The 45,077-nt window shown below is 39.2% G+C and carries 41 protein-coding genes, 1 pseudogene and 2 riboswitches; of the genes and pseudogenes, 39 read left to right on the top strand and 3 right to left on the bottom strand.

From position 1 onward, the window contains the following. The first annotated feature begins 217 nt into the window (after positions 1-217). From tsaE to tsaD, 4 genes are read left to right on the top strand one after another with little or no spacing between them, the layout of a single operon-like run. Positions 218-673, top strand: coding sequence for a tRNA (adenosine(37)-N6)-threonylcarbamoyltransferase complex ATPase subunit type 1 TsaE (gene tsaE, locus V7121_RS19740; protein WP_335547539.1), 456 nt, complete (start codon positions 218-220; stop codon positions 671-673). Continuing rightward, the gene (tsaB, locus tag V7121_RS19745; RefSeq protein WP_335501836.1) at positions 670-1,377 is read left to right on the top strand and encodes a tRNA (adenosine(37)-N6)-threonylcarbamoyltransferase complex dimerization subunit type 1 TsaB; all 708 of its coding nucleotides are present in this window, start codon (positions 670-672) and stop codon (positions 1,375-1,377) included. The genes tsaE and tsaB overlap by 4 nt, the downstream gene beginning before the upstream one ends. 12 nt (positions 1,378-1,389) lie before the next feature. Next, positions 1,390-1,839, top strand: a complete 450-nt coding sequence (gene rimI / locus V7121_RS19750) for a ribosomal protein S18-alanine N-acetyltransferase (protein ID WP_335501838.1) — start codon at positions 1,390-1,392, stop codon at positions 1,837-1,839. Further along, entirely contained in the window at positions 1,836-2,858 is a 1,023-nt protein-coding gene (gene tsaD, locus V7121_RS19755) for a tRNA (adenosine(37)-N6)-threonylcarbamoyltransferase complex transferase subunit TsaD (protein WP_335501840.1), read from the top strand. Before rimI ends, tsaD begins: the two co-directional genes overlap by 4 nt. A 282-nt stretch (positions 2,859-3,140) precedes the next feature. On the opposite strand, the gene V7121_RS19760 is transcribed toward tsaD, so the two are convergent. After that, positions 3,141-5,060, bottom strand: coding sequence for an ABC-F family ATP-binding cassette domain-containing protein (locus tag V7121_RS19760; RefSeq protein ID WP_335501842.1), 1,920 nt, complete (start codon positions 5,058-5,060; stop codon positions 3,141-3,143). A 177-nt stretch (positions 5,061-5,237) separates the two neighbouring features. On the opposite strand from V7121_RS19760, the gene moaC reads away from it, so the two are divergent. The 6 genes from moaC (at position 5,238) to V7121_RS19790 (ending at position 10,395) form a co-directional block, all read left to right on the top strand. Beyond that, positions 5,238-5,735, top strand: a complete 498-nt coding sequence (gene moaC, locus V7121_RS19765) for a cyclic pyranopterin monophosphate synthase MoaC (protein ID WP_335501843.1) — start codon at positions 5,238-5,240, stop codon at positions 5,733-5,735. 34 nt (positions 5,736-5,769) lie between these two features. Further along, the gene (locus tag V7121_RS19770) at positions 5,770-6,429 is read left to right on the top strand and encodes a redox-sensing transcriptional repressor Rex (protein ID WP_335501845.1); all 660 of its coding nucleotides are present in this window, start codon (positions 5,770-5,772) and stop codon (positions 6,427-6,429) included. Between the two features lie 339 nt (positions 6,430-6,768). Continuing rightward, entirely contained in the window at positions 6,769-7,392 is a 624-nt protein-coding gene (locus V7121_RS19775) for a YhbD family protein (protein ID WP_335501847.1), read from the top strand. Between the two features lie 12 nt (positions 7,393-7,404). Further along, positions 7,405-8,127, top strand: a complete 723-nt coding sequence (locus V7121_RS19780; RefSeq protein WP_335501848.1) for a cytoplasmic protein — start codon at positions 7,405-7,407, stop codon at positions 8,125-8,127. Between the two features lie 15 nt (positions 8,128-8,142). Next, on the top strand, positions 8,143-8,856 hold the full coding sequence (locus V7121_RS19785) for a cytoplasmic protein (RefSeq protein WP_335501850.1): 714 nt from the start codon (positions 8,143-8,145) through the stop codon (positions 8,854-8,856). A gap of 12 nt (positions 8,857-8,868) precedes the next feature. Further along, on the top strand, positions 8,869-10,395 hold the full coding sequence (locus tag V7121_RS19790) for an MDR family MFS transporter (RefSeq protein ID WP_335501852.1): 1,527 nt from the start codon (positions 8,869-8,871) through the stop codon (positions 10,393-10,395). Positions 10,396-10,724: 329 nt separating this feature from the next. Here the strand turns inward: V7121_RS19790 and V7121_RS19795 are convergent, their stop codons facing one another. Together V7121_RS19795 and V7121_RS19800 are read right to left on the bottom strand one after the other, a co-directional pair. Beyond that, positions 10,725-10,928 carry a YdiK family protein gene (locus tag V7121_RS19795; RefSeq protein ID WP_335501854.1) on the bottom strand — a complete coding sequence of 68 codons (204 nt, stop codon included), beginning with the start codon at positions 10,926-10,928 and terminating at the stop codon, positions 10,725-10,727. Further along, complete coding sequence (locus V7121_RS19800; protein WP_335501856.1) at positions 10,925-11,647, bottom strand: CPBP family intramembrane glutamic endopeptidase; 723 nt, start codon at positions 11,645-11,647, stop codon at positions 10,925-10,927. The genes V7121_RS19795 and V7121_RS19800 overlap by 4 nt, the downstream gene beginning before the upstream one ends. A gap of 422 nt (positions 11,648-12,069) precedes the next feature. On the opposite strand from V7121_RS19800, the gene groES reads away from it, so the two are divergent. The 29 genes and pseudogenes from groES to ptsG all read left to right on the top strand — a co-directional run bounded on the left by groES (position 12,070) and on the right by ptsG (position 44,822). Further along, positions 12,070-12,357, top strand: a complete 288-nt coding sequence (gene groES / locus V7121_RS19805) for a co-chaperone GroES (RefSeq protein ID WP_335501859.1) — start codon at positions 12,070-12,072, stop codon at positions 12,355-12,357. 55 nt (positions 12,358-12,412) lie between these two features. Further along, positions 12,413-14,047 carry a chaperonin GroEL gene (groL, locus tag V7121_RS19810; RefSeq protein WP_335501860.1) on the top strand — a complete coding sequence of 545 codons (1,635 nt, stop codon included), beginning with the start codon at positions 12,413-12,415 and terminating at the stop codon, positions 14,045-14,047. A gap of 407 nt (positions 14,048-14,454) precedes the next feature. After that, the gene (locus V7121_RS19815; RefSeq protein ID WP_335501862.1) at positions 14,455-14,748 is read left to right on the top strand and encodes a hypothetical protein; all 294 of its coding nucleotides are present in this window, start codon (positions 14,455-14,457) and stop codon (positions 14,746-14,748) included. A gap of 435 nt (positions 14,749-15,183) precedes the next feature. Next, positions 15,184-15,347, top strand: a pseudogene (locus V7121_RS19820) (XtrA/YqaO family protein). Further along, the gene (locus V7121_RS19825; RefSeq protein ID WP_335547541.1) at positions 15,344-16,408 is read left to right on the top strand and encodes a GTP pyrophosphokinase; all 1,065 of its coding nucleotides are present in this window, start codon (positions 15,344-15,346) and stop codon (positions 16,406-16,408) included. The pseudogene V7121_RS19820 and the gene V7121_RS19825 overlap by 4 nt, the downstream one beginning before the upstream one ends. A gap of 369 nt (positions 16,409-16,777) precedes the next feature. Continuing rightward, positions 16,778-17,242 (top strand): hypothetical protein, encoded by a 465-nt coding sequence (locus V7121_RS19830; RefSeq protein WP_335501867.1) that lies wholly within the window; start codon positions 16,778-16,780, stop codon positions 17,240-17,242. Positions 17,243-17,655: 413 nt separating this feature from the next. Continuing rightward, positions 17,656-18,927, top strand: a complete 1,272-nt coding sequence (locus V7121_RS19835) for a cation:dicarboxylate symporter family transporter (protein ID WP_335547543.1) — start codon at positions 17,656-17,658, stop codon at positions 18,925-18,927. A gap of 226 nt (positions 18,928-19,153) precedes the next feature. Next, on the top strand, positions 19,154-20,149 hold the full coding sequence (locus V7121_RS19840; RefSeq protein ID WP_420490627.1) for a LacI family DNA-binding transcriptional regulator: 996 nt from the start codon (positions 19,154-19,156) through the stop codon (positions 20,147-20,149). A 188-nt stretch (positions 20,150-20,337) separates the two neighbouring features. Continuing rightward, entirely contained in the window at positions 20,338-21,789 is a 1,452-nt protein-coding gene (locus tag V7121_RS19845; RefSeq protein WP_335501871.1) for a sucrose-specific PTS transporter subunit IIBC, read from the top strand. Positions 21,790-21,847: 58 nt separating this feature from the next. Next, entirely contained in the window at positions 21,848-23,323 is a 1,476-nt protein-coding gene (locus V7121_RS19850) for a sucrose-6-phosphate hydrolase (RefSeq protein ID WP_335501874.1), read from the top strand. A 28-nt stretch (positions 23,324-23,351) separates the two neighbouring features. Then, positions 23,352-24,320, top strand: coding sequence for a carbohydrate kinase family protein (locus V7121_RS19855; protein WP_335547544.1), 969 nt, complete (start codon positions 23,352-23,354; stop codon positions 24,318-24,320). Positions 24,321-24,499: 179 nt separating this feature from the next. Beyond that, positions 24,500-25,048 (top strand): DUF2179 domain-containing protein, encoded by a 549-nt coding sequence (locus V7121_RS19860; RefSeq protein WP_335501877.1) that lies wholly within the window; start codon positions 24,500-24,502, stop codon positions 25,046-25,048. Between the two features lie 527 nt (positions 25,049-25,575). Further along, a complete protein-coding gene (locus tag V7121_RS19865; protein ID WP_335501879.1) occupies positions 25,576-26,208 on the top strand; it encodes a fumarylacetoacetate hydrolase family protein in 633 nt (210 codons plus the stop codon). 179 nt (positions 26,209-26,387) lie between these two features. Beyond that, positions 26,388-27,095 (top strand): hypothetical protein, encoded by a 708-nt coding sequence (locus tag V7121_RS19870; protein WP_335547545.1) that lies wholly within the window; start codon positions 26,388-26,390, stop codon positions 27,093-27,095. A gap of 507 nt (positions 27,096-27,602) precedes the next feature. Next, positions 27,603-27,698, top strand: coding sequence for a hypothetical protein (locus V7121_RS19875; RefSeq protein ID WP_335501882.1), 96 nt, complete (start codon positions 27,603-27,605; stop codon positions 27,696-27,698). Between the two features lie 47 nt (positions 27,699-27,745). Next, a complete protein-coding gene (locus V7121_RS19880; protein ID WP_335501884.1) occupies positions 27,746-27,880 on the top strand; it encodes a Ger(x)C family spore germination C-terminal domain-containing protein in 135 nt (44 codons plus the stop codon). A gap of 239 nt (positions 27,881-28,119) precedes the next feature. After that, a complete protein-coding gene (locus tag V7121_RS19885) occupies positions 28,120-28,464 on the top strand; it encodes an ArsR/SmtB family transcription factor (protein WP_420490628.1) in 345 nt (114 codons plus the stop codon). A gap of 26 nt (positions 28,465-28,490) precedes the next feature. Then, positions 28,491-29,546: an ACR3 family arsenite efflux transporter gene (gene arsB / locus V7121_RS19890; protein ID WP_335547546.1), complete on the top strand. Its 1,056-nt coding sequence runs from the start codon at positions 28,491-28,493 to the stop codon at positions 29,544-29,546. Between the two features lie 26 nt (positions 29,547-29,572). Beyond that, complete coding sequence (gene arsC / locus V7121_RS19895) at positions 29,573-29,995, top strand: arsenate reductase (thioredoxin) (RefSeq protein ID WP_335547548.1); 423 nt, start codon at positions 29,573-29,575, stop codon at positions 29,993-29,995. Between the two features lie 202 nt (positions 29,996-30,197). After that, positions 30,198-31,139 carry an AAA family ATPase gene (locus V7121_RS19900; RefSeq protein WP_335501908.1) on the top strand — a complete coding sequence of 314 codons (942 nt, stop codon included), beginning with the start codon at positions 30,198-30,200 and terminating at the stop codon, positions 31,137-31,139. Further along, positions 31,139-32,359 (top strand): DUF58 domain-containing protein, encoded by a 1,221-nt coding sequence (locus tag V7121_RS19905; protein WP_335547550.1) that lies wholly within the window; start codon positions 31,139-31,141, stop codon positions 32,357-32,359. The genes V7121_RS19900 and V7121_RS19905 overlap by 1 nt, the downstream gene beginning before the upstream one ends. Then, on the top strand, positions 32,356-34,569 hold the full coding sequence (locus V7121_RS19910) for a transglutaminase TgpA family protein (RefSeq protein WP_335547552.1): 2,214 nt from the start codon (positions 32,356-32,358) through the stop codon (positions 34,567-34,569). Before V7121_RS19905 ends, V7121_RS19910 begins: the two co-directional genes overlap by 4 nt. A gap of 78 nt (positions 34,570-34,647) precedes the next feature. Further along, positions 34,648-34,751: riboswitch (purine riboswitch) on the top strand. A 148-nt stretch (positions 34,752-34,899) separates the two neighbouring features. Continuing rightward, positions 34,900-36,420: a glutamine-hydrolyzing GMP synthase gene (gene guaA / locus V7121_RS19915; protein ID WP_335547557.1), complete on the top strand. Its 1,521-nt coding sequence runs from the start codon at positions 34,900-34,902 to the stop codon at positions 36,418-36,420. 242 nt (positions 36,421-36,662) lie between these two features. Beyond that, positions 36,663-36,764: riboswitch (purine riboswitch) on the top strand. A gap of 113 nt (positions 36,765-36,877) precedes the next feature. Further along, a complete protein-coding gene (locus V7121_RS19920; RefSeq protein WP_335547554.1) occupies positions 36,878-38,206 on the top strand; it encodes an NCS2 family permease in 1,329 nt (442 codons plus the stop codon). Between the two features lie 153 nt (positions 38,207-38,359). Further along, complete coding sequence (locus V7121_RS19925) at positions 38,360-39,298, top strand: ABC transporter ATP-binding protein (protein WP_335501913.1); 939 nt, start codon at positions 38,360-38,362, stop codon at positions 39,296-39,298. A gap of 12 nt (positions 39,299-39,310) precedes the next feature. Beyond that, complete coding sequence (locus V7121_RS19930) at positions 39,311-40,510, top strand: ABC transporter permease (protein WP_335501896.1); 1,200 nt, start codon at positions 39,311-39,313, stop codon at positions 40,508-40,510. Then, complete coding sequence (locus V7121_RS19935; RefSeq protein WP_335547555.1) at positions 40,503-41,630, top strand: ABC transporter permease; 1,128 nt, start codon at positions 40,503-40,505, stop codon at positions 41,628-41,630. Before V7121_RS19930 ends, V7121_RS19935 begins: the two co-directional genes overlap by 8 nt. Before the next feature lie 94 nt (positions 41,631-41,724). Further along, positions 41,725-42,567 carry a glucose PTS transporter transcription antiterminator GlcT gene (glcT, locus tag V7121_RS19940; RefSeq protein WP_335501901.1) on the top strand — a complete coding sequence of 281 codons (843 nt, stop codon included), beginning with the start codon at positions 41,725-41,727 and terminating at the stop codon, positions 42,565-42,567. 191 nt (positions 42,568-42,758) lie between these two features. Next, complete coding sequence (gene ptsG / locus V7121_RS19945) at positions 42,759-44,822, top strand: glucose-specific PTS transporter subunit IIBC (protein ID WP_335501904.1); 2,064 nt, start codon at positions 42,759-42,761, stop codon at positions 44,820-44,822. Positions 44,823-45,077: the final 255 nt, after the last annotated feature.

Genomic DNA, 45,077 nt, shown 5'->3' on the forward strand with positions numbered 1-45,077 from the left:
CCCGTCCAGACCGCCATCTATATTGTAAAATTAGAACGGAACAAGGTTTCGTCTTTTTTTATGCAGTTTAATAATCAGCAGCTTTTTGCTCATTTGTAATAAATCAGGTAAACTACATATGAAATAGCATCCTTAGGAGAGATCCTAAGGTTTTTTTGCACATAAATAAGGTAAAATGAAGATATGTGCCACAATGTTAAAATAAAAAGGTGATTGAATGAACCAATTCGAACGAAAGACAACCAATTCGGAAGAGACTTCCCAAATCGCTGCAAGATTGGCTGCGTTCCTACAGCCTGGGGATGTGATTGCACTTGAAGGTGATTTAGGTGCGGGAAAAACAACTTTTACAAAGGGATTGGCGCAAGGATTAGAAATCAGGAAAACGGTAAACAGCCCGACTTTTACAATTATTAAAGAATATAAGGGGAAGCTGCCATTATATCATATGGATGTCTACCGAGTTGCAGATGCCTATGAAGACTTGGGTTTTGATGAGTACTTTGAAGGCGATGGTGTCACGGTGGTGGAATGGGCACATTTAATTGAAGAGCAGCTTCCAGCGGAAAGGCTAACCATCTTCTTGTACAGAGAAGAAGACGACCAAAGAAGAGTGGTATTCGTCCCTCAGGGAAAAAGATACGAGCAATTATGTAAGGAGATTTTTTCATGACCATATTAGCGATTGATACTTCTAACTATGCGTTAGGAGTAGCGCTTTTAGAAGAGAATCAAGTACTAGGTGAATATATAACCAATTTAAAAAAGAACCATTCTGTTCGGATTATGCCTGCTATTCAAACACTCATGAAAGATTGTGAGCGCGTGCCTGCAGATTTAACTAAGATTGTGGTAGCCAAAGGCCCAGGATCCTATACAGGAGTAAGAATAGGGGTAACCATTGCTAAAACGTTAGCATGGACCTTAAACATTCCACTGGTAGGTATTTCAAGCCTTGAAATATTAGCATCAGGTGTCAGCCGTTATTTTGATGGCTATGTTTCTCCTTTATTTGATGCGAGAAGGGGACAAGTTTATACCGGCTTATACCAAACTCAAGGTAATGAACTTCTTGCGGTTAAAGAGGATCGCTTAGTCATGTTAGCAGAATGGGCTGGATCTTTGAAAGAGACGGGGAAATCGATTTTATTTATCGGAAATGATTTATCACTCCATCAAGCAACAATCGAAGCAGTCATGGGATCACAAGCCGTTTTCGCGGTTATAACGGAACATAATCCACGTCCATCTGAATTGGCCTTTCTTGGGAAGGATAAACTTGGAGAGGACATTCATTCTTTTGTTCCGAATTATATCCGTTTAGCTGAAGCAGAAGCGAAATGGTTAGAAGCGAAGGAAAAAAATTTAAATGGATAGGAATAGAGAGTTATGGTAGATTCATTTGTTTTCCGCAAAATGAGGGAAGAGGATATTGATCAAATCTTAGAAGTTGAACATGCTTCCTTTACCACTCCTTGGAGTCGTGAGGCTTTTTATAATGAATTACACAATAATCGGTTTGCTGTTTATCTTGTTCTAGAGGAAAATAATCAAATCCTCGGCTACTGCGGGGCATGGATTGTGATTGATGAGGCCCATGTTACGAATGTAGCAATCTTACCTGAGTTTAGGGGCAGAAAGCTTGGGGAAGCTTTATTGAGTAAAATGATGTCAGTCGCCCAAGAGATGGGAGCAAAGAGCATGACATTAGAAGTCCGTGTGAGCAATCATGTAGCACAATCTCTTTATCGAAAGCTAGGTTTCCAAAATGGCGGAATCCGTAAAAATTATTATTCAGATAATCAGGAAGATGGTTTAGTGATGTGGGTAAATTTATGAAAAAAGATCAATGGATTATGGGAATAGAAACAAGTTGTGATGAGACCGCAGTGGCTATCATTAAAAATGGCCGCGAAATTGTTGCGAATGTGGTTGCCTCGCAAATTGAAAGTCATAAACGCTTTGGCGGTGTAGTCCCAGAGATTGCCTCTCGCCATCATGTGGAACAAATTACGATTGTAACAGAGGAGGCATTGAAGCAAGCAGGTGTTACATTTGCTGAGATCGATGCGATCGCGGTTACAGAAGGCCCAGGATTAGTCGGTGCCCTATTAATCGGTGTTAATGCGGCGAAAGCTTTGGCCTTTGCTCAAAATAAACCACTTGTACCTGTTCACCATATTGCAGGACATATCTATGCCAATAGGCTGGTAACAGAAATGAAATTCCCGCTCCTCGCTCTAGTCGTTTCAGGCGGGCATACCGAGTTGGTTTATATGAAGGAACATGGTCATTTTGAAGTAATCGGGGAAACACGGGATGACGCGGCAGGTGAGGCCTACGACAAGGTTGCCCGAACATTGAATATGCCGTACCCTGGCGGACCGCATATTGACCGATTAGCGCAGGTTGGAAATCCAACCATTACCTTGCCTCGGGCATGGCTGGAGGAAGGGTCCTATGATTTTAGCTTTAGCGGCTTAAAATCAGCTGTTATTAATACTGTTCATAATGCAGAGCAGCGTGGGGAGGTCATTACCCCTGAAGACCTGGCAGCCAGCTTTCAAGCAAGTGTGATTGAAGTGTTAGTAACCAAAACAGAAAAGGCTGTTGCGGAATACGGTGTGGAGCAAGTATTAGTTGCAGGCGGGGTGGCTGCAAATAAGGGGCTGAGAAATGCATTAGAAAAAGCCTTTTCAGAGAAACCAGGAATTGAATTAGTCATTCCGCCACTACCGTTATGTACGGATAATGCAGCGATGATTGCTGCGGCGGGCAGTGTGATGTTCGAAAAGGGAATTCGAGCAAATTTGACGTTAAATGCCAATCCTGGACTGGAAATCGAATTATATAATTAAAAACTCTTCTGGATAAGAAGAGTTTTTTTGTTGATAAGATTTTTGTGATTTACAATAAAAAAACCACAAATGTGGATAAGTGTTGATAATTCTGTGTATAGTGTGGATAACTAAGGTAATTATTGTGGATATTGTGGAAAAGTTAAAAAAGCATTGAAACTACCCTGTTTACAATGTGTATAAGTTTGTGGAAAAGTGCATGAATTTTATCGTTTCTAAGCATATCGAATGCTGTCGATAACTGTCTTATTCAGTAGAAAAAAACCGAGCAATGCTCGGTTTTTACTCTGCCAGCTCCGCCCATGCCTCCATTAACTGCTCGAGCTCCGCTTTAGCCTGTTCATTTTTTAAGTTGATTTCTAATACCTTTTCATGATCTTGAAAAATATTAGGTTCGCACAATTGTTGTTCGAATTGCTGAATTTGTTCTTCAAGTTCTTCAATTCTTTGTTCAATTTCTTCTAATTTCCGTTGTCGCTGTCGCTCTTGTTTTTTACTTTCCTTATCCTGTTGATAAGTATTTTTTTCTAAAGCACTCATTTGTGCTGACTTTTTTGTTGAAGCGGCCAGGGCAAGGGCTGCGAGTTCTTCCTGCTCTAATTTCTTCTCTAAATAATAATCATAATCCCCTAAATACTCCGTACTGCCATGACGGCTTAGTTCCAAGACTTTTGTAGCAATCCGGTTAATAAAATACCTGTCATGAGAGACAAATAAAATCGTGCCTGGGTAATCGACTAATGCATTCTCAAGAACTTCCTTACTATCTAAATCTAAATGGTTTGTAGGTTCATCAAGGATTAACACGTTAGCTTTTTCCAGCATGAGCTTGGCCAAAGCTAACCTAGCCTTCTCACCACCGCTTAAGGAAGAAACGATTTTTAGGACATCATCGCCAGAAAATAAGAAATTACCAAGTACAGTACGAATCTCTTTTTCATTTTTTAACGGATAATCATCCCACAGCTCATTCAAAACCCGCTTGTTGGATGTTAATTCCGCCTGTTCCTGATCGTAATATCCGATGGAAAGGTTTGTTCCGTAGAGAATGGTTCCGTCTAGGGCAGGCAGCTTTTTAATAATCGTTTTCAAAAGCGTTGACTTACCGATTCCGTTTGGTCCCACTAAGGCGATACTTTCTCCTTTAAAGGCACGAAAAGAGATTGACTCTGAAACCTTTTCGCCCCGATAACCAACAGCAAGGGAATCGACCGTTAATACGTCATTGCCACTTTGCTTTTCAATATCAAACGAGAATGTTGCCGACTTCTCATCACTCAACGGACGGTCCATCAACTCCATCTTCTCCAGCTTTTTACGTCGGCTTTGTGCACGTTTGGTGGTCGAAGCACGAGCTAAATTTCGATTGATAAAGTCTTGCAGGTCAGCTACTTCTTGTTGTTGTTTTTCAAAAAGTTTAAGGTCTCGTTCATAATTTGCTGCTTTTTGATCTAGGTAAGAACTATAGTTACCTGTAAATCGTTGGATTTGCTTACGGGATACTTCATATACCTGCGTAACAACCTTATCCAAAAAGTAACGGTCATGGGATACAATCAAAATGGCCCCGTGGTAACTTTGCAAATATTGCTCCAGCCAGGAAAGCGTATCAATATCAAGATGGTTGGTCGGCTCGTCCAATATTAAGATATCAGGCTTGGTTAAAAGTAGTTTACCGAGGGCAAGACGAGTCTTTTGCCCGCCGCTTAAACTGGATATCATCAAGTCTTTGTTGTGAAAATTTAATCCATGAAGGACAGAGCGCATTTCTGCTTCGTATTGATATCCACCCTGTTCTTTAAATTTCACTTGAAGTTGATCGTACTCTTTGATAATTCTCTCGTATCTCGTGTTGTCTTCAAAAACCAGTGGGTCAGCCATTTGTTCCTCTAGTCCACGAAGTGATTTTTCCATTAAACGAAGGGGTTCAAAAACGGTCAGCATTTCATTCCATATCGAAAATGAGGATTCTAAACCAGTATTTTGAGCTAAATAACCAATTGTCACTTCTTTTGGCTTAATAATTTCTCCGCCATCATGCGACAAATGCCCGGCAATAATCTTTAATAATGTCGATTTCCCGGCTCCATTACGTCCAACTAGAGCCACACGGTCCCGAGTTTGTAATTCGAGCTTAATATTCGATAAAATAAGGTCAGCACCATAATATTTTTGTAGTTGATTAACTTGTAACAAAATCATTTTCATTCACCTCTGATTACATAAATTAAGTGTACCTTATTCCCTGAATGTCGGCAATAAAGGGCTAAGTAGATCGAAAAATGAGAGCCGAAAATCGACAGAAATCTGTTAATTAGTTCAAAGTTTCACACACATAGAAGCAAAAATAGTGTATGATTTGATGGGAGGATTTTTTATATGGCAGAATTTACGCATTTTAATGAAGAAGGCCGAGCAAAAATGGTTGACGTCAGTGATAAGCCTGAAACGGCACGTACGGCACTTGCTCATTCCAGCATTACGGTTAGTAAAGAAATTTATGATAAAATCACTAATAATGAAATGAAAAAGGGCGATGTCCTAGCTGTGGCCCAGGTAGCTGCGGTCATGGCAGCTAAGAAGACATGGGATTTGATTCCAATGTGTCATCCGATTCCATTAACAGGGGTAAATATTTCTTTTGAATGGGAACAGGAAATGCAAGAGAACTATCGTTTAAATATTGCTGCAGCCGTTAAAACGAAGGGGAATACAGGTGTAGAAATGGAAGCGTTAACAGCCGCTTCGGCATGTGCTTTAACGGTTTATGATATGTGTAAAGCTGTTGATAAAGGAATGGTAATCGGACCAACGTATCTTGTCGAAAAAACAGGCGGCAAAAATGGTGATTTCAAGAGAAATGAAAAAGTTAAATAACTGTAACTAAATTATCCATGGGGTGTGGGAGATTATGAGTAACGAAACAATGAAAATACCTCAGGCGACAGCAAAACGGCTGCCCCTCTATTATCGATTTCTAAAAAACCTGCATAGCTCCGGTAAGCAAAGGGTTTCTTCAGCTGAATTAAGTGAGGCAGTAAAGGTGGACTCTGCGACGATCCGCCGTGATTTTTCCTATTTCGGCGCGTTGGGGAAAAAGGGATATGGATACAATGTCAACTATTTGATATCCTTCTTCCGTAAAACCTTGGACCAGGATGAGCTAACCAAGGTGGCCCTAATTGGCGTAGGTAATCTTGGTACGGCATTTTTAAATTATAATTTTTTAAAAAATAATAATACGAAAATTGAATGCGCCTTTGATGTTGATCCTGAGAAAATGGGAACGATGATTCGCGAGGTCCCAGTTTATCACATGGATGAATTAGAGAAGGTTTTATCTGAGGATGATATTACCGTTGCGATATTAACAGTTCCTGCCCCAGTCGCCCAAATGATTACAGATCGGCTGGTAAAAGCGAATGTGAAAGGGATATTAAATTTCACACCTGCACGACTAAATGTCCCGCCGCTCATAAGGGTCCATCATATTGACTTAGCCGTAGAGCTGCAGTCGCTTGTCTATTTTTTAAAGCATTATCCGACGGTGGAAATAGAGGAAGAAGAATAGTCTAAAAGGTCCTTCACGTTTAATCAACGTGAAGGACCTTTTTTTGTATAAATTTAGATAAGAATAAAAGGAAAAATTGGTCTACGTGACCGGAAAGAGCCAGGAAGAGAGAAAAGGGTCACGTAGAAGGGGTCTATATGTGATCGAAAATGGAGAGTCAAGGAAGATAGAAATGTTCTGCTTTTCCGAAAAGGTTAGGGGCGGAGAAAACTTATTCGAGTTGGCCATATATTGTAAAAGTAAGAATAAAAATTAACGAGGACATCCTAATAATTTACATTCACACTTTACAAACGTAACAGTGTTATGTTACATTGTTTTTAGAAAGGGGTTTTCGTGATGAGTGAAGAGCTAATCTCAAAGAAAGACCTATTAGAATTGTCGGGAATATCCTATGGACAGTTGTATAGATGGAAGCGAAAGGACTTAATCCCAGAAGAATGGTTTGTGCGTAAGTCTACGTTTACAGGGCAGGAAACCTTTTTTCCTAAGGAAAAAGTTTTAGAAAGAATCGAAAAAATTCAAACGATGAAGGAAAATTTGTCCTTGGATGAACTAGCAGACATGTTTTCCCCCAATATAACGAGTTTAAATTATAACAAAGATGAATTATTGAAACGTAACATTGTTTCGACTGCAGTTGTTGACTTTTACTTAGAACAGGAAAAGGGCAGTCTGCAATTTAATTTTACAAGGATGCTAGAAGTGTTTGTTTTAGAAAAATTGCTTCAGTCGGGTGAAATAAACCTCGAGGAAGGGAAAATGGTCTTGCAGGTATTAAAGGACCATGCGGAATTAATCAAGCAAAAAAGCTGTGAGCTGGTGATTACTCGAAAGTTGGGGATGTCATCCTGCTTATTGCTTATTAATGCAGAAACATACCATTTCGAACGGGGAACAAAGGTGGTAGCTGCACTTTCACTGATGACCTGTATGGAAGAGATTAAAGCGAAATTATTATAAAGGAGAATGACGATGGATACGAACAGCAGAGGGGACTTGGTGATTAATGGCTTCGGTGCTTCCAACGGCGGGCAGTTCCGTTTGGTTACATTAAACGGAAGAGGAACGGTTAACAGCGATTTGGAATGCATGGAATTTGATTGTAATGGGTCGGGTGTTATTAAAGGAAACATGATTTCAGAACGGGCAAAGGTAAACGGGCACGCAAGGTTTAAAGAAAACTTAGAAAGCCAGAGATTAACAATCGATGGGTCGGTGAGTATCGAGAAAAACCTATTAGTCGAAAAATTAAAAGTATCAGGCAGAGGCTCGGTAGGTGGCAGGGTCAAATGTGAAGAAATAATCATTCATGGTTCCCTTACTGTGGGAGAGGATTGTGAAGCGGAATTTTTTACAGCCGAATCACAGTTTACGATTGGAGGACTTCTAAATGCCGACCATATTGACATAAAGATGTTTGGAGAGTGTAAAGCCAAAGAAATCGGCGGGCAAACGATTTCGGTCAAGGCAAAGGGATCGTCATTTGTCGGCAATTTACTTAAACCCTTTTTTAAACCACAGCTGGAAGCGGAATTGATCGAAGGAGACAAAATTGAACTCCAAAATACAATCGCCAAAATTGTCCGAGGGAACCAGGTATCGATTGGTCCCAATTGTCAGATTGGGCTAGTTGAATATACAGAGGAATTTTCGATGGACAAAAAGGCGATCGTGTCTGAAAACAGGAAGGTTTAAGGGGGGATAAGAGAGATGACTGTAAAAAATGGAAATCTTATTATTAATGGATCGGGTAGTTACCCTGGAGGCTGTTATGAAAAAATCAGTATCCGCGGGGAAGGGACAATTGTTACGGATGTGGAATGTTCAGCTTTCAAAGTATATGGCACAAGTGAAGCCTCGGAAAATGTCAAAACCGGCTCGGTAAAGGTATTTGGTGAAGCTGAGGTCAAACGGAATATGGAAGCCGAGGATACACTTGTGATGGGGACGATGATCGTTGGCGGCAATGCACAATTGAAAAAAATCAAGATTTTAGGATTGCTGGAAGTCGGCGAAGGCCTAACGGGGGATGAAGCAAACATAAAAGGAAGCATATCCGTGAATGGGGATGTGGAATATGAGACCTTCGAATCTAGTGGCGGCTTTGAAATTAAGGGCTTACTGACGGCTGACACGATTAAGGTTGGCCTGCGTTTTGGGCAGAGCTCGGCTGAGGAAATTGGCGGCGGAAAAATAACCGTGAAAAAGAAAAGTAATTCGCTTCTGCCTTTTGGAAAAGAAGTAGGTTCTCTTGTTGCCAAAGTTATTGAAGGGGATGATATCTACCTTGAAAATACCAAGGCAGACATTGTCCGCGGCAATAAGGTGAAAATTGGTCCTGGATGCCATATCGGAGCGGTAGAGTATCGGGGGGACTTTACTCAAGATCCAAAGGCGACGATAAAAACGACAATAAAGATATAAAGGAGAAATGTGATGGTGACAAAGGAAAGTAAATTAGGATGGGTTGTTGCGGGGCTTTTGTTAGGAATATTGATGGCCTCAATGGATAATACCATCGTTGTTACAGCGATGGGTACAATCGTCGGCGATCTCGGGGGACTGGAGAGATTTGTCTGGGTCGTTTCCGCTTACATGGTCGCTGAGATGGCAGGGATGCCGATTTTCGGTAAGTTGTCTGATATGTACGGCCGCAAACGATTTTTTATCTTAGGGTTAATCTTATTTATGGTGGGTTCGGCCTTATGTGGAACAGCTGAAACAATCACACAATTAAGTATCTATCGTGCAATCCAAGGGGTTGGCGGCGGGGCACTGGTCCCGATCGCATTTACCATTATGTTTGACCTATTTCCCCCTGAAAAGCGTGGGAAAATGGGAGGGATGTTTGGCGCAGTTTTTGGATTATCGAGTATTTTTGGTCCGTTGCTTGGTGCCTATATTACCGACTATATCAGCTGGCATTGGATTTTTTATATTAACATGCCGTTAGGGATTCTCTCACTCATTTTTATTACAATTGCTTATAAGGAATCTCCCATTCACAAAAAGCAAATTATTGATTGGTCTGGGGCAGTGACCTTGGTTGGCGCTGTCGTTTGTTTAATGTTTGCGCTTGAACTTGGCGGCCAGAAATATCAATGGGATTCTGCCGTGATTTTGAGTTTATTTGGTGGATTCGGGCTGCTGTTTTTAGTCTTTTTATTGGTGGAGACCAAAGCGAAGGATCCGATTATATCCTTTTCCATGTTTAGGAACCGCTTGTTTGCAGGCAGTACAGTTGTGGGTTTATTTTATGGTGCAGCCTTTATGGCAGCAACGGTGTATATCCCAATTTTTGTGCAAGGGGTTTATGGCGGTACGGCCACTAATTCAGGGTTAATTTTATTGCCAATGATGCTGGGTTCGGTGGTTACGGCCCAAGTGGGCGGCTTTCTGACGACGAAGATGAGCTACCGAAGTATCATGTTGATATCAGGGGTTATTTTGATTGGCGGCTTATTGCTATTAAGCACGATTTCACCCGATACGAAGAGAGCAGTGTTGACGCTATACATGATTATTATTGGTTTAGGGGTCGGTTTCTCCTTTTCTGTGCTCAGCATGGCTGCGATACATCCGTTTGGAATGGAGCAAAGGGGCTCGGCAACATCAACGAGTAACTTTATTCGTTCCTTAGGTATGACGGTCGGAATTACAATTTTTGGTACGATTCAACGCAGTGATCTTAAAGAAGGGCTGAAGGATGCTTTTGCTGGAATGGGGCCGGTTCCAAAGGGGCAGAGCTTTGGAGATTCCCGCGCCTTATTGTCGGAGGCAGCAAGAAAATTAATCCCTCCGCCAATTCTCGACAAAATCACTGAAGCGCTCTCAAGCTCCATTGTCCATACATTCACCTGGGCCCTCGTCCCAGCAGGCTTGGCCTTCCTGTTTATCTTTATCCTCGGGAAAGAACGGATGGTCATTCACCGAAGCGAAAGATCAATATCAGATGGAAAGTAATACAAGTCTTGAAATAATAGTTTAAAAAAAAGTAGCTGAATCAAAAAGGTGCAAAAATGGCCTTTTTGATTCAGTTTTTTGGTATTTGAGACTTACTCACGATAAATAGTGCTGGATATTAGAATGGAGAATGGTTTTTGTACACTTTTTGTGTGCTATCCAGGGGGTTTTTTATTCTATCAGCGAATTTACTTGTTCAATCAGCGAATATGGGAATCCAATCAGCGAATATGGACTTTCTATCAGCGAATTTCATCTTCCAATCAGCGAATTGAAAAAAGCTGACCCCAAAGGTTATTTTTAACCAGCTTTTGGGTCAGCTTCTTATTTTATTTCTTTTTCATCTTTCCTTTGTATTTGAAGTGGAAGATGATCATTTTAAGGCCAGATCCAAAATCAAAAGTAGCCAACAAAATGAGCAGATAGCTGAAAAATCCCCAGCCCTTACTTTGAACATCATCTATGGCGAAGTAGGTAAATAGCCCGCCAAGGAGAAAGTATATTAAACCTGAAAACAAGGGTGAACGTCTCATAGAAATCCTCCGATAAAGTTTTGAACTGCCTCAGCATGTCTTTGCAGTCGTTCAATATCGTCTTTGTATACAGACTGAACCAAGACAACCAAGGTATTCATTGCGACATGAGCAAAAATGGGAACGTAAATTGATTTGGTGATGACATAAAGAAATGCGAACGTAAACCCCATTGCAGAATAAAGTAAAATGTGCTGAAACTCCATATGCGCCGCAGCAAAAATAACCGAACTAATCAAAGCAGAAATAATGAAGTTAAAGCGTTTATGAAGCGAACCAAAAATGATTTTTCGAAACACGATTTCTTCTAAAATGGGTCCAATGATGCTCGTTACAATGATTGCTAACGGAAAGGCCTCAATTATCGTCAGTATATCCTTAGTGTTCTCAGACCCCATTTTGATCCCTAATAGGTTTTCAATGATGGCTGCAACATATTGGGCAAATAGGGCAAGGAAAACGCCAGCAAAGGCCCATAGTATTGAAATACCGACCGAACCGCCCTTCTTGTTGAAATCACGGTTGTTCCTTTCCTTCCGTAAAATAAAAATAATGATTAATAAGGCAATCGTAAAACTGGCTAGGAGCCAGGAAGGAACAGCAAGACGCTGATTAATCCCGAAATGTTTAAAGCCAAATAAAAAAAGTGGTACACCAATTAGACTTGAAAACTGCATCGCAATGTAAACAATTAAGATCATCCAATAATCCCGTTTCAACTATCTAGTCCCCTTTTGATTCTAATTTCTATTTTTGACGAATCGATCATTTATAATCATTCTTTTTAAACGGTTGCCAAATCACTCATTCCTTCTATACATACTATTCTTCATTCTACTCCGAAAACCAGTATGGTTTCAATTTAGAAATACTTTTAAAATAAAGGTATAGAAAACTGTGTTTTTCGCATACTTTATAAGGTTGTCTGTCTAAATGAATATACTTCTAGCAAAGCACCATGTATTTTGGTGCATAAGCCACTGACCTTAACACTATGCTTTTTGATTTTTTTTTGTAAATTTTTATGCTTCACACTTGCAAAAGATTTTGAGATTCATTATTATAATAATTGTGTTAGCACTCATTAATCGAGAGTGCTAATAAGTCAGAATTACATATATCTTTGAGGAGGTTGTTTGATTTGTTAAGACCATTAGGTGATCGTATTATCATTGAGCTTGTTGAATCAGAAGAAAAAACTGCAAGCGGGATCGTATTACCGGATTCAGCGAAAGAAAAGCCTCAAGAAGGAAAAGTTGTTGCCGTTGGAACTGGCCGCGTACTTGAAAGCGGAGAGCGGGTAGCACTTGAAGTGGCTGTCGGCGATCGTATTATCTTCTCAAAATACGGCGGTACAGAAGTAAAATACCAAGGTACAGAATATTTAATCTTACGCGAATCTGATATTCTTGCTGTTGTAGGCGCATAAGATTTTTACTTAAAAAATACTAAGAACTTAAAAGATATGAGGAGGTTTTTAAACAATGGCTAAAGAGATTATGTTTAGTGAAGATGCACGCCGCGCAATGCTTCGTGGTGTTGATGCTCTAGCAAATGCAGTAAAAGTTACTCTTGGACCTAAAGGACGCAACGTGGTTCTTGAGAAAAAATTCGGTTCACCACTAATCACAAATGACGGTGTAACAATCGCAAAAGAAATCGAATTAGAAGATGCATTCGAAAACATGGGTGCGAAACTTGTTGCTGAAGTAGCAAGCAAAACGAATGATGTAGCCGGTGACGGTACTACTACTGCAACTGTTCTAGCTCAAGCGATGATTCGCGAAGGCTTAAAGAACGTAACTGCGGGTGCAAACCCAATGGGAATCCGTAAAGGAATTGAAAAAGCAGTAATCGCAGCTGTTGAAGAATTAAAAGCCATTTCTAAACCAATTGAAAGCAAAGAATCAATCGCACAAGTTGCTTCTATCTCTGCTGCTGACGAAGAAGTGGGCCAATTGATTGCTGAAGCAATGGAGCGCGTTGGAAACGACGGCGTTATCACCATTGAAGAGTCTAAAGGCTTCACAACTGAATTAGATGTAGTAGAAGGTATGCAATTTGACCGTGGTTACACTTCTGCTTACATGGTAACTAATACAGACAAAATGGAAGCTGTCTTAGAAAATCCATATATCTTAATCACTGACAAGAAGATTTCTAGCATTCAAGAAATCCTTCCAGTTCTTGAGCAAGTCGTTCAACAAGGCAAGCCGCTATTATTAGTTGCTGAAGATGTTGAAGGTGAAGCATTGTCTACTCTAGTAGTAAACAAACTTCGTGGAACATTTAATGCGGTTGCTGTTAAAGCTCCAGGCTTTGGTGATCGTCGTAAAGCAATGCTTGAAGATATTGCAGCATTAACTGGCGGTGAAGTGATCACTGAAGAGTTAGGCCGTGAACTGAAAACTACACAAATTGGTTCTTTAGGCCGTGCGGCTAAAGTTGTTGTAACAAAAGAAAATACAACAATCGTTGAAGGCGCAGGAGATACTAATGAAATCGCTGCACGTGTAAACCAAATCCGTGTTCAATTAGAAGAAACGACTTCTGAATTTGACCGTGAAAAATTACAAGAGCGCTTAGCTAAATTAGCTGGCGGTGTAGCAGTAATCAAAGTTGGTGCTGCAACTGAAACTGAATTAAAAGAGCGCAAACTTCGTATCGAAGACGCTTTGAACTCAACTCGTGCTGCCGTTGAAGAAGGTATCGTATCCGGTGGTGGTGTAGCCCTTCTTAACGTATACAGCAAAGTAGCTGAAATCGTAGCTGAAGGCGACGTAGCAACTGGTATCAACATCGTATTACGTGCGATGGAAGAGCCTGTCCGCACAATCGCTCACAACGCTGGCCTTGAAGGATCTGTTATCGTTGACCGCTTAAAGCGTGAAGAAATCGGCACTGGTTTCAACGCTGCAAACGGCGAATGGGTAAACATGATTCAAGCAGGTATCGTTGACCCAACTAAAGTAACTCGTTCTGCATTACAAAATGCTGCATCTGTAGCTGCTATGTTCTTAACAACTGAAGCAGTTGTTGCTGACAAACCAGAACCAGCTGGCTCAGGTATGGGAATGCCTGACATGGGCGGCATGGGTGGAATGGGCGGCATGATGTAATTAGGGTCTAAAAACCCTGTTATATCAAGGTTTCAAGTAAGGTGCGTACAAACTTGTCCGCATTATTCGACAAAAGAAAACCCAAACTAATTAAGAAGGCCTTTCATCAGTTTGCTAAACTGTTGGGAGGTCTTTTCTTTCGTGCTTTGGGTAACGTGAGTATAAATGTCTGTTGTTGTCTTTGGATCCGTATGAACCAACTGTTCCATTACTAATTTAACGTTGCTCCAGCGTGATTCACGTTCTCATTTAACGCATGTGAGAGGTGATTTTTAAATGCTTTATTACATCAGTCTCCTGTATTAATATATTGATTCACTTGTTTCTTTGCATTTTTTTGTGTTCTATTTAAAATAGGTGTATATTTATTAATAATTTTCGTATTAGCTTGGAAAGGAAATTTAGGTATGATTAATAACACAGATGTTATAGAGAGATTGGGTTCACTGGTTGGGAGGGAACTGACAAATGTTACTCTTCACGAAGTGATTTTTTGTGAAGAAAAACATAAGAAAATTCTAGTTCGATTTAACCTTGGTAAACATACCTATATTCATTATAAGATTAATAAACAAAACTCAGATACATATGCTGACATTCTGATTTTAGGTAATCCGAATACTTTTAGAATTGGTGTAGAGGAGAAGGATGGAAGTATCATTGTGATTTCCGCCCCGAGGGTCTCTTATCAATATTTATAACTTCTAAATGCCGTTTTCCGTTTCGGAGAGCGGCTTTTGTCACTAAGTTAATAAGAGCTTTGTTGGCTTGGTATGAATGTTAGGAGTATCGTTGTTTGAGTCTACACTATTTCTTTAAAAAAAGGTTGGTAAGTTTGTTGTTATTGGTTGGTACAACCTTTGTCAGTTAGTAATACAAAAAATAACAGGGGGTGTAAAAAACATTGGTAGTAATCAATAACTATGCTAACATTTTTCTAACGCAATCAAATGAAATCGATAAATTATGGTAAAAGAAGTTACACCTCAAATTTCCCAAAACCTCGATAAACCGCACTATTTGCACCCCACGTTAACGATATTAAACACTCTCACCAATAATCTATAAAAATAAATTGAAGGAGCATTTGGGGAGTTCCAATAAGGTTAATAAAAATAGATTATAATCATAGCATAATGAAGTTTGAAATTGATATAATGGTGCAAAATGGAAATTTCCCTGTTGTTGTGTGTAACTAAAGGCCAGACTCACCGAACTACCTGTTCACGGAGAGACAAAGATTGTTACGCACCAAGGTAAAGTGAAAAGAGTTAAGTTCGATGAGGGGGAAGAGTTTTGAAAGAAGTAATTTTAAATGAATATGACCAAAAGAAAATAATATACTTGGAATACGAGAAAAAATTAAGAGATTTAATATTTTCCTTGATTAAGGAAAACGGGATTACTATTCATGGTATTGAATCAAGGGTAAAAGACAGGAATAGTTTATCTAAGAAAATTGATAGTAAAGAAGATAAATATACGGGCTTAGATAAAATTACTGATACTCTGGGTCTAAGAGTTATAACATATTTTGAAGATGATGTTGATACAATTGCTAATATTGTTAAAACTCAGTTTCATGTAGACGAAAATAACTCATGTGATAAAAGGAATAAAAATTTTGACTCTTTTGGGTACTCATCACTCCATTATATTATTAAATTAACAGAGCCAAGAGCATCCCTACCTGAGTATTCAAGGTTTAATGAGATTAATTTTGAAATTCAAATAAGATCTATTTTGCAACATGCATGGGCAGAAATTGAACATGATATTGGATATAAGAGTGCAATTGAAATTCCTGTTGATATGAGAAGAAAGTTCTCCAGAATAGCAAGTTTATTGGAATTAGCAGATATCGAATTCATAAGAATCAAAGAAGAAATAAAAAAGTATACAATTGAAGTTAAAGAACAAATTAAATCCCAAAATTTAAATTTATTTATAGATAATATTTCATTAAAGGAATTTTTACAGGAAGATAAAATAGTTTATGAAATCGAGCAACATTTTATGAATATAACTAAGGCAATTACCGTTGAATATACAGATGAAAGATATATTGCAAAAAGAATTAATCAACTAAGTTTCTTTGGAATTGATACTATCGAAAAATTGAAGGAATCATTAGAATCAAGAAAGGAAATTATTAAAACTCTTGGAGAAAAGTGGTTGTCAATGCATGAAAAACGATGGGAATCAGTCACGAGTGGAATTTCAATTTTTTATTTATGTTTTGTATTAGCCTGTGAAAAAGAAGATTTACAGTATGTCCAAGAATATTTCAATTTTGGAAAACTTTCAAAAAACCCGGAATTACCCAAAGTGTTATTTGATCTTTATAATAAAATTGTATGAACTTTAATTGTATAAACAAACTAATACGCTAGCATTATGCTAACGCAATTCGATAAAAAACGGTAAATCGACGTTAAAGATGTTACAACCATTAATAACCATTAATATCCAAAACCTTGATTTACCGCAATTTTTGCACCTATCGTTAACGATATAACACTCTCACAGCTTAAGGGCGGCAGGGTGTAATTCCCCCATTCTGAGAAGCAGTCACGGAATAAATTTATATGAGTAGCAAAAACCACTTCCTATTAATTTAGGGAGTGGTTTTTTGTTGTTAAAATTCGCTTATCAAGACTTTTTTGATGAGTACATAGAATCAACAAGTTTAAGCAATAATAATTTTAAAATATTGGTGGTGTGACAACTATGTTTAATAAATTGATTCTATGGTTGCTATTTATTGCTCCGTGGTTAAGCTTGTTCTTTATGAAAAAGGAAGGAATCAAAAGGTTTATGCCTGTAACACTATTTACAGCATTATTAGTAACGATTATTTATGAAATAGCTTATACATATGAATGGTGGGAATTAAAAGTGACTATCGTGCCATGGGGGCATATAACTAATGTAAGTTATGCTTATGGTTCTTTCTTGATAGGGACAATTTGGATTTTTTACTTAACATTCAAGAAATTTTGGTTGTATCTAGCCGCAAATATGGTTGTTGATGGATTAGACGCTTTTCTAATAAGAGAATTTATGGAATCAAGGGGTATCATTCATTATATAAATATTAGCAAATTGAACTTATTCTTACTAATGTTCACATTATCCTTAATTGCTTTTGGTTTTCAAGTTTTTCACGAAAGAGTTTTTAAACTAGAAAATTAATCAAGTAACTAAAAAAAATAAATGAATTCTCCGAAGGATCGGGATTGGGTAGAAACCCTGCATTTTTGCCTTAGCGTTTCCCTCGGAATAGAGTATTCAAATGACAGTAAATTTTTGGCCAAATCATGCCTTTTAGACTCGAATGAATTTGTAAGAAACTAAAAACATGAAATCCATTATGAAATCAAAGTGAGAAAAATTTATAAGCGTCAAACACTTGGAAACAAGAGTTTGGCGCTTTTTCAATTTTGTTGACCTGAGACTACATGATCAGGTGAAAATCAACATTTATCGCACATTTTTATTTTGGCTCTGTAGGTTTTAGTAGTTTTTTGAAGGTCTCATTTTAAACTAAGAATATTCACAAAAGAAAAGGCGATAACAAAGGGCTACTAATTTAAGGAGGATTTTAAATGAAGAAGTTTGGTCTTGCTTCGCAAATTTTTGTTGCACTTGTACTCGGTATTGTTCTTGGTGCTTTATTTCATGGTAATGAAACAGTCATGGCTATAATCGCTCCGATTGGCGATATTTTTATTCGTTTAATCAAAATGATTGTTGTCCCTATTGTCATCGCTGCATTAGTAGTCTCAATAGCGGGAGTTGGCGATATTAAAAAACTAGGGAAATTAGGGGGGAAGACCCTTCTATATTTTGAGATTGTCACGATCATTGCCCTTGCGATTGGATTACTGTCGGCAAACTTGTTCCATCCGGGCTCTGGTTTAGATACAAGTAATCTTGAAAAAAGTGATATTTCAAAATACGAGGCTACAACGAAAACAGCTGAAAGTCATGGCTTTGCGGAAACGATTGTCCATATTGTTCCGAAAAATATATTTGAATCCATGGCTCAAGGGGATTTGTTGCCAATCATTTTCTTCTCAGTGTTTTTTGGTTTAGGAATTGCGGCTATAGAGGAAAAAGGGAAACCTGTCCTTGGGTTTTTTGAAGGTATATTGGATGCGATGTTTTGGGTGACAAATCAAGTGATGAAGTTCGCACCATTTGGTGTGTTTGCGTTAATTGGAGTGACTGTTGCTAAATTTGGGATATCTTCATTAATCCCTTTAGGGAAATTAGTGGTGGCTGTGTATTTAACAATGATATTTTTTGTATTCGTTGTTCTTGGAATGATTGCAAAAATGTCTGGGACAAGTATTTTTATTTTAATGAAAGTGTTGAAAGACGAAATAATTTTGGCTTTTTCAACCGCAAGTTCAGAGGCTGTTTTACCAAGGCTGATGGACAAAATGGAGAAGTTTGGTTGTCCGAAATCGATAACTTCTTTTGTTATTCCAACAGGTTATACGTTTAATTTAGACGGTTCATCCATTTATCAAGCACTAGCTTCACTTTTTGTTGCACAAATGTATGGTATTAATCTATCTTTGACACAACAAATTACATTGTTATTGGTGCTAATGTTAACATCAAAAGGAATGGCCGGTGTTCCGGGTGCATCATTCGTTGTCGTTTTAACAACACTTGGTTCTATGGGATTGCCGATAGAAGGTGTCGCATTTATCGCCGGTATTGATCGCATTTTAGACATGGTACGAACAGCGGTAAATGTCTTGGGAAATTCATTAGCGACAATTGTAATGTCAAAGTGGGAAGGTGAATTTGATGAAGAAAAAGCAAATGCTTACTTCAATTCAACTAAACAGGCAGATGTTGCATGATGTAATAGCTGCTCAACCCTTTGAAATAAGCTAGTTTTTGCATAAGATGAGAATAAGATAGAGGATTTTAAAGGAGGCTTCTCATAAGTTGAGTAAACTTATGGGAGCCTCTTTTTGTTACGGAAAATTAAATTATGTAAAGAACGAAATCAGACAATACTAAGTGGATGACTATTCATGTTACTATAATGGTATATGAATTTGAAATGTAATGAGGTTGAGGATCATGAGTACAATTTTAGATATTGCCAAGCTTGCGGGTGTGGCGAAGAGTACGGTTTCTCGGTTTTTAAATGGCGGTTCTGTTGGGGAAACGACAAAGAAGAAAATTGAACAAGCAATCAAGGAAACCGGGTATACGCCGAATCCATTTGCGCAGAGCTTGAAAGCGAAGAAAACGAATATTATTGGCACGATTGTCCCGCGGCTTGATTCCTACGCTTCTTCGCAAACGTTAATTGGTATTGATGAGCAATTAAAGCAGATGAATTATCAAATGCTGATCTCCAATACGAGTCAAAATCTGGAGCGAGAGATTGAAAGCATTTATAGCTTTGCGAATCAGAAGATGGCGGGTATTATTTTGCTTGCTACCGAAATCACGGATCAGCATATTGAGGCATTTGAATCCGTTAAAGTTCCTGTTCTCCTAATAGGACAAGAGCATGAGGATTTTTATAGTCTGATTCATGATGATTTTTGCGCTGGTTATGAAATGGGGCGGTATGTACTTAAAAAAGGTTATCGGAAAATTGCTTATCTAGGCGTAACGGAGCGAGATATCTCAGTTGGGGTGAAGCGCAAGCAGGGCTTTAAAAAGGCGATTCAAGAAGTAGAAGATTGTGAGGTTCGCTTCTATGAGACATTGTTCAAGATTCCAGCTGCGCAAGCTAGTGCAATGGAAATCATCCATGAATTTCAGCCTTCTATCATTGTTTGTGCGACCGATAATATTGCCCTTGGGGTGATGAAGGCAGCGTATTCAGAGGGGCTAACGATTCCAAAGGATGTAGCGTTAACCGGCTTTGGTGGATATGATGTGACAGAAATCATGCATCCGGGCTTAACGACGGCGAAGTTTTTTTACAAAGAAGCAGGGGAAACAGCTGCAAAACATATTGTAGAGTTAGTTAATGAGCGACCTGTCGAAAAAGTAACTATTTCTAAATTTGAAATTATTGAGCGAGAAAGCGTTGACAATTTCCTTAATCGTCCCCTATAATAAAAACAACGAAACCGGTTCCAATCGAGAGAACCTTTTCACTTGATAACAATTGAATTCGGTTTCTCTTTTAATCATTTATTTTTTTAGTGCATTTTGGAACCGGTTCCGCAATGAGTGAAATTTATTTTTTACTTAACTTTGGAACCGGTTCCTAAGTCAAATCAAATGAAAAGAGAGGGATTAAAATGGATCATAAAAAAATTGCACGGGAAGTTCTTAATGCCATCGGTGGTCAGGAAAATGTATCAGCTGCAGCGCATTGCGCCACACGCTTACGCCTAGTTTTACAGGATGAATCAATTGTTAATCAAGCAGCGTTGAATAACATGGATGTTGTGAAAGGGACCTTTTCGACGGGAGGTCAGTTTCAAATTATCTTAGGATCTGGAACGGTGAACGAGGTCTATAAACACTTGGCGGAGATGTCTGGTCAAACGGAAATGTCAACGAGTGATGTGAAAGATGTGGCAGCGAAGAACCTGAATCCGATTCAGCGATTCGTCAAAATGCTGTCAGACATTTTTGTTCCGATTATCCCAGCGATCGTAGCTGGCGGATTACTAATGGGAATTAACAATATCTTAACGGCCCCAGACTTGTTTATTGAAGGAAAATCCTTAGTGGATGCCAATCCAGAAATGGCGGATTTAGCGGCACTCATTAATACATTTGCTAATGCAGCCTTTGTCTTTTTGCCAATTCTAATTGGTTTTTCAGCAACGAAACGGTTTGGAGGAAATCCTTTCCTGGGAGCCACACTTGGAATGCTAATGGTTCATCCGGACTTATTAAATGGATACGGTTACGGTGCCGCGTTACTGAAAAATGAGGTCCCGGTTTGGAATCTTTTTGGCTTAGAAATTGAAAAGGTAGGTTATCAGGGAACCGTACTTCCTGTTCTTGCCGCGTCTTTTATTCTAGCAAAAATTGAAACGTCTTTACGAAAGGTTGTTCCCTCTTCTTTAGACAATCTATTAACACCGTTACTCTCTATCTTTATTACCGGAGTTTTAACGTTCACTTTGGTGGGACCGCTGACACGCTCAGCTGGTAATCTATTAACAGATGGAATTGTCTGGTTATATGACACAACTGGTGTCATTGGTGGAATCATCTTCGGTTTACTATATGCACCAATTGTTATTACAGGTATGCACCATAGCTTTATTGCCGTAGAAACGCAATTGCTTGCCGATGTTGCGAAAACGGGCGGATCGTTTATCTTCGTTATTGCGGCAATGTCAAACATTGCGCAAGGAGCAGCGACACTTGCTGTGCTAAAGACAACGAAAAATGCCAAGATCAAAGGAACCGCTTCAGCAGCTGGGATCTCTGCCTTATTAGGAATTACGGAACCTGCGATGTTTGGGGTTAACTTGAAATTACGCTATCCATTTATCGGTGCCATTATTGGTTCTGCTGTCGGGTCAGGCTTTGTTACGCTATTCAAGGTTAAAGCGACTGCGTTAGGTGCAGCGGGTATACCAGGAATCATCTCGATTCGCCCAGATACCATTATTTCTTATGTTATCGGTATGGCCATTGCGTTTGCCGTAGCATTTACCGTTACGATTGTTTTAGCGAAGAGAGAAGAAAAAATAGCAGTCAAAAAAACATCTGGTCAATCAGCTGCATAATAAAAGAATGAAAAGGGGAATCCAGTGATTCTCCTTTCTGTATTAGGAGTGAATCAGCATGGAATGGACAACCGAACAACGATACAGAGGCATGGACGACGTGACCGAAGAGGAAATTCAAGGGTTAGCCAAACTAGTCAATCAATGCCCATGGCGGCAGACTTTTCATATTCAGCCGCCGACAGGATTGTTAAATGACCCGAATGGCTTTAGCTATTTTAATGGGGAATATCATTTATTCTATCAATGGTTTCCGCTAGGGCCGGTTCATGGGTTGAAGCATTGGTATCATACGAAGTCTAAAGACCTTGCTCATTGGGAAAATGTTGGATTGGGCATTGAGCCGTCGAATGAATTTGATAGTCATGGGGTGTATTCCGGAAGTGGAATTGAGCATGATGGGAAATTATATTTAATGTACACGGGTAACACGCGCGATAATAATTGGAATCGATACCCATATCAATGTTTGTCAGTAATGAGTCCGGATGGAAGCATTGAGAAAAAGGATGCACCGGTGATTGCAGATATTCCAAGTGGCTATACCGAGCATTTTCGCGATCCAAAGGTTTGGCAACATGGGGACCACTTTTATGCGGTGATTGGTGCTCAAAGGAAAAATGAGACAGGAAGTGTGGTTTTATATCGCTCTAACGATCTAAAAGATTGGCAGTTTGTGGGTGAAGTGAAGACTGGATTAGGAGAAGATTTTGGTTATATGTGGGAATGTCCGGATTATTTTGAGCTGGATGAGCAAGGTGTGTTCCTTTTCTCCCCACAAGGGTTAAAAGCAGAAGGCGACCATTATCAAAATATTTATCAATCTGGGTATGTAATTGGAAGTCCAATAGATTTTGAGAACATCGAATTAAAGCATGGTGCATTTCATGAGTTGGATCGCGGGTTTGATTTTTACGCACCACAATCGACAGTGGATCATCAGGGGAGCCGGATCTTAGTCGGCTGGATGGGATTACCGGAGATTGACTATCCTACTGATAAAAATGGCTGGGCACACTGTTTAACACTCCCTCGGAAGCTATCGGTTAAAGCTGGAAAGTTGGTTCAGGAGCCAGTGCCTGAGCTAGTATTGCTTCGTGGGGAGAAGGTAGAAACCAGTCAAACAGTTGAGAATGAAAATGTTAGTTTGGATAACTTCGAAGGAGATGTGTATGAACTTCTTGCGGAATTCTCTGATAGTACAGCGGAGGAGTTTGGTTTGGAGCTTCGGGTCGGAGAAGTAGAAAAAACCGTAATTAAATATGATGCGATTGCAAAAAAGGTTGCATTTGACCGGACTGGGTCGGGCAAATCCTTTGCTGAGGAGTTTGGTACCGTTCGGAAATGTAGGTTGGACGCCGAAAAGATTTCGTTCAGAATCTTTGTTGATGTCTCCTCTGTTGAGGTGTTTGTAAATAATGGGGAAGAAGTATTTACCGGACGGATTTTTCCTGGTGAAAATAGTAATGGAATCCGTGTATTTTCTCGTGGTGGACAAACGAATGTAAAGGCTGTTAAATGGGATATCCAATAAACTTATTAGACTTAGTTGAGGTGACAGAATGGGAAAGCTTTTTTCGATTGGTGAGGTGTTAATTGATTTTATTCCACTTCAAAAAGGGGTGGCCTTAAAGGATGTTTTTTCTTTTGAGAGAGCACCTGGCGGGGCACCAGCAAATGTGGCGGCGGCCGTTGCAAAATATGGGCAGAAAGCAGCAATGATTTCTAAATTAGGAAATGATGCGTTTGGCGACTTTCTAATTGAGCAGCTAGTCGAGGCTGGTGTTGAAATGGACAAAGTATATCGGACTAGTGAGGCGAATACGGCCTTGGCATTTGTCTCGTTAAAAGAAAACGGGGAACGTGATTTTTCATTTTACCGTAATCCTTCTGCCGATTTGCTGTTAAGCGAGGAAGAGATTGAGCCAGCATGGTTCCAAGCGGGGGATATTCTCCACTTTTGCTCGGTTGATCTTGTCGAAAGCCCGATGAAACAGGCGCATATAAAGGCGATCGCAGCTGTTTCAGAGGCGGATGGCTTGATAAGCTTTGACCCTAATGTGCGGCTTCCGCTTTGGGAAAATCCAGAGGATTGTCGTAAGGCAATTCTCGAATTTTTACCGATGGCGGATATCGTAAAGGTTTCCGATGAAGAGCTAAATTTTATTACGGGAATAAAAGATGAGTCGGATGCGATACAATCGTTGTTCGTTGGAAAAGTGAAGGCAGTTGTCTACACAAAGGGAGCTGCAGGTGCGGATTTGATTTTAAAAGGTCAAGTGTTTGAATCGAGAGGATACTCTGTTGAAGCGGTCGACACAACCGGAGCGGGTGACGCGTTCATAGGCGGATTTTTATATCAATTGCTCGAATTGAAAGCAAACCCGGCCAACCTCGAGGAAGTACTACGGGGCAATCAAACAGAAATATTGCAATTTGCGAATGCTAGTGGTGCTATCACTACAACAGGAAAAGGAGCAATCTCTGCTCTTCCGACTAAGAGGGAAGTTGAGGAGCTTATTGGAAAGTGATAGGAGAAGGTCTTTCATCAGTTTGGTAAACTGTTGGAAGGCCTTTTCTTTTATGTTCTTGATCTATCAAAAGATTTTGATATTTTGGGGAGTGAAAAGTTGGCTATGCATGATAAAATGAATGGGCTGATATTGAAACACAATTACTTAAACAATAATTCAATTGCGAGGAGTTACTTATGTTACTAAATATTATATTAATTTTTGCTCTTCAATTACTGTATGTCCCTATCTTGACACTTCGGACCATTTTTTTAGTGAAGAATATGAGTGTGGCAGCTTCAACATTTGGAACACTGGAGGCCCTAATTTATGTATTTGGTCTTTCCTTAGTTTTTTCGGGTCACCAAAGCATTGCTGAAATGATCGTTTATGCTGTAGGTTTTGGAGTAGGATTATATATTGGGACACGGATAGAAAATAAGCTAGCCATTGGTTACACATGTTTAGTTGTGAATTTAATGGAATTGAATGAAGAACTTATTGACTTATTGAGAATTAAAGGATTCGGAGTTACCGTCTTTGAAGGGATGGGTCGTGATAGTAAAAGATTTCAATTAGAAATCCTAACAAAGCGAAACCGTGAAAATGAAGTGATGGATTTAATTGAAGAATACGAGCCAAGAGCATTTATCATTTCTTATGAGCCGCGTAGATTTAAAGGAGGTTACCTAATTAAAGCGATGAAAAAGCATTTGAAAAAAGGGAACACTATTAAACAAATATAACTCTTCTTATATTTGAAATACAGGAGTCTACCTCGACAATATATTTATCAAGATAATAGGAAAAAACCTTATTTAGAAGGGGTTACTGTACTTTCAATCAAACGTTTAGTTAGTTAATAAATTGTTCTTACTCGTTAGAATATGTAATTCGTTAGTTTCTATTGTCTGTTTTTAAGTTAATTCCTAACAATACTACTTTTTATACGACAATAAATTCTTTTAAAAGGAGCGCAAAGTTCAACTATTTAAATGGTTTCCCAGCTATTTATTCGAACGTTTAATTAGTTGATTTAGTTTTAATCAAACGATTGATTAGAAGAGCCTCTAATCCTGCAAGACCTGTGTTTTATCCCTCTTAGTATAAAGAATCTTGTCGAGAAGGGGATCTAGTGAAAACCGTGGGTAAGCACATTATCAAATGTAGCGTAGAACACCTAGCTTAGCTGTACATCCTATGTTACCGAAGTTGCTATAGAGAATTTGGATATTAAATTTTGCTTGTTTGAGCAATTGGAAGGGGACTACTAATGGAAAACATTCGCAATATCTACTGTGTAGGCAGGAATTATGTTTCACATGCAAAGGAGCTGAATAATGATGTTCCAACCTCGCCTTTTTTGTTCTCTAAGCCGACGCACGCTTTGGTGGAGGCATGTGGACAAGAGATTAGTTTGCCGGGGGACCGTGGAACTATTCATTATGAAGTGGAATTGGTTATACATATCGCTAAGTCTTATGAAATGGGAATGAATGTTGAAGAACTTGTTGACCGGATGGCATTGGGGATTGATTTTACACTAAGGGATGTACAAAGCGAGTTGAAGAAAAAGGGTTATCCTTGGCTGCTTGCAAAAGGCTTTCCAAACTCAGCTGTATTAACCCCACTTATTGAGTTCCCGGGTATAGAAAATTGCAAGCATTTCGATTTTGCTCTAATTAAAAATGGTGAGCAAGTGCAGCTTGGAAATATTCAAAATATGATTTTTGATTTGCAGACCATAATTGATTTTACCGCCTTACATTTTGGCCTTGGGAAAGGAGATATCATTTTCACAGGAACACCTGAGGGAGTTGGACCGGCTGCAGAAGGTGATCAATTTTCTCTCAAATGGGGAGAAAATACACTTGGGGAATTTTCCGTTTCATTGAAAGATAAATAAAATTATACAAGTTACGTTTCATCTCGATTTCTTTTTCATATGTATGAAGGAATTGATGTTATGGTGACTGCATCAAAAAAGGATGGGTTGTTCCTTAATATTGTTCCGTATCGCTAGGCGATATAACACTTGCAAATCTATCAAAAAACCTTCATATTTAATAGAAAAGGAGGTCCGATATGCGACGTGATATACAATCGAATGAACGAGCTTTCACTTCCAAGGAAGCGGCAGAAGAAGTTGGGATTGCAACACCAACTGTTCGAAAGTATGGCCAAATCTTGGAGCGGAATGGCTATGAGTTTTTAAAAGATGGCGATCGGCGTATCTTTGTTCAATCTGATATCGGAGCGCTTATAGCGTTACGCGATACAGACAAGCCTCTAGACGATACAGCTAAAGACCTTGTGTATCAACAAAAGGAAAGATTAGTAGAGATTAATGAGACGGAAATTGCACTAACCGATACATATGAAAATCTACCCCAAGATCCCAATCAATTAAAAGAGATATTAATGGTTTTAGTAAATGAACTCGCAGCCACGCGTGAAATGAATGTACAACTGACAAACGATATGTCACAGCTGAAAACAACGGTTTCACGGCTCCAGCAAGATCACCATGTAATAAGTTCTAATATTGCCAATTCGGCGCAAAAAACACAGGCGAAAATTGAAAAATTAACTGAACAACAAAATACCCATTTCGAATCATTGCTGCAACGAGAAATACAAAAAAATGAATCCTTACAAAAAGAAATACAAAAAATTCAGGACGAACTGGAAAAAGAATGGCATTTACAAAATGATTTTAATAATCGTTTGGAAGAAGCGATACAAAGACCAAAAGAAAGATGGGAATGGATTTTCTCCATATTCCGAAAATAAGGTGCCTGTTGAGGGCTTTTTTTTGCTTAATTGTTTCATATCGCCAGGCGATATAAGGAAATAGATAGAGTTTTTATGGGATGATGATTGATGGAGCGCTCTTTAACTGATATTGACGGACTTATAGCGCTACGCGATACGGACATACCTCCAAATTTCAACAAAATTCCCGGGAAATATCTACAAATTTCGAGGAGATATCAACCAAATAAGGCGAATAGCTGGTAGATAAGGTGACAGTGCTATCACACAGGCAAGAAGTATTACCTCATCCTGGAAAATAGGATTGGCAATAGATGATTTGGGCGATATTGGAAGGTTCGTATGCCTGAATAGTTAGTCTACTTCTTATCTAAGAGTAGGCATTTTTGCTTTGTGAATTACTTTCTATAGACTACTTCCTAAAAAGTCGAACTTACAGACCAGTTTCCTTATACAACTAATTGCTTTAAAAAGAGAGAAATTGAATTTGATGGAGCGGCCGTAATAAAAGGAAAAACAAACAAGATGATTGGGATTCTTAATAAGCAAGAGATTGAAGGTATAAATTGGATAACTGGAGAAGGTAAAAGCGGAACGGTAAAAGCCTTCCAAAAACGGTAAAAACGCAAAAGGAATTCGGGGTAGATGTTGGAGGATTTGGCAACCAATTGCGAATACAATATCCTAATGTTTGGAAAAATGTAAAAGGCAATTGGGATGAAAAATTTAGTGAAATTCCCATCACCTATGATGTATCGATTAGGATAAAGGATTACGGAATGATTGGATCAAAGAAAAAATAATTAGCTTTTATTAATCTAATTTTTATAACTGTAAAAGAGATTGGTAGCTAGGGTTATCAATCCTTTTTATTTACATTAACTTTACAATAGATTTCTTGATATTGAGTATTTATTGGTTTATCATATAAGCAAATAATTATATATTAATCTAATAATGCAGAACTTATAAAATATGAATAATCAATAAATAAATTTTAAATAAGTATATAGTTATTTGTTTATATAAGGAGGTGTTTGTTTTGGAATCTAGAGTGGACTTAGAAAAGGCTGCGGGTGTTTTAAAGTTATTAGGGGATAAAACACGCTTAACCATGGTGGCCATTTTGAAACAAAGAGAATGTTGTGTTTGTGAATTTTTAGAAGTGTTTGATATGAGTCAGCCATCCGTCAGTCAGCATCTTCGAAAACTAAAAGACTTAGGTCTGGTTAAAGAGGACCGCAGAGGACAATGGATTTATTATTCCCTGAATCAACAGAATGAATTGTATGGGCTTATAGAAGATATTTTGGAGCATGTACCAGTTCAGACTGAAAAAATCAAACAGATTGAAAAAGCGAATCCGACGCTTCAATGCGGTTGTTAGCTTTATTATAAATAGGGAGTGAGAAAATGAGTAATACAGAAAAGAAACGTCTATCGTTCCTGGATCGATACCTAACGCTTTGGATTTTTCTTGCTATGGCAATAGGGATTGGATTAGGATTTGTTTCTCCTGGATTTGTAGACAGTATGAACAGCTTGCAGATAGGAACAACATCTATTCCACTTGCGATTGGCTTAATCTTAATGATGTATCCACCATTAGCTAAAGTTCGTTATGAGGAGATTGGGCGAGTATTTAGAGATGTAAAAGTCTTAGCTTTATCGCTTGTACAAAACTGGATTATTGGACCAATTCTAATGTTTTTATTAGCTATTATTTTTCTTCCTGATAAACCAGAATATATGGTTGGTCTTATCATGATTGGTTTAGCTCGTTGTATTGCGATGGTTATTGTATGGAATGATCTTGCTAAAGGAGATACAGAATACGCTGCTGGTTTAGTAGCATTCAACTCTATTTTCCAAATGTTATTCTTCTCTGTTTATGCCTATGTATTTGTAACGATCATCCCTGAATGGATAGGAATCCAAGGGGCAGTTGTCAATATTACGATGATAGAAGTAGCTAAATCCGTTTTCATCTATCTTGGAATACCTTTTATCGCTGGTATGATTACACGTTTTACATTGGTAAGGGCTAAAGGCAGACAATGGTACGAAAAAGTGTTTATTCCTAAAATTAGTCCTATTACATTAATTGCTTTACTATTTACGATTATCCTTATGTTCTCATTAAAAGGGGACGCTATTGTAAGCTTGCCATTAGACGTAGCTCGTATAGCCATTCCTTTATTGATTTACTTTGTAATAATGTTCTTTGTTTCCTTCTTCCTGGGACGGAAAATTGGAGCGAACTACCCTGTAACAACAACGCTTGCTTTTACAGCTGGAAGTAATAACTTTGAATTAGCAATTGCTGTGGCTGTTGGCGTATTTGGAATCCATTCTGGTGCAGCTTTTGCGGCCGTTATTGGACCACTTGTGGAAGTACCTGTCATGATTGCGTTAGTCAATGTAGCATTATGGTTTAAAAGAAAATATTTTAAAGAACATGCAGCTTAAAACTAATAATAGAGGTGGATTTCAACATGGAAAACAAAAAGAAACTTTACTTCTTATGTACAGGAAACTCTTGCAGAAGTCAAATGGCGGAAGGGTGGGCAAAGAAACATTTAGGAGATGACTGGGAAGTACGCAGTGCTGGGATTGAAGCACACGGATTAAACCCCAATGCCGTAAAAGCAATGAAAGAAGCGGGAATCGATATCTCAAACCAGACATCTGATGTTATTGACCCTGAAATTTTAAACAATGCTGATTTGGTTGTTATGTTATGCGGACATGCAGCAGAACACTGTCCTGTAACTCCTCCACATGTAAAACGAGTTCACTGGGGCTTTGATGACCCAGCAAAGGCTCAAGGAAATGACGAAGAAAAATGGGCATTCTTCCAACGTGTCCGTGACGAAATCGGAGATCGCATTAAGAGTTTTGCGGAAACCGGTGAGTAAGCAAACTAATGTAATCTATTTAAAAGAGGATGAATCCGAAGAACCTTCGTCGATTCATCCTTTTTTCCATTATATTTACGTATTTTCGAATATTCCGTGTCAAAGAATACAGGAATTTTCAGGAAAACCTCGAATACTTACATATAATGCCCAAAAATAGGTAGTAATCATGCAAGGAGGTAACATCTTGTCTTTTGAACAAATGAATCCCACGATTGAGAAAATACTAGTAAACATTGAAAAGGTTATGATCGGAAAAAGGGACGTGGCTGAACTTAGTCTGGTTGCTTTATTAGCCGGTGGCCATGTGCTCTTGGAGGACGTGCCTGGGGTCGGGAAAACGATGATGGTCCGTGCTTTGGCTAAGTCTGTGAATGCCAATTTCCGTAGAATTCAATTCACCCCGGACCTGTTACCGTCTGATGTAACTGGAGTCTCCATATATAATCCTAAAGAGATGGAATTTCAATTTCGCCCGGGTCCATTAATGGGGAACATAATTCTTGCTGATGAAATTAACCGGACCTCCCCGAAGACACAGTCAGCGTTATTAGAAGGGATGGAAGAAGCAAGTGTCACGATTGATGGTGTAACCCATCAACTGGACAAGCCATTTTTTGTGATGGCAACGCAAAATCCGATTGAATATGAAGGAACCTATCCGCTACCCGAAGCCCAGCTTGACCGCTTTTTATTAAAAATGAGAATGGGTTACCCAGACCTACAAGAGGAAATGGAAGTATTGAACAGAGCACAAAGGGTCCCACCGATTGAGGAGTTAACCCCAGTCATTGATCTTGGAGGACTTCTCGATTTGCAAAGAGAAATCAAAGAGGTGTTCGTCGATGACACAATCAAGCGATACATTGTTGATATCGTGAATCGTACTAGGGGCCACGGCAGTGTCTATCTTGGCGCTAGTCCTAGGGGGTCAATTGCATTGATGAAAGCAGCCCAGGCCTATGCCTATATGTATGGCCGCGATTACATTTTGCCCGATGACATTCAATATTTAGCTCGCTTTGTCTTATCACACCGGATTATTTTAAAGTCAGAGGCAAAATTCGAAGGGATTTCGGCAGAAGAATTAGTGAACCAGGTGGTTGCTAGAGTCCCAGTTCCGGTTCAAAGGCTAGTGAAATAATGAAAAAAGTTTGGAGCGCACTGAAAAAAGTATGGAAGTTTATCCTGCTGCTTTTTTTTATTCTACTAACTTTTTCCTACGCCATGTTTCAAGGAGGATTTGTTAGCTGGTTTTTATTCTATAGCTTTTTACCGTTTGCGATTTATTGTGTCTCCTTATCGTTATACTCCTTAAATGAGCTTGAAGTGACGAGGGTTTTACAAAAAACTGATTACAATGCAGGCGAGCCTTTAAAGGTGACAGTGATCGTGAAAAGAGCGAAGTCTTTTCCGCTCTTTTATTTACTGATTGAGGACCAGTTAAATGATTCTTTAAAATTTGCACCCCAACAAAAGAAACCAAAGGCCCTGCTTCTTCCAGGGATGAAAAAGGAATTATCTTATGAATATATCATTGACGAGCTGCCGCGCGGGGAACATCTTTTTAACTCCTTTACTTTAAGAATTGGCGACCCACTCGGATTATTTGAAAAAGAAAAGAAACTCGAAATCCAAAGTAGAATTGTGGTCTATCCCGCATATAACGAGCTATTATATCGATCATTTGAAAATCAGTATGATTCAGGCTTAACCGCTTCAAAGGAACGTGTGCAGCGTGATACCTCAATGGTAACTGGGGTGAGGGATTACCAGCCGGGTGACCGCTTTTCGTGGATTAACTGGAAAGCATCCGCGAAACGAAATGTATTGATGACGAAGGAATTTGAACAGCGGCAATCCCATGATGTTTTTGTGGTCATGGATTGTTTACCGCATAAACATTTTGAGCCAGTTGTCTCTTTTACAGCCTCATTATTGCGGGCTATTTTGAAAAAGGGAGCCCAGACCGGTCTTTTAACGATCAGTAAGGAACGCGCATCTTTTCCGATTCGCGGTGGGGAACAGCATCTCCAACAACTTTTTTATCATCTGGCCAAAATAGATGCGAAATGTATCTCATCCTTTGAAAAGGTATTGGATACAGATGGTCTTTTCGTTCAGCAAACGGTTTCCTTTATGCTTGTGACTGCACAAATTACCAAACCGCTGATTGAAAAAGCGAGCTTTCTTGGACAACGAAAAGGCGGAACGATTACCCTTTTTCTGATGAAGGGAGAAAACGACGCGCCAACAGAAAATGAGCGATCACTGATGGCAATAGCCAATGCTCGGGGAGTCCGGATTGTCTTGGTACATGAAGGCGAATACATGGCGGCTTTTTCGGAGGTGAATTCTCGGTGATTAACAGGGACTTTTCTTCATTCTTGTTATATATCTTTAGTTTTTTTCTTTTGTGGGAATGGCTTCGACCGATTGAACAATTAACAGATACAGATCATATTGAGATGTTTATTATCTTTATCATCATTTCATTTGCTTTATCCTTTTTTAATGTGAAATGGGTGTGGAAATACAGTATAAAATTAATCTATATCCTCTATTCCATTAACCGGCTTCACTATGAAGAAGGACTCTTTCATTCCACATGGATGAAGGACTTCTTTAGGGATATAACGGAAAACCTGGGATTGCTCGGAGCTAGAAACTGGAATGATTTGTCCAGTGAATTCAGGTCGCTCTTATTTTTTATCCTTCTTTGGCTCATGGTTTACTTGATCAGTTACTGGATCTTAAACAGAAAACGGATCTTAATTTTTTGCTTTATGACCATCGTCTACATTACGGTTCTAGATACATTTACGCCATATGTGGCAAAGGCGGCAATTGTCAGAACGGTGGTTGCAGGATTTGCTGTGATGGGAATGCTGACACTTCTCAGAATGATTCAAAAGGAAAATATTAATACGGAATCTACCTATCTGAAAAGGTGGATGGTACCACTATCTGTTATGATTGCCATCAGTGTTCTAGTGGGGATAGCCGCACCAAAAGCAGCTCCGATTTGGCCTGATCCTGTCCCCTATTTAACAGCCAATAATAATAAGGTTCCCGAACGAAACAAGAGCGGGATCCATCGAATTGGTTATGGAACCAATGATGCGCAATTAGGTGGTCCGTTTATCGGAGATAACAACCAAGTATATAGGTATGAAGGGAACGGAAAGAATTATTGGAAGATGGAAACAAAGGATCGATATACAGGCAAAGGCTGGCTGGCTTCTGGGACAACGCCGATCCCATTTCGTCAGGAGGACCTTGTCCCGGTCTTTTCACTGCCTAAAACAGTAGAAACGATAAAAGAAACTGCCCGGGTCGTAACAAATCCATCCTATAATTTCAACTATCTTATGTACCCTGCTGGAATTAACAAAGTTGTAAAAATGCTCCCGGCTGGGAATCGGTATGAGATTGATACAACCACTGAGAGAATCAGCCTTTTTGATAGTGATAATGCACCATCAGTACCAAAGGTCTTTACAGTTGAATTTGAAGTTCCAAAATACAAGGCAGCGGACTTAGTTCAAACGGCGAATTTCAATCCATCAATTATCAACGAGGAATTTTATCAAAGGTATACACAGCTGCCTGAAAATCTGCCGCCAAGAGTGAAGAAATTAGCAGAAGAGATTACCGCCTCAAAAACCAATTGGTTTGACAAGGCCAAAGCCGTAGAAAGCTACTTTGGGAAATCTGAGTTCACCTATGACCAAAAAAATGTCGCGGTACCTGACACCAAAGATGATTATGTTGATCAATTTTTATTTGAGACAAAAAAGGGGTATTGTGACAATTTCTCTTCTTCGATGGCTGTGATGCTGCGGACGCTTGGGATTCCAACACGATGGGTAAAAGGATTCACTGGCGGAGATTTTCTCCAATACAGTGATGAGACTTCAGGGACACAGGTGTATGAGGTAACAAATAATAATGCACACTCCTGGGTGGAGGTCTATTTCCCCAATCAAGGCTGGGTCCCATTTGAACCAACGAAGGGTTTTTCTAATCCAATTACTATTAATTACGGATCGGGCAACACAACATCATCAAATAATCAACAGAAAAGCACACCACAGGTCAAAAAGCCTCAACAGGAAGAAATTGATGATAACCAAAAAGCTGATAATTCGAATAAGAGCTTTGATTTCAAAAGAATCTGGGCTGATATCCAATTGTTTTTGAAAAATCATTGGAAGTTACTGATTCTCGATGGCCTCCTTCTTGCTGGGCTGATGGTAATTTTTTACAGAATCCGCGGAAAATGGGTTCCGTACTTCTTACTACTTGTTTATCGTTTCAAGAAAAAAGACAACAATATCGGCACTGCGTACTTAGCCTTATTGAAACAGCTTGACCGTTATGGCTTAAAGCGGAAGGAGCACCAAACCCTAAGAAACTATGCTCGTTATATTGATTCATTCTTCTCAACGCGAGAGATGACGCGATTAACAATTATTTATGAAAATTATTTGTATCATCAAAACTTGCCTGAGGGAACATGGAAAGACTCGCATGAATTGTGGGAAAATTTAATCAAAAAGACAATTGCTTGACCAGAAAAACAACCTATTGTTACAATATGTACTAATTCATGTTTAGTATAATCACCTGAAAAGGGTGCTAGTGCTTTTCAAAATATAGTACGTTTCCTTCATATATCCTCGAAAAATATGGTTCGAGAGTCTCTACCGGGTCACCGTATAATGACCTGACTATGAAGGCAGGATTATTTTCTGTGAGCTTTTTTGCGAGAAAACTAGAATTCTGCCTTCCTGATAGTTGGAAGGGAGAATTCTAGTTTTTTTTATACCCTTTGCTAAAAAGGTTCATAATAACAATAACTTGAGAAAATTGAGGTGGATGCTTTGCCAAGCAAGCACGAGATGATTATTGTATTAGATTTTGGTAGTCAATATAACCAGTTAATTACCCGCAGAATTCGTGAATTTGGAGTATACAGTGAACTTCATCCGCATACCATTACTGCAGAAGAAATCCGCCAATTAAACCCTAAAGGGATTATTTTTTCCGGCGGGCCAAATAGTGTGTACGATGAAAATTCCTTCCGCTGTGATGAAGCAATTTTTGAAATGGGTCTGCCCATCCTTGGGATTTGTTATGGGATGCAATTAATGACGGTCCATTTTAATGGGAAGGTTGAAAAAGCGAAAGAGCGGGAATACGGAAAAGCAACGATGACCCTACAGCAACCATCAGCGCTCTTTAACGGTTTGCCAAATGAACAAACAGTGTGGATGAGTCACGGTGACCTTGTCGTTGAAGCTCCTTCTGGATTTACTGTTGATGGAACAAACCCTTCTTGTCCTATCGCAGCAATGAGCGATCAAGAGCGCAAGCTTTATGCCGTACAGTTTCACCCAGAGGTGCAACATTCTGTATATGGGAATGAACTGCTTAGGAACTTTGTCTTTAACGTATGTGAATGCAGTGGCGATTGGTCAATGGGTAACTTCGTTGAAATGGAAATGGCAAAAATTCGTGAAACGGTTGGCGATAAAAAAGTTCTTTGTGCCTTAAGTGGCGGGGTTGACTCTTCTGTTGTTGCTGTCCTAATCCATAAGGCTATTGGTGACCAGCTTACCTGTATTTTTGTAGACCATGGCCTGCTGCGGAAAAATGAGGCAGAAAGTGTGATGAAGACTTTTTCTGAAGGATTCCATATGAATGTCATTAAGGTCGACGCCAAGGATCGATTCTTTTCGAAACTTGAAGGCGTTTCTGACCCTGAGAAAAAACGGAAAATCATTGGAAATGAGTTTATTTATGTATTTGATGATGAAGCGACGAAGCTAGAAGGAATTGAATTTTTAGCTCAAGGAACGCTTTATACCGACATTATTGAAAGTGGTACCGCAACCGCACAAACGATTAAATCGCATCATAACGTGGGCGGGTTACCGGAAGATATGCAGTTTAAGCTGATTGAACCATTAAACACGCTATTTAAAGATGAAGTCCGTGCGCTTGGAACCGAGCTTGGTATTCCAGATGATATCGTTTGGAGACAGCCATTCCCTGGCCCGGGTCTAGGTATTCGTGTATTAGGGGCAATTTCAGAGGACAAACTTGAAATCGTTCGTGAATCAGATTGGATCCTGCGTGAGGAAATTAAGAAAGCGGGGCTGGACCGAGAAATCTGGCAGTACTTTACGGTGTTACCGGACATTCGCAGTGTCGGTGTAATGGGAGATGCAAGAACGTACGATTACACCATTGGGATTCGTGCAGTGACCTCCATTGACGGAATGACCTCGGATTGGGCAAGGATTCCTTGGGATGTCTTAGAAGTGATATCAACGCGGATCGTGAACGAAGTCGCACACGTAAACCGCGTCGTCTACGACATTACCAGCAAGCCACCAGCAACAATTGAATGGGAATAAGAAAAGCGAAAGCGCCCTGTTCAGCGGCGTATGGCCTCCTCGGAAAAGCTAACGCTTTCCCTTCGTGCGATGCTAATGCTGCCGAAGCCTTCCTTATGGAGCGCTCTTAGTCGCTGGAGCTAGACGATAAAGCTTACCAATGTTTACTAATTTACGAACGATTTTATTATAAAAAATAAAATCGTTCGTATTTTTTGTTTACAAGCAGTTTATTTCCTGCTAAAATAAAAAAGGAATTAAGAGAATAATAATTATAATTGCATCGTATAATCTTGGGAATATGGCCCAAAAGTTTCTACCGAGCTACCGTAAATGGCTTGACTACGAGGCAGTGTCTTTAATGATGAGGTACGCTTCTTTCCTCAATTTATTTGCACATGCCTATAGTCACGCTCCGGTAGAAGATGCCGGAGTGTTTTTTGTGTTAAAAAAGATAGATTCATAGGGGGCAGACAGAATGCAGAAGTATTTTGAGTTTGAGAAACATGGTACAAATTATCGCCGCGAGTTTATTGGGGGAATTACCACCTTTTTAGCAATGGCCTATATACTTGTGGTTAACCCACTAACCTTATCACTTGCTTCCGTAAAGGACTTTCCAGATGCTTTAAGGATGGATTACGGTGCTGTATTTGTCGCAACGGCCTTGGCATCTGCTCTTGGGTCCATTGTAATGGGACTACTTGGAAAGTATCCGCTGGCATTAGCGCCGGGGATGGGATTGAACGCGTTTTTTGCTTATACAGTTGTGTTAGGAAGCGGAATTCCTTGGCAGCATGCTCTGGGTGCTGTGTTAATCTCCGGAGTATTTTTCTTTCTATTAACTTTAACAGGACTTCGTGAGAAAATTATCAATGCAATTCCGATTGATTTGAAACATGCTGTCGGAGCAGGAATTGGCTTGTTTATTACCTTTGTGGGTTTACAAAATGCGGGGATTATCGTTAATAATGATGCGACACTCGTTGGCTTAGGTGATTTAACGGCAGGACCAACGTTACTTGCTATTTTCGGTATAGTTGTAACTGTCATTATGATGACACGGGGAATTAATGGTTCTGTATTTTACGGAATGGTTATTACTGTTATTGTGGGGATGATCTTTCAATTAATTAAAGTACCAACTGGTGTAGTGGATACTGTTCCAAGTTTAGCGCCAACGTTTGGTGCAGCCTTTTCCTCATTCGGTGATAGTTCTTTTTATACCACATCAATGCTTGGAATTATCTTGACTTTCTTATTTGTTGATTTCTTTGACAATGCCGGTACACTTGTAGCAGTAGCCAATCAAGCTGGTATAATGAAAGACAATAAACTCCCGAATGCGGGACGTGCCTTAATTTCTGATTCAATCGCAACAACGGTTGGTGCAGTTCTCGGAACATCGACAACTACTTCATACATTGAGTCATCGGCAGGGGTTGCAGCTGGTGCTCGGACTGGATTTGCTTCGTTAGTTACAGCTGGATTATTTATCTTATCGTTATTTTTCTTTCCGTTATTATCAGTGGTAACAGCGCCTGTTACGGCACCTGCATTAATTATAGTTGGGGTGTTGATGGTTTCTTCTTTAGGGGAAATAGACTGGAAAAAGTTCGAAATTGCAGTTCCATCTTTCTTAACCATGATTGCTATGCCATTATCTTACAGTATTGCAACAGGGATCGCTGTAGGCTTTATCTTCTATCCGATCACGATGATGGTCAAAGGCCGTACGAAGGAAATTAATCCAATTATGTACTTTTTCTTTGTCATCTTTGTTCTATATTTCATTTTCTTAAAATAAATAATGTTTAACGGGAACTGTGGCTGCCACAGTTCTTTTTTTGTCCACACAATATAAAAATTCACAAATTGTTCTAATATTCAGACGAAAAATTACAAATTTCTCCAAATTTATTGAGTATGATGGGGAGTGAAAGGAGTGGGTCCCATGAACATGTTAAAAGTAGCTGATTTACAAAAAAGCTTTGGGAATATTGCCGCTGTTAAGGGGGTCTCTTTTTCTGTGGAAAAAGGGGAGTCATTTGGGTTGTTAGGTCCCAATGGAGCGGGAAAATCAACGACCATCAATATGATTACAGGTTTATTTCCGCCCACCTCAGGTGCTGTTCATATTAAAGACATCGATGTCATCAAAAATACAAAACAGGCCCAAAAGTTAATTGGTATTGTTCCGCAGGAGATTGCCCTGTATCAAACCATGTCAGCTCGCGAAAACTTAAAGTTTTGGGGAAGAATGTACGATTTATCAGGGAATATGCTAGAGAAAAGCGTAGACGAGGTACTTGAGATTATTGGGTTAACGGAGCGGGCGAAAGATAAGGTAGACACCTTTTCGGGAGGAATGAAACGACGTGTCAATATCGGTGCAGCTATATTACATAAGCCTGAATTATTAATCATGGATGAGCCGACGGTTGGCATTGACCCACAATCGCGGAATCATATCCTAGAAACGGTAAAACGATTAAATACTGAAGGAATGACGATTATCTACACCAGTCATTATATGGAAGAGGTCGAATACCTTTGTAAACGAATTGGAATTATTGACCATGGCGAATTAATTGCCTTAGGGACATTGCAGGAGCTAAGGGAGACAATTGGTGATCATTCAAAAATTGTCTTTACCATGGAACAAAAAGAATTGAACCCTAAACACCTTACCAAAACGTTAACAAGCTTATTTTTAGAAAAAGATATTCATCTGAATGACAATCAACTAATCATCTTTCATAAGGACCCACAATTAGTCCTAACTGATTTGATCCAACTAGTAACAAAAGCGGGAACAAAGGTGACCTCCGTGGATATTATCGAGCCCAACCTAGAAAGTGTCTTTTTGCATTTAACAGGAAGAAGCCTGAGAGATTAGGAGAGGATAATTATGACTTTCTGGTGGCTGGCTATTAAGGATATGCTCATCATCGTTCGTGATAAAAAGGCGTTTCTTACCCTTGTATTGATGCCGCTATTGCTCATTGCCATTTTAGGGGCAGCTTTTGGGGATATCATGAAGCAGGATGAGGATGTGTCCATCGAAAAATTTTCCCTTGGAGTAGCTAATTTAGACAAAGGACCTCTAAGTACAGTGTTAACCAACGAAGTGTTTTCGAAGGGGCTTTCCAAGCAAATCAAATTAGAGACTTATCAAGAGGAGCGCTTGCGTGAGAAAATTAAAAATCATCAACTCTCTGTCGGAATTATTATCCCGCCTAACTTCACTGCATCACTAATGTCTGGAAGTGAAACGAGTGTTAGGCTTCTAACGGTCCCAGATCCAGGTATTAAAGCGACCATTGTCCAGACCGTTATTGAACAGTTTTCAAACTCCATCTCCATCGAGGTATTAGCATCACGGTTGACAGAACCAGTCAATGCGGGCAATCAAGCAACCATTGATCAATCAAAACCTACTTCTGAAAGCATAAAGCAACCTGTCCTCAAAGAAAAAACAATCAGCGCCAAAACAAAGCCAGTCGGCTCTTTTCAATATTATGCAGCAGCTATGAGTGTTATGTTTTTATTAATGACAGTGGTTCAAGGAGTTACTGCGATGATCCTTGAAAAAGAGCAAGATGTCTATAAACGTTTACTTACAACTAATTTAACCTACACCAATTACCTTTCAGGAAAAATGCTCGGATTGATGATGATTTCACTAGCACAAGCATTCATTATTATTCTCGGTACAAAGCTTCTTTTTGATGTAGATTGGGGTTCCTCTATCTACGGTCTCATCCTAATGACGTTCGCTTTTGTTTTTAATGCCTGTGGACTTGGAATTTTAGCCGGGTCTTTTATCAAGTCAGAAAAGGTGTTTAATGTAGCGGGGAGTTTCGGAACACAAATTATGTCCGCTTTGGGAGGGAGCATGGTCCCCTTATACTTCTTTCCTGATTGGGTTCTTTGGGTCACAAAACTTTTGCCAAATGGCCTTGCCCTGCAAACCTATTTAGACCTTATGTCGGGGGCGACAATTGCTGAGATTCTACCTGCCGTTGCTGGATCAATGGGGTTAGGTTTATTGTTTTGTGCAGTTGGCTTAATTCGCCTTTCATTAGGGAGGAGAAAAAGTTATGCGTAAAATATGGACGATTATCTGGCTGCAGGTGAAAGGCTTTTTTAAATCCCCTGGAGCAATCATATTAATGTTTGTCATGCCGGCCTTATTTAGTTGGATATTTGGCGGAATGGCTGTCAATTCTGGGGAAAATAAGTCTCTAGTCAATATTGTCGTAAATGATGGTCAGGACAGCAAGGGGATTGTTGCCCTGTTAAAGAAAAATGCTCATTTTGAATGGAAGCGCACCTCGTTGTCTCAAGCTAAGAAGAATGTTTCAGAGCAGGATGCAGTTGCAGCCGTGGTTATCCCAACAGATATCCAGGAGCGTATCAAAAATAATAGCCCACTTTTTGAAATAATTGTTCAAAGAAAGAGTGAAGAATATTTAGGGTTATACCCTCATTTGAAAGGAACAGCACAGCTAATTCAAACTACACATCAATCTGTTTTAAAGGAGAAGGGAGAGGCGTTTCCCCAATTATTAGAGGCTATTGCGGCATATAAAGGAATTAAAGTCGAACAACAGCTCGTTCAAGCCGACCATATTAACCAAACTGGTACCAATTTAATGATTGTGGGTTTTGCCATCATGTTTATGATGTTTGGTCTGTCCGGGGCTGCATCAACGATATTGGATGAACGAATTGGTGGGACATGGGGAAGACTGATGACCTCTCCAGTAAGTAAACTCCAGATCTGTTTAGGCTATCTTTTGTCGTATTTTCTGATGGGATGGATCCAATTTGCAATATTAATGGTGGCAATGAACCTTATGTTTGATACAACATGGGGGAAATTAACCTATCTCATTCCATTTGCATCGCTAGTCATTTTAACGGTAGTTGGCTTTGGTCTCATGATTGCTGGACTCGTCAAAACCAAACAACAGGCATCAGCGATCGGTGCTGTATTGATTGTAAGTACATGTATGCTCGGAGGGGTTTATTGGTCGATTGATTTAGTTCCAGACATGATGCAAACATTATCACTAGCAGTTCCACAAAGCTGGGCAATGGCTGGTTTCAAAGAAATTATTAGTGGAAGTTTGCATTTTGGTACACTACTAAAAGACTCATTGGTATTAGTTGGATTCTCCATTTTATTCTTTTTCATTGGGCTTCGAGCAATGAAGTTTGAATAAATTCAGAAGGTTGTCGATTTTTGTCGTTGACTTCCGGTATTCTACCTTTTATTCTGTAAATAAAAGGTTAAAAGGTAGAAATGGGGGAATGGGTATGGCGAAACTGATAGTTGAAAAAGTTTTAAATAATAATGTTTTGATTGCTGAACACCCTTCCTATGGCGAAGTTGTTTTGATTGGCAAAGGGATTGGATTTAATCGTAAACACGGAGATTTTATTGAAACAGACTCTGTGGAGAAACTTTTTGTCTTGAAAAATGAAAAAGAGCAACAAAATTATATTAAATTGCTGCCTTTTATTGATAATGAATTTTTAGAGGTAATTATTGCTTCAATTGATTTAATCAAACAGCGAACGAGTTCAATGCTCAATGAACATATTCATGTTGCTTTAACCGATCATTTAATGTTTGCCTTAACCAGAGCCTCACAAGGAATGGAAATGAAAAATCCATTCTTAGTGGAAACGAAGGCATTATATCGCCATGAATATGAAGTGGCTAAGGAAGTTGTCGAGCTTATTAAGGTGAAAACGGGAATCAACTTTCCAATTGGTGAGATTGGATTTATTGCCCTTCATATTCATAGTGCAATAACTAATAAAGATATTTCAGATGTAAATCAACACTCCCAGCTAGTTAACAAGCTGGTGGATATGGTTGAGGAGCAGCTTGAAATAGAAATAGATAAAGAAGGCATCGATTATATGAGGCTCATTCGCCACCTTCGCTTTGCAATTGACAGAGTTGTGAACGGAGAAAAGGTCGAAGAACCAGAAAAAATTTCTTCCCTATTGAAGGATGAATATCCAATATGCTATAATCTCTCATGGAAGCTCATAAAAGTGATGCAACAATCTTTAAAGTTGAAAGTCTTTGATGCTGAAGCAGTATATTTAACCATGCATCTGCAACGACTTCAAAAAAAATTTAAATAGCACTTATTTTTTACGTGTTACTGATACGATCAGGCATGAGTAAAAAGTATTAATTAAAATAAAGACTATTGGGTAATCTATATCCATAGCTTTATTTGATTGAACTTTTTGCTCATGCCTTTTTTTGTTGGTATTACACTCTGATATGTAACCGCTTTATGAGCTAGACAAAAAATTAGGAGGTATTTTATATGTTTAAAAATGCTTTTGGTGTTTTGCAAAAAGTCGGTAAAGCACTTATGTTACCGGTTGCAATCTTGCCTGCTGCTGGGATATTGTTAGCAGTTGGTAATGCGCTTCAAAACCCAACGTTAATTGACCTTGCGCCATTCTTAGACAATAGTGGAGTAGCAATGGTTGCAAAGATTATGGAACAGGCGGGTAGTGTCATATTCGGAAACCTAGCATTATTATTTGCTGTTGGGGTTGCGATTGGATTAGCTGGCGGAGAAGGTGTAGCCGGACTTGCCGCAATTGTAGGGTTCCTGATTATGAATGCAACAATGGGAACTGCCTTAGGAATTGATGCTGCTGACCTTGCAAAGCATCCGCAAAGTTATGCTTCAGTATTAGGTATACCGACGCTGCAAACCGGTGTCTTTGGAGGTATTATCGTCGGTCTGATTGCTGCGTACATGTATAATAAATTTTTCGAAATTGAATTACCGTCTTATCTTGGATTCTTTGCTGGTAAGCGATTTGTGCCGATTGTAACTGCTGCAAGTACGGTTCTATTGGGATTGCTAATGATTCTAATCTGGCCGCCAATTCAAACAGGTTTGAATTTATTCTCAACCAACATGGTTGATGCCAACAGAACAGTTGCTGCCTTTATCTTTGGAGTAATTGAACGTTCATTAATTCCGTTTGGATTGCACCATATTTTCTATGCACCATTCTGGTATGAGTTTGGAAGCTATACAAATGCCGCTGGAGATCTTGTCCGTGGTGACCAACGTATTTTCATGGAACAAATTAAAGATAATGTTCAACACTTAACTGCAGGTACATTTACAACTGGTAAATATCCATTTATGATGTTTGGACTTCCTGCTGCTGCACTTGCGATTTACCATGAAGCACGTCCGGAAAAGAAAGTGTTTGTTGGAGGTTTAATGGCTTCAGCAGCGTTAACTTCTTTCTTAACAGGTATCACTGAACCAATTGAATTCTCATTCTTGTTTGTTGCACCGGTATTATTTGGTATCCATGCGATTTTTGCAGGATTATCCTTTATGACAATGCATCTATTGAATGTAAAAATCGGGATGACCTTCTCCGGTGGATTAATTGACTATATTTTATTTGGATTAATCAACCCACAAACAAATGCGTGGATTGTTATTCCTGTAGGTCTTGTCTTTGCTTTGATTTATTACTTCGGTTTCCGTTTTGCGATCCGTAAGTTCAATCTTAAAACACCAGGCCGTGAATTAGAGGAAGAAGAGGATTCAGCGCCGACAGGAAAAAGCAAATCAGGTGATTTAGCAGCTAATATTTTAGATGCTATGGGTGGTAAAGATAACATTGCACATTTAGATGCTTGTATTACACGGCTTCGTGTCTCAGTAAATGATATTAAGAATGTAGATAAAGCTGAATTGAAAAAACTTGGCGCTGCGGGCGTTCTTGAAGTAGGGAATAATATCCAGGCGATTTTCGGACCACGTTCTGAAACTATTAAGGGACAAATGAAAGATATTATGTCTGGAAAGAGACCTCGTACAGCTTCTGTGGATTCAGCAGCTACACAGCCAAGTGGGGCAAATAATTCTGAAGCAATTCAAAAGGCACGTGAAAATGAAGTATTCGTCGCTCCTGTTAAAGGGGAAATCAAGCCGATTACTGAAGTGCCGGATCAGGTGTTTGCTGGAAAAATGATGGGCGATGGCTTTGCGATTGTCCCAGCGGAAGGAACAATTGTTTCTCCGGTTAATGGAAAAATCGTAAACCTGTTCCCTACAAAACATGCGATTGGGATTTTATCTGATACAGGTCGTGAAATCTTGATTCATGTTGGTATTGATACGGTTAACTTAAAAGGTCAAGGATTTGAGACGTTAGTGTCTGAAAATGACATTATTGAAGAAGGACAACCATTATTAAAAGTTGACTTAAATTACATTAAAGAACACGCGACATCCACTATCACTCCTATCGTCTTCACGAACTTAGCTGAAGGGGAAAAAGTTGTGATTACCAAGCAAGGTCAGGTTGAGTTAAGACAAGCAGGAATCATTAAGATTACGAAGTAAACGAAGAAGCCGGCTCTGAATAATAGAGCCGGCTTTTCTATTTATAATAGAAGAAAGTTGGGATAAGTATAATTAATTATAGAATTATGTTGACGTGCTTCAGACACGGTGGTATTATATTAAAACAGTCGTTAATGACGAGTTAATAACTTGTCGGTGTTAAAAACAATGAAAAAGTTGTTGACAACGAATGACTGAGGTGATATAGTTATAAAGTTGCTTCGAACGAAGTAACGGAATTGTTCTTTGAAAACT

This window comes from Neobacillus drentensis (genome assembly GCF_036962125.1).
GTDB classification, from domain to species: domain Bacteria; phylum Bacillota; class Bacilli; order Bacillales; family Cytobacillaceae; genus Neobacillus; species Neobacillus drentensis_B.

What these genes read in the sequence shown, in the direction of transcription:
- tsaE (WP_335547539.1), top strand. Translation starts at nt 218, where the DNA reads ATGAACCAATTCGAACGAAAGACAACCAATTCGGAAGAGACTTCCCAA.
- tsaB (WP_335501836.1), top strand. Translation starts at nt 670, where the DNA reads ATGACCATATTAGCGATTGATACTTCTAACTATGCGTTAGGAGTAGCG.
- rimI (WP_335501838.1), top strand. Translation starts at nt 1,390, where the DNA reads ATGGTAGATTCATTTGTTTTCCGCAAAATGAGGGAAGAGGATATTGAT.
- tsaD (WP_335501840.1), top strand. Translation starts at nt 1,836, where the DNA reads ATGAAAAAAGATCAATGGATTATGGGAATAGAAACAAGTTGTGATGAG.
- V7121_RS19760 (WP_335501842.1), bottom strand. Translation starts at nt 5,060, where the DNA reads ATGATTTTGTTACAAGTTAATCAACTACAAAAATATTATGGTGCTGAC.
- moaC (WP_335501843.1), top strand. Translation starts at nt 5,238, where the DNA reads ATGGCAGAATTTACGCATTTTAATGAAGAAGGCCGAGCAAAAATGGTT.
- V7121_RS19770 (WP_335501845.1), top strand. Translation starts at nt 5,770, where the DNA reads ATGAGTAACGAAACAATGAAAATACCTCAGGCGACAGCAAAACGGCTG.
- V7121_RS19775 (WP_335501847.1), top strand. Translation starts at nt 6,769, where the DNA reads ATGAGTGAAGAGCTAATCTCAAAGAAAGACCTATTAGAATTGTCGGGA.
- V7121_RS19780 (WP_335501848.1), top strand. Translation starts at nt 7,405, where the DNA reads ATGGATACGAACAGCAGAGGGGACTTGGTGATTAATGGCTTCGGTGCT.
- V7121_RS19785 (WP_335501850.1), top strand. Translation starts at nt 8,143, where the DNA reads ATGACTGTAAAAAATGGAAATCTTATTATTAATGGATCGGGTAGTTAC.
- V7121_RS19790 (WP_335501852.1), top strand. Translation starts at nt 8,869, where the DNA reads ATGGTGACAAAGGAAAGTAAATTAGGATGGGTTGTTGCGGGGCTTTTG.
- V7121_RS19795 (WP_335501854.1), bottom strand. Translation starts at nt 10,928, where the DNA reads ATGAGACGTTCACCCTTGTTTTCAGGTTTAATATACTTTCTCCTTGGC.
- groL (WP_335501860.1), top strand. Translation starts at nt 12,413, where the DNA reads ATGGCTAAAGAGATTATGTTTAGTGAAGATGCACGCCGCGCAATGCTT.
- V7121_RS19815 (WP_335501862.1), top strand. Translation starts at nt 14,455, where the DNA reads ATGATTAATAACACAGATGTTATAGAGAGATTGGGTTCACTGGTTGGG.
- V7121_RS19830 (WP_335501867.1), top strand. Translation starts at nt 16,778, where the DNA reads ATGTTTAATAAATTGATTCTATGGTTGCTATTTATTGCTCCGTGGTTA.
- V7121_RS19835 (WP_335547543.1), top strand. Translation starts at nt 17,656, where the DNA reads ATGAAGAAGTTTGGTCTTGCTTCGCAAATTTTTGTTGCACTTGTACTC.
- V7121_RS19840 (WP_420490627.1), top strand. Translation starts at nt 19,154, where the DNA reads ATGAGTACAATTTTAGATATTGCCAAGCTTGCGGGTGTGGCGAAGAGT.
- V7121_RS19845 (WP_335501871.1), top strand. Translation starts at nt 20,338, where the DNA reads ATGGATCATAAAAAAATTGCACGGGAAGTTCTTAATGCCATCGGTGGT.
- V7121_RS19850 (WP_335501874.1), top strand. Translation starts at nt 21,848, where the DNA reads ATGGAATGGACAACCGAACAACGATACAGAGGCATGGACGACGTGACC.
- V7121_RS19855 (WP_335547544.1), top strand. Translation starts at nt 23,352, where the DNA reads ATGGGAAAGCTTTTTTCGATTGGTGAGGTGTTAATTGATTTTATTCCA.
- V7121_RS19860 (WP_335501877.1), top strand. Translation starts at nt 24,500, where the DNA reads ATGTTACTAAATATTATATTAATTTTTGCTCTTCAATTACTGTATGTC.
- V7121_RS19865 (WP_335501879.1), top strand. Translation starts at nt 25,576, where the DNA reads ATGGAAAACATTCGCAATATCTACTGTGTAGGCAGGAATTATGTTTCA.
- V7121_RS19870 (WP_335547545.1), top strand. Translation starts at nt 26,388, where the DNA reads ATGCGACGTGATATACAATCGAATGAACGAGCTTTCACTTCCAAGGAA.
- V7121_RS19875 (WP_335501882.1), top strand. Translation starts at nt 27,603, where the DNA reads ATGATTGGGATTCTTAATAAGCAAGAGATTGAAGGTATAAATTGGATA.
- arsB (WP_335547546.1), top strand. Translation starts at nt 28,491, where the DNA reads ATGAGTAATACAGAAAAGAAACGTCTATCGTTCCTGGATCGATACCTA.
- arsC (WP_335547548.1), top strand. Translation starts at nt 29,573, where the DNA reads ATGGAAAACAAAAAGAAACTTTACTTCTTATGTACAGGAAACTCTTGC.
- V7121_RS19900 (WP_335501908.1), top strand. Translation starts at nt 30,198, where the DNA reads ATGAATCCCACGATTGAGAAAATACTAGTAAACATTGAAAAGGTTATG.
- V7121_RS19905 (WP_335547550.1), top strand. Translation starts at nt 31,139, where the DNA reads ATGAAAAAAGTTTGGAGCGCACTGAAAAAAGTATGGAAGTTTATCCTG.
- guaA (WP_335547557.1), top strand. Translation starts at nt 34,900, where the DNA reads ATGATTATTGTATTAGATTTTGGTAGTCAATATAACCAGTTAATTACC.
- V7121_RS19920 (WP_335547554.1), top strand. Translation starts at nt 36,878, where the DNA reads ATGCAGAAGTATTTTGAGTTTGAGAAACATGGTACAAATTATCGCCGC.
- V7121_RS19925 (WP_335501913.1), top strand. Translation starts at nt 38,360, where the DNA reads ATGTTAAAAGTAGCTGATTTACAAAAAAGCTTTGGGAATATTGCCGCT.
- V7121_RS19930 (WP_335501896.1), top strand. Translation starts at nt 39,311, where the DNA reads ATGACTTTCTGGTGGCTGGCTATTAAGGATATGCTCATCATCGTTCGT.
- V7121_RS19935 (WP_335547555.1), top strand. Translation starts at nt 40,503, where the DNA reads ATGCGTAAAATATGGACGATTATCTGGCTGCAGGTGAAAGGCTTTTTT.
- glcT (WP_335501901.1), top strand. Translation starts at nt 41,725, where the DNA reads ATGGCGAAACTGATAGTTGAAAAAGTTTTAAATAATAATGTTTTGATT.
- ptsG (WP_335501904.1), top strand. Translation starts at nt 42,759, where the DNA reads ATGTTTAAAAATGCTTTTGGTGTTTTGCAAAAAGTCGGTAAAGCACTT.